General features: G+C 69.9%; 57 protein-coding genes and 8 pseudogenes (1 of these 65 running past the window's edge). 43 read left to right on the top strand and 22 right to left on the bottom strand.

The annotated features are described in order from the left end of the window. Positions 1-830, bottom strand: the 5' portion of a protein-coding gene (locus ABZ876_RS12380; RefSeq protein WP_361778407.1) for a substrate-binding domain-containing protein. Its footprint begins 250 nt before the window's first position; only the first 830 of its 1,080 coding nucleotides appear in the window; it begins with the start codon at positions 828-830; its stop codon lies off the left edge, out of view. A 110-nt stretch (positions 831-940) separates the two neighbouring features. Between ABZ876_RS12380 and ABZ876_RS12375 the strand changes: the two genes are divergently transcribed. Beyond that, complete coding sequence (locus tag ABZ876_RS12375) at positions 941-1,399, top strand: MarR family winged helix-turn-helix transcriptional regulator (protein ID WP_361778404.1); 459 nt, start codon at positions 941-943, stop codon at positions 1,397-1,399. A 139-nt stretch (positions 1,400-1,538) separates the two neighbouring features. Here the strand turns inward: ABZ876_RS12375 and ABZ876_RS12370 are convergent. The 3 genes and pseudogenes from ABZ876_RS12370 to ABZ876_RS12360 form a co-directional block, all read right to left on the bottom strand. Further along, positions 1,539-1,679, bottom strand: a pseudogene (locus ABZ876_RS12370) (GNAT family N-acetyltransferase); the annotation flags it as partial. 168 nt (positions 1,680-1,847) lie between these two features. Next, positions 1,848-2,519, bottom strand: a pseudogene (locus tag ABZ876_RS12365) (hypothetical protein); the annotation flags it as partial. A gap of 220 nt (positions 2,520-2,739) precedes the next feature. Then, positions 2,740-4,095 carry a glutamine synthetase family protein gene (locus ABZ876_RS12360; protein ID WP_361778401.1) on the bottom strand — a complete coding sequence of 452 codons (1,356 nt, stop codon included), beginning with the start codon at positions 4,093-4,095 and terminating at the stop codon, positions 2,740-2,742. A 267-nt stretch (positions 4,096-4,362) separates the two neighbouring features. Here ABZ876_RS12360 and ABZ876_RS12355 point away from each other — a divergent pair, with 267 nt between their 5' ends. From ABZ876_RS12355 to ABZ876_RS12285, 15 genes and pseudogenes are all read left to right on the top strand, one after another. Then, positions 4,363-4,938: a MarR family transcriptional regulator gene (locus ABZ876_RS12355; protein WP_361778398.1), complete on the top strand. Its 576-nt coding sequence runs from the start codon at positions 4,363-4,365 to the stop codon at positions 4,936-4,938. 221 nt (positions 4,939-5,159) lie between these two features. Continuing rightward, positions 5,160-6,629 (top strand): aldehyde dehydrogenase, encoded by a 1,470-nt coding sequence (locus tag ABZ876_RS12350; protein WP_361778395.1) that lies wholly within the window; start codon positions 5,160-5,162, stop codon positions 6,627-6,629. Next, complete coding sequence (locus ABZ876_RS12345; RefSeq protein WP_361778393.1) at positions 6,622-7,566, top strand: 3,4-dihydroxyphenylacetate 2,3-dioxygenase; 945 nt, start codon at positions 6,622-6,624, stop codon at positions 7,564-7,566. Before ABZ876_RS12350 ends, ABZ876_RS12345 begins: the two co-directional genes overlap by 8 nt. Before the next feature lie 10 nt (positions 7,567-7,576). Continuing rightward, a complete protein-coding gene (locus tag ABZ876_RS12340) occupies positions 7,577-8,422 on the top strand; it encodes a fumarylacetoacetate hydrolase family protein (RefSeq protein WP_361778390.1) in 846 nt (281 codons plus the stop codon). Positions 8,423-8,465: 43 nt separating this feature from the next. Next, positions 8,466-9,830, top strand: a complete 1,365-nt coding sequence (locus ABZ876_RS12335; protein WP_361778387.1) for an aminotransferase class I/II-fold pyridoxal phosphate-dependent enzyme — start codon at positions 8,466-8,468, stop codon at positions 9,828-9,830. 175 nt (positions 9,831-10,005) lie between these two features. Further along, entirely contained in the window at positions 10,006-10,812 is an 807-nt protein-coding gene (locus ABZ876_RS12330) for an acetoacetate decarboxylase family protein (RefSeq protein ID WP_361778384.1), read from the top strand. 19 nt (positions 10,813-10,831) lie between these two features. After that, positions 10,832-12,322, top strand: a complete 1,491-nt coding sequence (locus ABZ876_RS12325) for an aldehyde dehydrogenase (RefSeq protein WP_361778382.1) — start codon at positions 10,832-10,834, stop codon at positions 12,320-12,322. Next, positions 12,319-13,026 (top strand): gamma-glutamyl-gamma-aminobutyrate hydrolase family protein, encoded by a 708-nt coding sequence (locus ABZ876_RS12320; RefSeq protein ID WP_361778379.1) that lies wholly within the window; start codon positions 12,319-12,321, stop codon positions 13,024-13,026. Before ABZ876_RS12325 ends, ABZ876_RS12320 begins: the two co-directional genes overlap by 4 nt. Positions 13,027-13,276: 250 nt before the next feature. After that, on the top strand, positions 13,277-13,555 hold the full coding sequence (locus tag ABZ876_RS12315; RefSeq protein WP_361778377.1) for a hypothetical protein: 279 nt from the start codon (positions 13,277-13,279) through the stop codon (positions 13,553-13,555). Then, on the top strand, positions 13,552-13,983 hold the full coding sequence (locus ABZ876_RS12310; RefSeq protein WP_361778374.1) for a hypothetical protein: 432 nt from the start codon (positions 13,552-13,554) through the stop codon (positions 13,981-13,983). Before ABZ876_RS12315 ends, ABZ876_RS12310 begins: the two co-directional genes overlap by 4 nt. Before the next feature lie 312 nt (positions 13,984-14,295). Then, positions 14,296-14,451 carry a hypothetical protein gene (locus ABZ876_RS12305; RefSeq protein ID WP_361778371.1) on the top strand — a complete coding sequence of 52 codons (156 nt, stop codon included), beginning with the start codon at positions 14,296-14,298 and terminating at the stop codon, positions 14,449-14,451. 38 nt (positions 14,452-14,489) lie between these two features. After that, positions 14,490-15,068: a class I SAM-dependent methyltransferase gene (locus ABZ876_RS12300; RefSeq protein WP_361778368.1), complete on the top strand. Its 579-nt coding sequence runs from the start codon at positions 14,490-14,492 to the stop codon at positions 15,066-15,068. A gap of 188 nt (positions 15,069-15,256) precedes the next feature. Beyond that, the gene (locus tag ABZ876_RS12295; RefSeq protein WP_361778365.1) at positions 15,257-16,054 is read left to right on the top strand and encodes a class I SAM-dependent methyltransferase; all 798 of its coding nucleotides are present in this window, start codon (positions 15,257-15,259) and stop codon (positions 16,052-16,054) included. A gap of 189 nt (positions 16,055-16,243) precedes the next feature. Next, positions 16,244-16,390 (top strand): annotated as a pseudogene (locus ABZ876_RS12290) (CGNR zinc finger domain-containing protein); the annotation flags it as partial. Positions 16,391-16,468: 78 nt separating this feature from the next. After that, positions 16,469-16,990 (top strand): diadenosine tetraphosphate hydrolase, encoded by a 522-nt coding sequence (locus tag ABZ876_RS12285; RefSeq protein ID WP_361778363.1) that lies wholly within the window; start codon positions 16,469-16,471, stop codon positions 16,988-16,990. Positions 16,991-17,516: 526 nt separating this feature from the next. Here the strand turns inward: ABZ876_RS12285 and ABZ876_RS12280 are convergent. Beyond that, positions 17,517-18,116 carry a transposase domain-containing protein gene (locus tag ABZ876_RS12280; RefSeq protein WP_361778360.1) on the bottom strand — a complete coding sequence of 200 codons (600 nt, stop codon included), beginning with the start codon at positions 18,114-18,116 and terminating at the stop codon, positions 17,517-17,519. Positions 18,117-18,458: 342 nt separating this feature from the next. Here ABZ876_RS12280 and ABZ876_RS12275 point away from each other — a divergent pair, with 342 nt between their 5' ends. The 4 genes from ABZ876_RS12275 to ABZ876_RS12260 are packed head-to-tail and all read left to right on the top strand — an operon-like array spanning position 18,459 to position 20,258. Further along, positions 18,459-18,818, top strand: a complete 360-nt coding sequence (locus ABZ876_RS12275; protein WP_234512896.1) for a hypothetical protein — start codon at positions 18,459-18,461, stop codon at positions 18,816-18,818. Further along, on the top strand, positions 18,800-19,270 hold the full coding sequence (locus ABZ876_RS12270; RefSeq protein ID WP_361778357.1) for a hypothetical protein: 471 nt from the start codon (positions 18,800-18,802) through the stop codon (positions 19,268-19,270). The genes ABZ876_RS12275 and ABZ876_RS12270 overlap by 19 nt, the downstream gene beginning before the upstream one ends. A gap of 56 nt (positions 19,271-19,326) precedes the next feature. Further along, positions 19,327-20,046, top strand: a complete 720-nt coding sequence (locus ABZ876_RS12265) for a transposase (protein WP_361778354.1) — start codon at positions 19,327-19,329, stop codon at positions 20,044-20,046. A gap of 35 nt (positions 20,047-20,081) precedes the next feature. Beyond that, on the top strand, positions 20,082-20,258 hold the full coding sequence (locus ABZ876_RS12260) for a hypothetical protein (protein WP_361778351.1): 177 nt from the start codon (positions 20,082-20,084) through the stop codon (positions 20,256-20,258). A gap of 654 nt (positions 20,259-20,912) precedes the next feature. Here ABZ876_RS12260 and ABZ876_RS12255 read toward each other — a convergent pair. Both ABZ876_RS12255 and ABZ876_RS12250 read right to left on the bottom strand, forming a co-directional pair. Further along, the gene (locus ABZ876_RS12255) at positions 20,913-21,152 is read right to left on the bottom strand and encodes a hypothetical protein (RefSeq protein WP_361778348.1); all 240 of its coding nucleotides are present in this window, start codon (positions 21,150-21,152) and stop codon (positions 20,913-20,915) included. Between the two features lie 40 nt (positions 21,153-21,192). After that, positions 21,193-21,600 carry a hypothetical protein gene (locus ABZ876_RS12250; protein WP_361778345.1) on the bottom strand — a complete coding sequence of 136 codons (408 nt, stop codon included), beginning with the start codon at positions 21,598-21,600 and terminating at the stop codon, positions 21,193-21,195. Between the two features lie 322 nt (positions 21,601-21,922). On the opposite strand from ABZ876_RS12250, the gene ABZ876_RS12245 reads away from it, so the two are divergent. Next, positions 21,923-22,528 carry a cadmium resistance transporter gene (locus ABZ876_RS12245; RefSeq protein ID WP_361778342.1) on the top strand — a complete coding sequence of 202 codons (606 nt, stop codon included), beginning with the start codon at positions 21,923-21,925 and terminating at the stop codon, positions 22,526-22,528. Positions 22,529-22,932: 404 nt separating this feature from the next. Beyond that, positions 22,933-23,910 carry an ADP-ribosylglycohydrolase family protein gene (locus tag ABZ876_RS12240; RefSeq protein ID WP_361778339.1) on the top strand — a complete coding sequence of 326 codons (978 nt, stop codon included), beginning with the start codon at positions 22,933-22,935 and terminating at the stop codon, positions 23,908-23,910. A 6-nt stretch (positions 23,911-23,916) separates the two neighbouring features. Here the strand turns inward: ABZ876_RS12240 and ABZ876_RS12235 are convergent, their stop codons facing one another. Both ABZ876_RS12235 and ABZ876_RS12230 read right to left on the bottom strand, forming a co-directional pair. Further along, positions 23,917-24,150: a DUF6207 family protein gene (locus tag ABZ876_RS12235; protein ID WP_361778337.1), complete on the bottom strand. Its 234-nt coding sequence runs from the start codon at positions 24,148-24,150 to the stop codon at positions 23,917-23,919. A gap of 91 nt (positions 24,151-24,241) precedes the next feature. Next, on the bottom strand, positions 24,242-24,511 hold the full coding sequence (locus ABZ876_RS12230) for a hypothetical protein (RefSeq protein WP_361779026.1): 270 nt from the start codon (positions 24,509-24,511) through the stop codon (positions 24,242-24,244). Positions 24,512-25,004: 493 nt separating this feature from the next. Between ABZ876_RS12230 and ABZ876_RS12225 the strand changes: the two genes are divergently transcribed. Then, positions 25,005-25,340, top strand: coding sequence for a hypothetical protein (locus ABZ876_RS12225; protein WP_361778334.1), 336 nt, complete (start codon positions 25,005-25,007; stop codon positions 25,338-25,340). Positions 25,341-25,658: 318 nt separating this feature from the next. Here ABZ876_RS12225 and ABZ876_RS12220 read toward each other — a convergent pair whose 3' ends face one another. Continuing rightward, positions 25,659-27,002: an endonuclease domain-containing protein gene (locus ABZ876_RS12220; protein WP_361778331.1), complete on the bottom strand. Its 1,344-nt coding sequence runs from the start codon at positions 27,000-27,002 to the stop codon at positions 25,659-25,661. A 431-nt stretch (positions 27,003-27,433) separates the two neighbouring features. On the opposite strand from ABZ876_RS12220, the gene pnuC reads away from it, so the two are divergent. Further along, positions 27,434-28,099: a nicotinamide riboside transporter PnuC gene (gene pnuC / locus ABZ876_RS12215; protein WP_361778328.1), complete on the top strand. Its 666-nt coding sequence runs from the start codon at positions 27,434-27,436 to the stop codon at positions 28,097-28,099. Then, positions 28,096-29,214 (top strand): AAA family ATPase, encoded by a 1,119-nt coding sequence (locus tag ABZ876_RS12210; protein ID WP_361778325.1) that lies wholly within the window; start codon positions 28,096-28,098, stop codon positions 29,212-29,214. The genes pnuC and ABZ876_RS12210 overlap by 4 nt, the downstream gene beginning before the upstream one ends. A 482-nt stretch (positions 29,215-29,696) precedes the next feature. Here ABZ876_RS12210 and ABZ876_RS12205 read toward each other — a convergent pair whose 3' ends face one another. After that, on the bottom strand, positions 29,697-30,002 hold the full coding sequence (locus ABZ876_RS12205; RefSeq protein WP_361778322.1) for a transposase: 306 nt from the start codon (positions 30,000-30,002) through the stop codon (positions 29,697-29,699). Positions 30,003-30,278: 276 nt separating this feature from the next. Next, positions 30,279-30,536, bottom strand: a pseudogene (locus ABZ876_RS12200) (XRE family transcriptional regulator); the annotation flags it as partial. Positions 30,537-30,560: 24 nt separating this feature from the next. Here ABZ876_RS12200 and ABZ876_RS12195 point away from each other — a divergent pair. From ABZ876_RS12195 to ABZ876_RS12180, 4 genes are all read left to right on the top strand, one after another. Continuing rightward, positions 30,561-30,797, top strand: a complete 237-nt coding sequence (locus tag ABZ876_RS12195) for a hypothetical protein (RefSeq protein ID WP_361778319.1) — start codon at positions 30,561-30,563, stop codon at positions 30,795-30,797. Further along, positions 30,797-31,174, top strand: coding sequence for a fic family toxin-antitoxin system, toxin component (locus ABZ876_RS12190; protein WP_361778316.1), 378 nt, complete (start codon positions 30,797-30,799; stop codon positions 31,172-31,174). The genes ABZ876_RS12195 and ABZ876_RS12190 overlap by 1 nt, the downstream gene beginning before the upstream one ends. Before the next feature lie 194 nt (positions 31,175-31,368). Beyond that, positions 31,369-31,668 (top strand): DEAD/DEAH box helicase family protein, encoded by a 300-nt coding sequence (locus ABZ876_RS12185; RefSeq protein WP_361778313.1) that lies wholly within the window; start codon positions 31,369-31,371, stop codon positions 31,666-31,668. 227 nt (positions 31,669-31,895) lie between these two features. After that, positions 31,896-33,155: a SpoIIE family protein phosphatase gene (locus tag ABZ876_RS12180; RefSeq protein WP_361778310.1), complete on the top strand. Its 1,260-nt coding sequence runs from the start codon at positions 31,896-31,898 to the stop codon at positions 33,153-33,155. A 507-nt stretch (positions 33,156-33,662) separates the two neighbouring features. On the opposite strand, the gene ABZ876_RS12175 is transcribed toward ABZ876_RS12180, so the two are convergent. The 5 genes and pseudogenes from ABZ876_RS12175 to ABZ876_RS12155 form a co-directional block, all read right to left on the bottom strand. Then, positions 33,663-33,833, bottom strand: a complete 171-nt coding sequence (locus ABZ876_RS12175) for a hypothetical protein (RefSeq protein WP_361778307.1) — start codon at positions 33,831-33,833, stop codon at positions 33,663-33,665. Between the two features lie 116 nt (positions 33,834-33,949). Beyond that, positions 33,950-34,387: a glutaredoxin domain-containing protein gene (locus tag ABZ876_RS12170; RefSeq protein WP_361778304.1), complete on the bottom strand. Its 438-nt coding sequence runs from the start codon at positions 34,385-34,387 to the stop codon at positions 33,950-33,952. A gap of 360 nt (positions 34,388-34,747) precedes the next feature. Then, positions 34,748-35,275, bottom strand: a complete 528-nt coding sequence (locus tag ABZ876_RS12165) for a hypothetical protein (RefSeq protein ID WP_361778301.1) — start codon at positions 35,273-35,275, stop codon at positions 34,748-34,750. 128 nt (positions 35,276-35,403) lie between these two features. Further along, positions 35,404-36,039, bottom strand: coding sequence for a transposase (locus tag ABZ876_RS12160; protein WP_361778298.1), 636 nt, complete (start codon positions 36,037-36,039; stop codon positions 35,404-35,406). Positions 36,040-36,091: 52 nt separating this feature from the next. After that, positions 36,092-36,205 (bottom strand): annotated as a pseudogene (locus ABZ876_RS12155) (IS630 family transposase); the annotation flags it as partial. Between the two features lie 83 nt (positions 36,206-36,288). On the opposite strand from ABZ876_RS12155, the pseudogene ABZ876_RS12150 reads away from it, so the two are divergent. The 3 genes and pseudogenes from ABZ876_RS12150 to ABZ876_RS12140 form a co-directional block, all read left to right on the top strand. Then, positions 36,289-36,521 (top strand): annotated as a pseudogene (locus tag ABZ876_RS12150) (hypothetical protein); the annotation flags it as partial. A 530-nt stretch (positions 36,522-37,051) separates the two neighbouring features. After that, positions 37,052-37,543 (top strand): pyridoxamine 5'-phosphate oxidase family protein, encoded by a 492-nt coding sequence (locus tag ABZ876_RS12145; protein WP_361778295.1) that lies wholly within the window; start codon positions 37,052-37,054, stop codon positions 37,541-37,543. Beyond that, entirely contained in the window at positions 37,536-38,459 is a 924-nt protein-coding gene (locus ABZ876_RS12140) for a TIGR03620 family F420-dependent LLM class oxidoreductase (protein WP_361778292.1), read from the top strand. Before ABZ876_RS12145 ends, ABZ876_RS12140 begins: the two co-directional genes overlap by 8 nt. A 42-nt stretch (positions 38,460-38,501) precedes the next feature. Here the strand turns inward: ABZ876_RS12140 and ABZ876_RS12135 are convergent. Further along, a pseudogene (locus ABZ876_RS12135) lies at positions 38,502-38,657 on the bottom strand (RpiR family transcriptional regulator); the annotation flags it as partial. Positions 38,658-38,948: 291 nt separating this feature from the next. Between ABZ876_RS12135 and ABZ876_RS12130 the strand changes: the two are divergent. The 7 genes from ABZ876_RS12130 (at position 38,949) to ABZ876_RS12100 (ending at position 48,770) form a co-directional block, all read left to right on the top strand. Next, positions 38,949-40,007, top strand: a complete 1,059-nt coding sequence (locus ABZ876_RS12130) for a hypothetical protein (protein WP_361778289.1) — start codon at positions 38,949-38,951, stop codon at positions 40,005-40,007. A 189-nt stretch (positions 40,008-40,196) separates the two neighbouring features. Next, positions 40,197-41,288, top strand: coding sequence for an FHA domain-containing protein (locus tag ABZ876_RS12125; protein WP_361778287.1), 1,092 nt, complete (start codon positions 40,197-40,199; stop codon positions 41,286-41,288). Between the two features lie 104 nt (positions 41,289-41,392). Further along, on the top strand, positions 41,393-42,856 hold the full coding sequence (locus ABZ876_RS12120) for a hypothetical protein (RefSeq protein ID WP_361778284.1): 1,464 nt from the start codon (positions 41,393-41,395) through the stop codon (positions 42,854-42,856). Then, entirely contained in the window at positions 42,853-44,160 is a 1,308-nt protein-coding gene (locus ABZ876_RS12115; RefSeq protein WP_361778281.1) for a hypothetical protein, read from the top strand. The genes ABZ876_RS12120 and ABZ876_RS12115 overlap by 4 nt, the downstream gene beginning before the upstream one ends. Further along, the gene (locus ABZ876_RS12110) at positions 44,157-46,166 is read left to right on the top strand and encodes a vWA domain-containing protein (protein WP_361778278.1); all 2,010 of its coding nucleotides are present in this window, start codon (positions 44,157-44,159) and stop codon (positions 46,164-46,166) included. The genes ABZ876_RS12115 and ABZ876_RS12110 overlap by 4 nt, the downstream gene beginning before the upstream one ends. 3 nt (positions 46,167-46,169) lie before the next feature. After that, a complete protein-coding gene (locus ABZ876_RS12105; RefSeq protein WP_361778275.1) occupies positions 46,170-47,993 on the top strand; it encodes a lipopolysaccharide kinase InaA family protein in 1,824 nt (607 codons plus the stop codon). Between the two features lie 243 nt (positions 47,994-48,236). Next, entirely contained in the window at positions 48,237-48,770 is a 534-nt protein-coding gene (locus tag ABZ876_RS12100) for an AAA family ATPase (RefSeq protein ID WP_361779023.1), read from the top strand. 769 nt (positions 48,771-49,539) lie between these two features. Here ABZ876_RS12100 and ABZ876_RS12095 read toward each other — a convergent pair. Both ABZ876_RS12095 and ABZ876_RS12090 read right to left on the bottom strand, forming a co-directional pair. After that, complete coding sequence (locus ABZ876_RS12095) at positions 49,540-49,728, bottom strand: hypothetical protein (RefSeq protein WP_361778272.1); 189 nt, start codon at positions 49,726-49,728, stop codon at positions 49,540-49,542. Then, on the bottom strand, positions 49,728-49,964 hold the full coding sequence (locus ABZ876_RS12090) for a hypothetical protein (RefSeq protein ID WP_361779077.1): 237 nt from the start codon (positions 49,962-49,964) through the stop codon (positions 49,728-49,730). Before ABZ876_RS12090 ends, ABZ876_RS12095 begins: the two co-directional genes overlap by 1 nt. Before the next feature lie 235 nt (positions 49,965-50,199). Between ABZ876_RS12090 and ABZ876_RS12085 the strand changes: the two genes are divergently transcribed. The 3 genes from ABZ876_RS12085 to ABZ876_RS12075 all read left to right on the top strand — a co-directional run bounded on the left by ABZ876_RS12085 (position 50,200) and on the right by ABZ876_RS12075 (position 53,121). Further along, positions 50,200-51,078, top strand: a complete 879-nt coding sequence (locus ABZ876_RS12085; protein WP_361778269.1) for an ATP-grasp domain-containing protein — start codon at positions 50,200-50,202, stop codon at positions 51,076-51,078. A gap of 1,014 nt (positions 51,079-52,092) precedes the next feature. After that, positions 52,093-52,320 carry a transposase family protein gene (locus ABZ876_RS12080; protein WP_361778266.1) on the top strand — a complete coding sequence of 76 codons (228 nt, stop codon included), beginning with the start codon at positions 52,093-52,095 and terminating at the stop codon, positions 52,318-52,320. A 426-nt stretch (positions 52,321-52,746) separates the two neighbouring features. Then, positions 52,747-53,121: a VOC family protein gene (locus ABZ876_RS12075; RefSeq protein ID WP_031487478.1), complete on the top strand. Its 375-nt coding sequence runs from the start codon at positions 52,747-52,749 to the stop codon at positions 53,119-53,121. 128 nt (positions 53,122-53,249) lie between these two features. Here ABZ876_RS12075 and ABZ876_RS12070 read toward each other — a convergent pair whose 3' ends face one another. After that, positions 53,250-53,468 (bottom strand): DUF3515 family protein, encoded by a 219-nt coding sequence (locus ABZ876_RS12070; protein ID WP_361778263.1) that lies wholly within the window; start codon positions 53,466-53,468, stop codon positions 53,250-53,252. Between the two features lie 417 nt (positions 53,469-53,885). Between ABZ876_RS12070 and ABZ876_RS12065 the strand changes: the two genes are divergently transcribed. Next, complete coding sequence (locus ABZ876_RS12065) at positions 53,886-54,170, top strand: helix-turn-helix transcriptional regulator (protein WP_361779020.1); 285 nt, start codon at positions 53,886-53,888, stop codon at positions 54,168-54,170. A gap of 149 nt (positions 54,171-54,319) precedes the next feature. Here ABZ876_RS12065 and ABZ876_RS12060 read toward each other — a convergent pair. Continuing rightward, positions 54,320-54,652: pseudogene (locus tag ABZ876_RS12060) on the bottom strand (reverse transcriptase domain-containing protein); the annotation flags it as partial. Between the last annotated feature and the right edge of the window lie 706 nt (positions 54,653-55,358).

Here is a 55,358-nt window from a genome sequence, read left to right as displayed (position 1 = left end):
GCGTAACGGGCGCTGAAGTCCAGGCTCTCGGCGGTCGCGAGCGTCTCGAAGAAACCGGCCGTCGCCCACAGCCCGTCGGTGGCCTCGGCGCCGGTGGCCAGTAGGATGTTCTCATCCATATGGGTGCTCAGCCGCAGACACCGCTGGTGAAGGCCGTACGCGGCGAACGCCCGGTTGAAGCGTGCCGCGTCGTCGCCGACCAGCAGCATCAGCACCGCGTCCGCCTCGCACCGCTCGATCCGGCGCAGCACCGGCCCGAACTCATGCGTCCCCAGCGGCACGAAGACCTCGTCGCGCACCAGACCGCCGCACGCCCGGACGTATCGCCGTGCGGCGCGGGCGGTCACGCGCGGCCACACATAGTCGTTGCCCACCGTGCACCAGCGTCGCGCGCCGGTCGCCTCGGCCAGCAGCCGCATCGCCGGCAGCAGTTGCGCGGCATCGGTCTCGCCCGTCAGGAAGACCCCGGGTGTGCGCTCGCCGCCCTCGTACTGGGCTGTGTAGACGTATGGAACGCGGCCCGCGATCCGCGGCAGCAGTGCCTGGCGCACGGCCGAGGTGTGCCAGCCCACCACCCCGTCGACGGCGCGCAACGACACCAGGGCCTCGACCTCGGCCGCCACCCGCTCCGGCGATGCCCCGCCGTCCACCGTGCCCAGGCGGACCTCCCGGTCCAGCACGCCGCCCACGGCGTTCAGTTCCTCCGCGGCCAGTTGTGCGGCCAGCTCGCACGACGGGCCGAAGACCCCCGCGGGTCCCTGCAGCGGCACGACCAGGGCCACGACCAGCGTCGTGCTCGAATCGCCGTTCCCTCTGGGTACCGGATGCACAGACCACCTCCGTGAGGGCACTGGGGGCGCGGATCCCGGTCCGGGCCCCGGCACCCTCGCGGAGGCTCGTAATCTGCCCGAACGCTAGACCTATCGGAAGGACACCGGCAATGCCCTCCGAACCCTCCTCCCCGGACCTTGCCCACCTCCTCAGTCACGCCGAGCGACGGCTCGGCCGGCGCTTGGCCGCGGTGCTGGCCGAGGAGGACTGCTCGGTGGAGGAGTGGCGCGTCCTGTCGGCCGTTGCCGACGGGCAGGGCCACCCGATGTCCGAAATCGCCGACCACGCCCTCATGCCGGCGCCCACTCTGACCAAGCTCGTCGACCGCATGGTCGCCGGCAACCTGGTCTACCGTCGGCCCGACCCCGACGACCGCCGCCGCGTCCTGCTGCACCTCACCGCCCGCGGCCGCATCCTCCACCAGCGCGCCGCCCACCGCGTCCACTCCGACCAAACCCGGCTTCTCGACGCAATCGGTGACCAGGGAAAACTCGCCCAGCTCCTGCCTCTGCTCGCGGCAACGGTCGACGGGTTGCCTGGGGTGGCGCCCAGCAGGCCGCACAGTTGAACTTTTCGATCAATGGCCGCGGCCTCGTCCCTGTGTGGCGAAGTTGGGCCTGCGCTTCAGCGTCTTGGCGGCCGCGCGAACGAGTTGGACGACTGGGTTGGCGTGACAGTCGGCGGGAGGGGTGAAGCCTTGCGCGCGCTCAGAGGGGGAGCGCGGCCAGGGTGCGGGCGGGATGACAGGGGCCGAGGAAGACGATGATGCCCCTGCCCTCAGGAGAGGGGTGCGTGGCCTGGGTCCAGCCCTGCCGGCGGTAGAAGGCAACGGCGCGCGGCGAGCGGAGGCGGCGCTGGTGATTCGAGCGATGCTCGGTCATGAGCTGCGGGGGCGTGTCAGTCGGGGCCATTGCTGGGCCACCTCGTGGTGGCACACCCGAAATAGGAGGATCTGTTGGAGGACGTCGGGGAGATGCGCCGGGCACCTATCGCACGTCCGGGGACCTCTCGGACTGCTACTGGGAACGAAGGTCGGGGGCACCATCGACAACCAGTTCGCAACGTCCGCGCAGACGATCACGGTGACGGTCGCACCAACCGACGGTCAGTTCACCACGCAAGGGTGCGGGACCTGGAAGCCGGTGAAGTAAGGAATGCAACACAGCTGGAGTTGACACAGAATCGAGCTGGAAGAGGCCGACGGTGTCCGAGGCCCGGATCATCTCGAAGGCCTGCTGGTCGTTCAGGCTGACATGGTCGGGGTTGTCGAGATCGAGCAGGCGTCCGGCTGTGCGGCGGATCTCGGCGACCGCGTACGCCATCGCGGACTGCATGCGCACGCCCAGGACGTCGAGTTTCAGGAGACCGAGATCTTCGACGTCCTCCTTGTCGGCCTGCACCGTCGGGTATCCGGCCGGGGTCGGCTGCACCGGAAGCCGGTCCGGCAGCGCCGCGTTGGACAGGATCACCCCGCACGGGTGCATGGCGTAGCCGCGGGACAGCGCGTCCAGGCCTTCGGCGAGCTCCCACAGCGGTCCGAACCTCCCCGCCGGCGAGGCGAGTTGCCGCAGCTCCGGCAGTTCGGCCAGAGCACCGCGAATGTACCGGGCGCGGAGGTGCGGAAAGCTCTTGGCGATCTCACCGACGACCTGCGGCGGAATCCCAAGGGCGAGGCCGGTATCCCGGAGTTCCCTATTGGATTGGCGTGTTGAAGCCAATCAAGAAGGATGCACTCGCGGTGAGTTGGCGTGTGTTCTGGGTACCGCCGGACGCGGCACGGGGCGGAGGACGCGCTGGTCTGCGGGAAGCAGAGGTAGGAAGGGAGCGGAGGAAGGAGGGTGGCGGAGGAGGAGGGCGAGGTGCCGGGCGGGCGGTGGAACCAGGGGGCGAGCAGGGAAGCGGGCGGCGTCAGTTGATCTGGGCGTACTCGCGGAACTCCCAGTCGGTGACGTGCTTGTGGAAGCGGGCGAGTTCGTCGCGCTTGAAGATGAGGAAGGCGTCGACGAAGGACTTGCCGAGGATGTCGGTGAGGTGGTCGTCGGCCTGGAGGGCGTCGAGGGCCTGGCCGAGGTCGGTGGGAAGCTTGGCCGCGGCTCCGGTGTCGGCGGCGTGGCCGGTCGCCGGGGCGGGGGGCTCCGCGGCGGCGGTGATGCCGAGGTGGATGGCGGCCAGGAGGCCCGCTATGGCGAGGTACGGGTTGGCCGTCGCGTCGCCGAGGCGGACCTCCAGTCGGGAGGCGCCACCGCGCTCCGGCGGGATGCGCACCATCGCGTTGCGGTTGTCCAGGCCCCAGTTGATCAGCCAGGGGGCGGTGGTGTCCGGGCCGAACCGCTTGTAGGAGTTGACGGTGGGGTTGAGCAGCGCGGACAGGGCGGGCGCGTGCGTGAGGACACCGGCCAGGGCGTGACGGGCGGTGGGCGACAGGCCATGCGCCTCGTGGGGGGCGTCGAAGGCGTTGGCCCCGTCCGCGTCGATGAGGGAGACGTGCAGGTGGAATCCGGACCCGCCGCCGTCGTTGAACGGTTTGGCCATGAAGGTCGCCAGTCGGCCTTCGGCTCGGGCCAGCTCCTTGACGGCGGCCTTGAACCGGAAGGCACGGTCGGCGGCGTCCAGGGCCTCGGAGTGGTTGAGGTTGATCTCGAACTGCCCGCCATCGAACTCCCGGTTGCCGCCGCTGACGTCCAGGCCGAGCGCGTGCAGGGCGCGGGCGGTGCGCAGGAGGTGTCCGTCCGGGTCGGCCTTGCGGCCGGTGGTGTAGACGTTGCCCGGGGCGGGGGCGTAGCGCCGCCACCCGGTAGGTGTGTCGGCGTCCGGCTCGAGCAGGACGTATTCCAGTTCCGGGCCCACGATCGCCGTCAGGCCCGCGTCGTTCAGGCGGGTGAGGACCTGGCGCAGCAGGTCCCTGGGCGATTCGGGCACGCTCTGGCCGGTGGCCGGGTCCAGGACGTCGCCGATGCACCAGGCCACGTTCGGCTCCCAGGGCAGCGGGACGACGGTGTCCAGGTCCGGGCGCACGAGGATGTCCGGCATGCCCGCCTCCAGACCGCCGGCCATGTTGGAGTGATCACCCAGGGCGCCGGTGTGGTAGACGGCGCGGCTGAAGGCGAGGCCGTGTCCGGCCGCGTGCGGCAGATGGTGAAGCAGGATGTCCCGGCTGCGGTCGGAGCCCATCAGGTCCGGGTAGGTGAGGCGGAGGACATCGATCCCCTTGGCGTCCAGCGCTTCCATCGTCTGTCGGACCTGAGGGTCTGTGTGGGCGCTCAAGGGATGCTCCAGTGGTGCGGCGGTGAGTTGGATATTGTCCGCTTTGCCCGCGCGGTTTCTGGCGGCTTGGTTCCGGCCGATGGCGCCACGGGTAATCATTTGACACCAAACGATAAGAGTCGAGTGCACCGGCCACAAGAGGGTCACGTGAATTCTGCCCACTTCCGTCCATGACTGAAGGCCACTGGGTCGAGTGGCTGGGGGATACATTTGGCTGCAAACGAACATGCCGGCGACCCAGCGCCGCCCCACTCGAAGGAGGAGCCTGTGCCCGGGCCCCGCCGATCCATCACCGAGACCGAGCAGGCCATACAGCAGCGGCTCGGCGGCCTGACGCTGCAGCGCGAGGCCATGGCGGCCGTAGGCAACATCCACCGGGCCGCCGCGGCCGTCCGCCAGCATCTGGAGAACTCGGTGCTGCGCCCGCACGAGCTCACGTGGACCAGCTTCGTCGTGCTGTGGGTGCTCTGGATCTGGGGCGAGGCGGAGACCTGGTCGGTCGCTGAGGAGGCGGGCGTCTCCAAGGGCACCCTGACCGGCATCTCCCGCACTCTCGAGTCACGCGGCCTCGTGGCCCGCTCACCCCACCCCGAGGACCGCCGCCGGGTCCTGCTCTCCCTGACCCCCGAAGGGGAGAAGCTCATGGAGGAGCTGTTCCCGGCCTTCAACGCCGAGGAGGCGTTCGTCTCCGCCCCGCTGAGCCCCGACCAGTGCCTCCAGCTCGCCGACAGCCTGCGCTCCATCGTCAGCCGGCTTGAGGAGCACGGCGAGCAGCGGCGGCGGGAGTTGCTCGCCGGCGAGGACCTGGCCCCGCGACGCTCGGGTCGCCGCCCGCGCCCGTAGTCGCGCCGCCGGGGCTCCGGTTGTCCGCGATGCGCCCCCTCCACTGCGGGCTCGCGCCCATCGTCGGAGTTGCGCGTGCGCCCTCCCGGCCTGCTGGTCACTCTGTCGCGGCAGGGTGATCCCCACCTATAACGTTTGGGACCAAATAAAAGCGCCGAACCCCTTGACGCCCCAGCGACCCGCGCTGTTTATTTGGGGCCAAATGAAATGGAGGTGGGGACGTGACCCGCGAGCCCCAAGTCGCTGTGATCGCCGGGGTGACCGTTGACACCCGGCACTGGATCGGAGGCGAGCGTGTCGCCTCGACCGAGACGTTCGCCGACATCTCGCCGATCGACGGCAGCGTTCTGGCTGAGATCTCCCGGGGCACCGCGATGGAGGCTGCGGCCGCGGTGGCCGCCGCGAAGGCCGCGTTTCCCGGCTGGGCCGCCACCTCGCGCGCCGAGCGCGCCCGGATCCTGCACGCGATCGCCGATGGTGTGGAGAAGCGGCTGGAAGACCTGGCGATAGTCGAGACGTGCGACAACGGCGCCCTGCTCCGCTCCCACCGCCGCGGTGTCATGCCTCGCGTCGCGCACAACTTCCGCTTCTTCGCCGACTGCCTGCTGACGCTGGATCACGAGGACTTCGAGACCCGGGGCCACACCAACCACGTCAGCTGGGACCCGGCCGGCCCTTGCGTGCTGATCACTCCGTGGAACGCCCCGCTGATGCTGGCCACCTGGAAGGTCGCCCCGGCTCTCGCCGCCGGCAACACGGTGGTCCTCAAGCCCGCCGAGTGGTCCCCGCTGACCGCCTCGCTGCTGGCGGACATCGCCGCTCAGGCCGGTCTCCCCGCCGGAGTACTGAATGTCGTGCAGGGCTACGGCTCCGAAATCGGTGACGCGCTGACCTCGCACCCCGACGTACGGCGCATCAGCTTCACCGGCTCCGTGCCCACCGCCAAACGGATCTCGGCCTCGGCCGCAGCCAATCTCACCCCGCTCAGCCTCGAACTGGGCGGCAAGTCACCGCTGCTGGTGTTCGCCGACGCCGACCTGGACCTCGCCGTCGACCTGGCCGTCGAGCAGTACGACAATGCCGGGCAGGTCTGCCTGGCGGGCACTCGGCTGCTGGTCGAGGAGTCGGTCGTCGAGGACTTCACCCGCCGCTTCGTAGAGAAGGCGAGCGCCCTGAAGCAGGGCGACCCACGCGATGAGGCCACCGACATCGGCCCCAACATCCACTCGCGGCAGCTGGAGAAGATCGACGGTTTCGTGCAGCGGGCGCTCGCGGCCGGGGCCCGCGCGGTCATCGGCGGCCACCGCAAGGACGGGCAGTACTACGCACCGACCTTGCTCACGGACGTCGCCCAGGACTCGGAGATCGTGCAGGAGGAGGTCTTCGGGCCGGTCCTGACCCTGCAGACCTTCGCCACCGACGATGACGCCGTCCGGCTCGCCAACGACACTCGCTTCGGGTTGGCCGCCACCATCGCCACCGGTGACCCGGAGCGTGCCGAACGCGTCAGCGCACAGCTCGTCGCGGGGACCGTCTGGATCAACTGCTTCTTCGTCCGCGACCTTCAGGCCCCGTTCGGTGGTTCCCGGCAGTCCGGGGTCGGCCGGGAGGGCGGCACCTGGAGCTTCGACTTCTACTGCGACGTGAAGAACACCGTCACCGCCCCGAACGGATGGAAGAACCATGGGTGAGATCGTCGGGGCGGGCCTGCTCGCCCACGTCCCCACCATCGTGCTACCCGAGGCCGACCGGCTGGCGCTGAACGAGGGCAAGGAGATCACCCTCGTCACCGGCCTGGAAAAGCTCCGCAGGGACGTCTTCGAACGCGATGCCGCCAACGAGTACGACACCGTCATCGTCCTCGACTCCCACTGGGCGACCACGGTCGAGTTCGTCGTGACCGCGCAGGACCGGCGGGCGGGCCTCTTCACCTCCGAGGAGCTGCCGCGCGGCATGTGCCGGATGCCGTACGACTTCCCTGGAGACCCCGAACTCGCGCACAACATCGCCTCGTTCGCCGACAAGCACGGCACCTGGATCACCGCGATCGACGACGGCTACCTGCCGATCTACTACGCCACCATCAACCTGTGGAAGTTCCTCGGCGAGGGACTGCCCGACAAGCGGTGGGTGACCATCGGCGTCTGCCAGAGCGGCGACATGGAGGACCACCTCCGCCTCGGCCGCGCACTCGCGGACGGTATCGCCGCCACCCCCGGTCGCCGTGTGCTGCTGATCGCCTCCGGCGCCCTGTCGCACACCTTCTGGCCTCTGCGCGAGATCCGTGACCACGAGGCCAGCGACCCCGCCCACATCTTCACTCCCGAGGCCCGCGCGGCCGACGAGGAACGGATCGCCTGGTTCAAGGAGGGCCGCCACGACAAGGTCCTGGACACCATGGACGAGTTCTGGAAGTACAAGCCGGAAGCGAAGTTCTTCCACTACCTGATGATGGCCGGCGCCCTCGGCGAGCAAGCCTGTGTCGCCAAGGCCCGCCAGTACGGCGAGTACGAGAACTCCGTCGGCACCGGCCAGGTCCACCTCTGGTTCGACCGCCCGGCCGACGGCTGGACCGGAACCGGCCTGCCCGCCTCCCCGTCCCCCCGCTCTCCGCACAGCCGTATCTAGGAGTCCCACCGTGCCCGAATACCGCCGTATCCTCCTCGAGGGTGCCGCCGTCCAGGTCACCGTCGCCAGTGACGAGCTGGTCGCCGGCGACGGCCGCCGCGTCAAGATCGACGAGGCGCACCATCTGCCGCCGGTGGTCCCGTCCAAGGTCATCGCCGTCCACCTCAACCACCGCAGCCGCGTGGAAGAGTTCGGGATCGATCTTCCGGCCACCCCCACCTACTTCCACAAGCCGACCTCGTCCCTCAACTCCCACAAGGGTGCGATCGTTCGTCCCCAGGGCTGCAAGTGGCTCAACTACGAGGGCGAGGTCGCCATCGTCATCGGCAGGACGGCACGCAACATCTCCCCGGCCGAGGCGGGCGAGTACATCGCCGGCTACACCATCGCCAATGACTACGGCCTGCACGACTTCCGCGACACCGACGCCGGCTCCATGCTCCGCGTCAAGGGCTCCGACACCCTCTGCCCCCTGGGTCCCGGCCTGATCACCGACTGGGACTTCCACGGCAAGGCGCTGCGCACCTACGTCAACGGCGAGGTCGTCCAGGACGGCTCGACCGACGAGATGCAGTGGGACATGCACTACCTCGTCGCCGACATCGCACGTACCATCACCCTCCACCCGGGGGACGTCCTGCTCTCCGGCACCCCTGCCAACTCGCGCCCCGTCCGGACCGGCGACATCGTCGAGGTCGAGGTCGAGGGCCTCGGCCGCCTCACCAACCACATCGTCACCGGCCCGACGGCCATCCGTACCGACGTCGGTGCCCAGCCCACGGAGTCCGAGGAAGTCCTGTCCACCGCCCTCGGCGGCGACTGGGAGTTCCGCGGCATCCGCCCACCCAAGCGCTGAGCCCGAACCACGCCGACACGCGAGATCACCGAGGAGTGACGAGATGGACCTGACCAAGTGGCTGGCCGAGGCGGTCGCGTCGAACGCCGAGTGGGCGAAGACCTTCGGCCCCTTCGACCCGCACCCGGCGCTGGCTGTCGACGACAGCCGGTTCGCCGCCGCGTTCGAGGTCTTCACCGAGCGGCTGAAGGACAACTATCCCTTCGGCCACCCCCGCTACGCCGGCCAGATGCTCAAGCCGCCGCACCCGGCAGCCGTGGTCGGCTACCTGACCGCGATGCTGATCAACCCCAACAACCACGCCCTGGACGGCGGACCCGCCACCGCCGCGATGGAGCGCGAGGTGGTCCAGCAGCTCGCCACGATGTTCGGCTACGACGCCCACCTGGGGCACCTGACCACCAGCGGGACCATCGCCAACCTCGAAGCCCTCTTCGTGGCCCGCGAACTGCACCCTGGCAAGGGGATCGCTTACAGCACCGAGGCCCACTACACGCACGGCCGGATGTGCGGCGTCCTCGGGATGGAGGGCTTCCCCGTCCCCACCGACGACCTCGGCCGCATGGACCTCGACGCGCTGGAGGAACTGCTGCGCGGCGGGCGGGTCGGCACCGTCGTCCTCACCACCGGCACGACCGGGCTCGGTGCGATCGAGCCGGTCCACGAGGCGCTGAAGCTGCGTGAGCGGTACGGAGCGCGGATCCACGTCGACGCCGCCTACGGCGGATTCTTCACCCTGCTGGCCGGCGCGGACGGTCCCGAGGGCCTGCCCGCCGAACCCTGGCAGGCGGTCTCCCAGGCCGATTCGATCGTGGTGGACCCGCACAAGCACGGTCTGCAGCCCTACGGCTGCGGCGCGGTCCTCTTCCGCGACCCCTCCGTCGGCCGGTTCTACCTGCACGACTCGCCGTACACGTACTTCACCTCCGACGAACTGCATCTGGGCGAGATCAGCCTGGAGTGCTCCCGGGCCGGTGCGGCGGCTGCCGCGCTGTGGCTCACCTTCCAGTTGCTGCCGCCTACGCGCGAGGGGCTGGGCCAGGTGCTGGCGGCCGGCCGGCGCGCGGCGCTGCGCTGGGCGGAACTGATCGAGGGCTCCGAGGACCTGGAGCTCTACCAGCCCCCGCAGCTCGATATCGTCAGCTGCTTCCCGGTCACCGCTGGCCGCACCCTCTCGGAGATCGACGCGGCCAGCAACCGCATCCTGCAGGAAGGGATGACCGACAGCCAGGACCCGGTCTTCCTCAGCACGCTCCGCGTCGGCGCCGAGCGCTTCACCACCCGCCACCCGAAGATCACCGCCGACGCCGACGGAACGCGCATCCTGCGCAGCGTGCTGATGAAGCCCGAATCCGAGACCTACGTCGAGCACCTGCACCAGCGCCTGGAGCAGCTCGCCCGCTCATGAACACCTTCCGGCGCCACGGGCTCACCGCGGCCCCGCACAGCGGTGAGCCGTAAGCCGGGCGCCCGACCCGAACCTCACGCGACGCGCGCCCCTTCTGCTTTCCCCTTCTTCCGCCCGCAGCGTCTGCCGCAGGTGGCGTGCCCCGCCCCTGCTGATCTCTCTGGAGCGTGACGACATGGCCAGTGTCCGTGGCTACTTCCACCCCAAGACGGCGACGGGCGCCTCGTCGCTGATCCCCTCCCCGCCGTGGCGCTACTCCGGCGACCTGCTCACCATCGAGTACCGCACCGACCCCGCCCGGGTGCGGGAACTGCTGCCCGAGCCCCTGGAGCTCGCCGACGAGGACCCCGGCGCGGTGGCCCTGATATGGGCCGACTGGCAGTCCTGCTCGGCATCCGCTGACGAGCTGCTGGACCCGGTGCTCTCCCAGTACAAGGAGGCGTTCGCCGTCGTCCGCTGCAAGTACAGGGACCAGACCTACACCCGCTGCGTATACATCTGGGTCGACAAGGACTTCGCGATCGCCCGCGGTCTGCACCAGGGCTACCCGAAGAAGCTCGGCTCCATCCACCAGACCCGCCCGCACCCCTACGGCCCGGCACCCCGGATCGAGGCCGGTGCCCGCTTCGGCGCCACCCTCGCCGCCGCCGACCGGCGCCTGGCCCAGGCAGTAGTGACCCTGCGCGAGCCGGCGGAGACGAACGGGTTCGTCAACGCCCACCCGATGGCCCACCACCGCTGGCTGCCGTCCATCGAGAAGGGCAAGGGGCTCGCGCTGGACGAGCTGATCGAGACCGGCGCCGCCTCCTTCGAAGGCGGGCAGCCCTGGGTGGGGGACGCCGAGCTGGAGCTGTTCGAGGCACCCACCGAGGAGCTGGCCCGCCTGGAGATCCGCGAGCCGATCGCTGCGTACTACCGCCAGGTCGGCGTCGTCTGGGACGGCGGCCGACTGCTGGAGTCCGGCACCTCCGGCGCAGAGTGACGGGGCAGCCGGGGACAGCATGCGCAACGTCACCCACCAGGAAATGCTGACGCAGGCCAAGGAACTCCGCCTGCCCACCCAGCATCACATCGACGGCCGGGCCGAAAGCGGCAACGGCGCCACGTTCGCCGTCGTCGCTCCCCGAGACGGCCACATCCTCACCCACGTGACCGACGCGGGCGAAGCCGAAATCGATCTCGCGGTCGCGGCCGCACGCCGCGCCTTCGACTCCGGCCCCTGGCCACGCCTGGCCCCCGCCGATCGCGGCCGGATCCTGATCCGCACAGCCGAACTTCTCGAAGAGCGGCGGGAGGAACTGGCGCTCACGGTCAGCCTCGAGATGGGCAAGCCCATCACCGACGCGTACGACATCGAACTGCGCGCCGTCATCAATACGTTCCGCTGGTACGGGCAGCTCGCCGACAAGCTCACCGACGAGTCTCCGCACACCTCCCCCGACGCCCTCGCCCTCGTCACCCGGGAGCCGGCCGGCGTGGTCGGCGCGGTCGTACCGTGGAACTTCCCACTGACCCTGGCCGGCTGGAAGGTCGCCCCGGCCCTCGCCGCGGGCTGCACCGTCGTACTCAAGCCGTCGGAGAACTCACCGCTGTCCGCCCTGCTCCTGGGACGGATCGCCACCGAGGCCGGCCTGCCCCCGGGCGTCCTCAACGTCGTCACCGGAGACGGCCCGACCGCCGGACGGGCCCTCGGCCTCCACCCCGACGTCGACGTCCTCGCCTTCACCGGTTCCACCGCCGTCGGCCGCCACTTCCTGCACTACGCCGCCGACTCCAACCTCAAGCGCGTCTGGCTGGAACTGGGCGGCAAGTCGCCCAACATCGTCCTCCCCGACGCCCCCGACCTGGAGAAGGCCGCCGCCACCGGCGCCTGGGGCATCTTCTTCAACCAGGGCGAGATGTGCACCGCCCCCTCCCGGCTCCTCGTGCACTCCTCCATAGCCGAGCAGGTCACCGAGGCCGTCGTCCGGCGGGCGCGGGAACTCCGGGTCGGTGACCCGCTAGACCCGGCAACAGAGATGGGCGCCCTGGTCTCGCAAGCCCACCTCGACCGCGTCCTCGACCACATCGCCACCGGCCAGGCAGAGGGCGCCCGACTGCGCACCGGCGGCGAGCGCACCCGGACCGCCACCGGCGGCAGCTTCCTCCAGCCCACCGTCTTCGACCGCGTGGACCCCGGCATGCGACTGGCCCGCGAGGAGATCTTCGGCCCCGTCCTGTCCGTCCTCACCTTCGACGACCTCGACGAGGCGGTACGGCTGGCCAACGCCACCGAGTACGGCCTCGCCGCCGGCCTGTGGACCTCCGACCTGTCCACCGCCCACCAGGTCTCCCGCGCCCTGAAGGCCGGAACGGTCTGGGTCAACTGCTACGAAGAGGGCGACCTCACCGTCCCGTTCGGCGGCATGAAGCAGTCCGGCAACGGCCGCGACAAATCCGCCCACGCCCTGGAGAAGTACACCGAACTCAAAACCACCTGGATCCAGCTGTGACCCGCCCCCTGATAGCCATACCGGCCCGCTTCTCCGCCACCGCCTCCGCCCTGCGCTACACCGCCGAGGTCAACGCCCGCGCCCTCGTCGAGGCCGTGTGGCGGGCCGGCGGCGAACCGGTGAGCATTCACCCGACCGACCCAGCCGAAGAGGACATCGCCCCCCGACTCGCCCGCTTCGACGGCGTCCTGCTGCCCGGCGGTGGAGATCTCGCCCCCCACCGCTACGGTGCCACCGACGCCCACGACACCGTCTACGACGTCGACGACCTCCAGGACGCATTCGACCTGGAAGTCGCCCGCGTGGCCCTGGAGTCGTGGATCCCGATGCTGGCGATCTGCCGCGGCCTGCAGGTCGTCAACGTCGCCCTCGGCGGCAGCCTCCACCAGGACATGGGCGGCCCAGGCCACGAGCACCGCCATCTGCTGCACCCGGTGGCCATCCGCCCAGGAACGCGGACGGCGCAAGCGCTGGGCGCCGACAAAGTCGAAGCATCTTGCTACCACCACCAACGAGTTGACCGCCTTGGCAACGGCCTGATCGCGGCAGCCACAGCCGACGACGGCACCATCGAAGCCCTCGAACTGCCCTCCTCACGAAGTTGGTTCACGGCCGTGCAGTGGCACCCGGAGGACACCGCGTCCACAGATCCCTCCCAGCAGAACCTGTTCGACACCCTGGTACGTCATGCCGACTCCGGCTGAGCAGCCCGGATGGCGCTCCTGCAGCCCGCCGCCAGGCGGAGACGGCCAAGGCGTCGCGGCGAACCTCGCCACCGAGGCGCAGGCGCCACCAGACCTCGGTGAGTGAAGCACGGCACGGAACCGCCGCGGTCGCCGGCTTGCACAACGACGGCAGTGGCGAGCCCCGACGCACCGCTCCGGGGCCTCGACCGGTCCCGGACCGCCCCTGAGGGCCGACGCCCTGATCGCGGTTATCGGCGCACTCACCGCCGTGGCCCCCTTGGCCACGGACATGTACGTGCCCGGCTGCCCCGAGCTGGGGCGGGCCCTGCACGCGACGGAGTCGGCCGTGCAGCTGTCCATGACTGCCTTCCTGGCGGGGCTGGGGGCCAGTTCGTCATCGGGCCGCTCAACGACAGTCTCGGCCGCCGCCCGGAAGGATCTGATGGGGCTCGGGACGGTGCTGCAGGTCCTGCAGCACGGCGGAAGCGACCCCGCGTACTTCGTCTCGGAGTGCGCGGTGTTCTTCGACGAGGAGGCCGATCAGTGACCCACCCGACGGTCCTCCCGGTCGGGCCCGTGCTCACGCGCCGGGCCCTGGGGGCGCTGCCCCTGGCGGCCGGCCGCTGTCTGGTGGCCGCCTACGCGACACCGGTCCCCTTCCACGACTACGAGGTCTTCACCGACCTGGGCGTGGTGACCGGTATCTACCTGGTCACCGATGCCGAGAATCACATCCGGTGGCTCGGGCAGGCCAGTCGCGACGACGACCTCGGTGCGCGCCTGGGTGAGCATACGCGGAACCCGCACAAGCGAGCCGTCTTCACCCATGTACGCGTACTCCACCTCGAAGATCGCACCCCGGGCGACACGCTCAACGCCATCGAGGGAAAGTGCGCAGACCGGCTCAATCTTCGCGGCGCCATGAACCCACGGGTATGGCCTCGAGCGGATGAGTGGCTGCGACTCGTGGCGTAGTTGAGCACCACGAGCGCGGCGGGTCATGTTCCGACCCGCCGCGCGATCCTTCACAACCCTCCTCCCGGGCGACTCCGGGGGAGTGTCAGGCGGCCCGCTCGACGTCGTCCTGGTCGAGAGCGGGTTCGTCCTTCCTGGGCGCCGGCACGGCGCCCTCGGCCTGCTTGAGGGCCTGCCGCGCGGCGACCAGATCGGCGCCCTCCACGCCGTGCTACTTGCGCAGCCTCCAGTGCTCGTGTCCCTGAGAGGGTGTTTTTGATCCCCAGAGCTCCGTGATCTATGGAGCCCAGCGGATGCGGAGGAGTCTCGGTGATGACGTACTCTCCCGTGATGACGGAGACGGTGGTCTGCTGGGTCCTGGTGCACATGATCAAGGGGACCGCGAGGCGCGGCGGCGACCACACTGACAAGCTGCGCGAGCAGATCGACGGTAGTACGGGCCGGAAACACCTGCTCAGGGGTAGTTGATGTTGCGCCGGAATGGACAGCGCTTGCATCATCCCTGGATGGACGACACGCCGAGCAAGTTCCCAGCCGCCCTGCCCAGGCTGCGTGCGGCGGCACGCGAAGCCGGTTTCACCATGTCATGTGAGGAGCGAACCGGCAGCTTGCTGGCCGTACTAGCGGCTGGCCGGCCTGGTAGCCGCATTCTCGAACTCGGCACGGGCGTGGGCGAAGGCACTGCGTGGCTCCTGAGCGGGATGGATCAAGCCTCGCGTCTGACCACGGTCGAACTCGACGCCGCTGTCCAGCAGGTCGCTCGCGAGCAGTTGGGGTCTGACCCTAGGGTGACCTTTGTAGCCGGAGATGGTGGCGCGTGGCTGGAGGCGTACGAAGGGGAGTCCTTCGACATGGTGTTCGCGGACACGTGGCCTGGCAAATTCACCCACCTCGAACGGGCCTTGGAACTCGTTGCTCCCGGCGGCACCTACCTGATCGACGATCTCTTCCCTCAGCCCGGTTGGCCGGAGGGCCATGACTCCTCGGTGAAACGTCTGCTGGGCGCACTGGAGGAACGTCAAGATTTCCGATCTGTCCGCCTGGCGTGGGCCAGCGGGCTCCTCATGGCAGTTCGATCAGCCTGATCCTGGGATTTAACGGCCGAAGGAGTGGTCGTTCGGGGAGACCGGGCTGCGGCAGACAGATTGCTGCCGCGAGTCGGGCGCCGCATCATCAGCGTGATGAGTGCCCAGGTCAAATGAGTCTTGGAGTGCTGGGGGAGTCTCCATGGAGTAGCGCTTGAGCGATGACTCTCAGTCGTAGAAGATCAGGTATGGCCGATCATGAGTACACGGCGGTGCTGGCGCAGCGGTGGGATGAGGTGGCGGACAGGTACGAGGAGTATTTCGTACCGCGATTCCGTCCGTGGGTGGTGGCGACCGTTGAGGCGATAGCCGACACAGAGTTGCCCAGCGGACCAATCCTGGTGCCCTGCTGCGGTACCTTCCCGGAACTACCGCTGCTGGCCGGCCAGTTCCCAGGCCGCGAGATCGTCGGTATGGACATCTCACCTGTCATGGTCAGCCATGCTGAGCAACGTGCGGTCCCGTGGCCGACGGCGCGGGCCATCGTGCAGGATGCAGCAGTGCTGGATCCAGCCTGGTCGGCAACGTGTGCCGCGGTCGTCTCGGTGTTCGGCCTGCATCACTTGCCGGCCCCGGACGAGGCCGTCTCCGACTGGGTGCGGGCACTGACACCAGGCGGTCGGCTGGCTGTCGCCTTCTGGCCTTATGAGGCGGATGCCACCGATCCATGGGGGCTGGCGGATCTGTTGGTGGCCAGGCAGGCCGTCGTCACGGAGAGGAGTTGGGAGGAAAGCCTTGCAGCGGCAGTGACCGCGGCTGGTGCGACTATCCGCCGCGACGAATTTGTGGCTTTCGAGATGGTACATGCCGACGCGGCGGCGCTGTGGGAGGCGATGAGCACTGCTGCCGCCGGGGCACTGCGCGCCACGGCTCTCCGTCATGGTCCGGAGTTCATGGAGCAGATGCGCAAGGAGTTCCTGCGCCACGCACCGACCGGGGAGTGGCGGCACCGGCGACGAGCGCGCCTCATCGTCGCAGACAAGTAGCCCGGCGCGGTGCTGGCGGTGAACGGCGCCCGAGGCCGCCGTGCTGACCAGGGGCTCGTACTCGCCGGGCCGCGGTGGCACACGGCCAGGCACCCACACGACTGACCCGCACCAGCGGCCACCGGGCCACCGCCGCGGTGTCGGCCATCGCCGAAGGAGCGATCACCCTGTTCAGCCAGAGCGACCTCACGGCTGCAGCTGCGCGCCTGCATGGCCCCCGGGTGCGTCCTGTACTTCCTCAAGGACCACCCCCGCCGTGAATGGTGCTCCGCGGCCTGCGGCAACCGGGCCCGCACCGCCCGCCATTACCAGCGCCACCGCCGCGCACCCGCCTGACAGCCCGCCGCGCACGCCCCGCCATCCCGTGGACTTGCTCGGTGGTAAGGCGATCAGCGATGCGTAGGGTCGCTGATCATGACGGATGACTGGCGCAGGGACCGGATCGGCAGCGCGGTTCGGGGCGGGAATCCCACGGTTCTCCGGAGGCTGACGGCAGGATTTGCGGTGATCGGGGACGTTCAGTTCCTCCCGGCATACTCGGTGCTCCTGGTGGATGATCCTTCGGTGCAGCGGCTGTCGGAGCTTCCGAAAGGCAAGCGGTTGGCGTTTCTGTCCGGCATGGACATGCTGGGCGAGGCGGTTGAACGTGCCTGCAGGCGGCTGGATCCGGACTTCAGGCGGGTCAATCTCGAGATCCTTGGGAACACTGACTCGTTTCTGCATGCGCATGTGTGGCCGCGGTTCGACTGGGAGCCGGGCGACCTCGTGGGGCGGCCGGTGTGGCTGTATCCGCGCGAGCGGTGGAGCGACGAGCGGTATGCGCTCGGTCCGCAGCACGATGTCTTGCGTGAGGCGATCGGCGAAGAACTCGACCAACTGGCGTGCTGGCGTGCCCGGGCCGCCGACCGGCAGGTCGGCGACCCGGGATGTTCCTGATGTTCAGCCGGGATCGTCCGGGGTCGCGGTCAGGGAGTTCTCCGCAGCGCGATGATGTCCGCTCCGGTGGGCATGGCGGGCCGGGCGGCTTCCGCGGTGGCCAGCAGAGCGACGATGATGACACCCTGCGGCCCGTCGGCGTACCCCTGGAAGACAAGGGGCTGACGACCAGCTACAGCACCGGGCGCCGTCCGGTACGGCCCGGACAAGCTGCCCCCCAAGCTGGAACAGCTGCGGGCACGCGTCTTCGACCCGGTGGCGCCGACCACCCTCGACGTCGTGCCGGTGTCAGACTGGCGCGCGAGGAAAGCTGTGGTTCTTGGCCCCGTCCCGGTTACCCAGCGCCCGAGGAAAACTCGTCGAAACCAGATACGAGTGGTCACTTTCTGGTGGACATCTGAAGCAAGCTGCTTCTGGAGCGTGCAACGTCAAACAGGCCATGGGAGTGTGATGGGTGGTCAGTTCTGAAGGCTGAGAGATTTGGGGGAGTGGGGGAGTGGCTGCGGGGAGCGGCGGAATACCCCAGTTAACTCGAGCACGTCGGGTTCTCATCGGCATAGTCGTCACCGGTGCGGCAGTCGGCCAGCTCCGCGTCCAGTACGAGATGGGTGCCCACCTCGATCAGGCAGGCCATCCGCACCTGGGGAAAGCAGAACTTGTCGTGGCCGCGGCTGTTTCCGGGACGGCCTAAGGCGGCCGCGTTCGCCGGGCTGTCGGCCACGTCCCAGCAGGTGCCGTCCACCGCCAGCAACCGCAGCCCGCGCCAGAAGCAGCCCGGGGTGGCCTCGGTGCCCATCGGCTTTGCGGTCGTGGCAAACAGCACCCGCAGCGGCTCCGGTCCCAGCCGCTGACGGGCCCGAAACAGCGACGACTTCGCCGGGATGTGCCAGTCGCCCAGCAGCCCCTGGCCCCGCAGTCCCTCGACCAGGTGCCGCATCACCTCCAGATACGGCGCCGGCGAGAACAGGGCCAGTGCGAGCACGAAGTACACCACCAGCCGAGCCGGCAGCAGACGTCTGCGATGCTCCGCACGACCACAAGCGGCCACCACACGATCCACCAGCCCTGGCGGATAAACCAAGGTCAGCAGCCCTAACCCCGATAACTCACCGACATCCGCAGACACCCGAACCGCCCCCAGGAGCACTGCACAGCAGCGTACGCCCGCCAGCTAGAACAACGGCATTGGCCCTAGGTGGCCTGAACCTCACGTTTCACTCAACTGCCGTGACAGGAGGGAGTGTTGCTCCCTAGGGTCAAATCCTGGCGGTCGACGAGGCCGCTTTCATCCAGAGAAATACGGGGGAAACACGTGCGTTCCATACCCAAGATCGTCGCAGTCGGCTGCGCCGTCACCGCACTTGCCGCTGTGGGTGCTGTACCCGCCAGTGCCGGGACGGCCCATCCGATGATATGCCCGTCCGACAAGGGCTACGACTTCTCGGGCAGCTACACGTATTACAGGGACATGGAACCCCGTTCCGGCGGCGACAGCGGCACGACGATCAGCATCACCTTCCACAAGGGGAAGACGACGACGTCGACGGTCGGCGGGGCGATCTCCGGCGAAGCCAAGGTGGTGTTCGTCAAGGCGTCGGCTGAGTTCGACTACCACTTCGCCTGGCAGTGGACGAACAGCTCCACCTACACGTGGTCGTGGACGGTGCCGAAGACGATGAGGCACGGTTACCTGCACGCCGGGGTGAAGGTCAGGTACACGAAGTGGAACTACAACCAGACCGAGCCCAACTGCAAAACCAAGGTGCTGCGCAAGGGATCGGCGCGGCTGGTCTACAAGGGCCGCGAGACGTGGCACGGGAAGAGCTGATGCGCAGCGCAGGGATCGTTCTGCTGGTGGTGTCCGCCGCTGCGCTGTCCGGGTGCAGCGGCGGGAAGAGTACGCCGCCTTCGCCGAGTGCCTCGAAGGCGGCGCTGGTGTCCGATCCGGACAATCCTGACAAGGGCGCTAAGAAACCGGGCCGGCTGGGTCCGGGGACGGTGAAGCTGCCCGTGGCTGCGGACCGGATTGCCGCATTGTCCGTGCGGTATGACTGTCTCGGTCCCTCGGGTGGTCTGAAGGTCAGTAGTGGGACAGCGCTGCGCGCCGGGATCGAAGTGTGTGACGACAGCGCCACCTACGGTGCCTCGATGAAGGCGAAAGACCTGGACGGCCGGGAGTTCGGTGGTACGGTCAAGATCGAGGCCGACAAGCGGACGCGGTGGCGCGTTTCCGTGAGCATCACCGACAAGGATGGCGTCAAACAGACAGTCCATAGCTGAGCTTGTCTCTGTCGGGGATCTTGGAATTGCCCGGTGCGTCGGCGTGATTGGTGGGCATGCTCGGGGTGTTCCGAGAGCCTATGCAGTTGTCGAGGTGTGTGTTGTCGCTCCGTCCTCGTTCGGGTGAGCAAGTCCCGCTTCTGACCGCGCAGGCGAGCAACCCGGGTGGTACGGCGGCGATGTGGGTGAGAGACCGCCTGGACGCGTTGTGGCGTGACGAGGACTTCGCTGACTGGTATCCGCGTGACGGGCGTCCGGGTCTCTCGCCTGCCCAGCTGGCCACTGTCTGTGTGCTGCAGTTCGTGCTCGGCCTGTCGAACCGGCAGGCTGCCGAGGTGGTGCGCTGCCGCATCGACTTCAAGTACGTCATGGCCATGGAGCTGGACGATCCCGGCTTCCACCACAGTGTGCTGGCCGACTTCCGCGACCGTCTCACCGAGGGCAACCGCGCCCACCGCCTCCTCGACCTCGCGCCGGCCCGCCTGAAGGAGGCCGGTCTGGTGCGGGAGCGCTCGAGGACCATCCCCGCATCAGGCACGTCTTCATCCCGGTCGGCGCCTGCTGGCGCAACCTCCAAGAGGGCTGGTGGCGCATCTTCCGCAAAACCGCCCTGGCCGGACGCTCCTTCGGCGACCGCGACCACATCACCCACGCCACCGAGGTGGCCACAGCCCAGCTCAACGCCCGCGCCCGACCCTGGATCTGGGGCAGACCCGCCCCCCACCAGGCGTATACGCCGCTGCTGTGTACTTCCTTTGAGGAACGCAGCACACTAGTGACAGAACGCCCGATATCACCGCATGCTTTGCCCATGTCAGAGCATCAGCACATCCTCGATGGGAAGGGCCGGGACCTGACGATCGAGGATCTCAGGGAGTTCGTCGAACACGCCAGCAAGAACAGCGCGACCGCGAACCGCACGTTGTACGTAGAGACCTCGGGACGCAAGCTCCGAAAGATATGGCTCGATCTGTCACGGCCAAGCTGATCAGTGCACACGACAGGCCCCGGATCGGTCCCCCGACCGGGGCTTCGTCATGTTCAACGTCCGCCGCCTGGCGATGAGACCGGAGAGCTCTCTCAGCCGTGTCCGCCCCGGCCTCTGCCCCGTCGACGCCCCCCATGACGGCGCCGCCACACTGAAGGCAGCACGCACGCGGCGCCCACCGCCGACGCAAAAGTCATGACCAGTAGTGCACACGCCCGTTGAAGGCGCTGACCTGCCGTGGTCGGGCCCATGGTCGGGGAGGTCGACGTCGCGGTCGGGCCCATGGTCGGGGCTGTAGTCAGGGGCTGTCGCCAGCCCAGTCGAAGCGGCCCGGGTCGCTGGGGCCGCGGGTCGTACAGCGCGCGGCCGCCGGGACCGAACTGCCCGAGCCGCCACGGTCAAAACAACCAGACGCCAAGTGCGGCGATGGCAAGGCCGATCGTGAGGATCACCGGCCCAACCGCGTAACCGCCCCAGGTCCTGCGGCCTTCGAGGCGCCCCATGCCGATGGACACGGCCCCACCGGCAATGACGATCGCGCACCCGGCGATCACGACGAGCGCCGCGAAGAAGGGACCCCAACCTGGTTCGTGGTTCGGGTTGTTGTGCGCGACCCCCCGCCAGGATCACGTCCCCGAGCTCACCGTGCACAGATCACTCACCCGCTTTCTCGACGCCCTCGGACAGGTTCTGGAAATCCGACTCGATACCGGAGCCCGCCGCGTAGACCGCCGTGTTGAGGCCGGTGCCGAAGGAGTCCTTGTACGCGGCGTCGGCGAGCTTGCCCCTGTCGCTGAGGTTTTCGCCGCCGAAGCCGCCGTCTTCCTCCATGTGATGGAAGTGGGCATCGGCGGCGGCGTTTCCGACCGCTCCGGTCACAGCGTTCGTCGCCACGTCCCACCCGATGGTCGCGCCGTCCTGGTGGTTCCACACGTCAGCCGTGAGGCCGCCGCTTATGTTGCCCAGCGAGCCGTTGACCGCGCTGCCCCCGGCCCTCGCCGCCGAGGACCTTGCCGACCACGCCCGTCAGGTGGGCGCCCTCGGCCAGCGCCGCGCCGCCTGTCGTGAATGCGGCCGTGCCCAGTGCTTCCTCGCCAGCGGTGGAGAAATCCTGGCCCACCGTGATCGGCTGCCCATTGAGCGCCTGGTTGAGCATCATGCTGCCCGAGTCCGCCACGAAGTTCGTGGCGAAGCTCTCAGCGCCTTTGGTGAGGAACTTCGCACTGAACTCAGCCACCTTGGAAAGGACCCTGGCCAGCGCCGCCGCCTCTTCCTCGGTGAGCGCGCCGAACCGCTCCAGCAGGGCCGCCACCTTCTCGGCGGCCGAGGTGAAGAGCTTCACCAGGTCGACGATCCTGCATGCCGTAGGCGCAGGTTCGGCCCTGCGCCAATGCTCTGCAGCCGAAGCACAGCCACCCTGAATACCAAAGACCGACAGAACACCATGTCTGCACAAAGAGTCGGAAGAGGTAAATTTTCTACTGACGGCTCGCTTTGTTCACGAGAACCGACAGCATCTGTTCAGTGCTTCGGGAGGCACCCTGGCGGCGTCGTGTTCGATGTTCACGAGAAGGGACAGCACCGAGCTCTGGCCCCGTGATCGCTGGGGTACGGGCTCCCGGTAACGTCGCCGGGACACCCGCATCGAAGGAGAGCACCCACCCGTGGACCTGGGCATCATCGGGCAGGCAGCCGGACTGTTCGCCGTCACCAACATTGACGACATCCTGATCCTGGCGCTGTTCTTCGCCCAGGGCGCCGGCCACCACGGCTCCACTCGCCGGATCGTGCTGGGCCAGTACCTGGGCTTCGCCGGGATCCTCGCCGTGGCGGTGTCTGCTGCCTTCGGCGCCACCTTCCTGCCCGAGTCCGCCATCCCCTACCTCGGCCTGCTGCCTCTCGCCCTCGGGCTCAAGGCCGCCTGGCAGGCCTGGAAGAACCGCCGCGACGGCGACGGGGACGACGAGCAGGGACAGGCGCCGGAAGGCGGACCGAGCCCGCTGGAGGTCGCCGCGGTCACCTTCGCCAACGGCGGCGACAACATCGGCGTCTACGTGCCCGTCTTCGCCACCGCCGGCATCGGCGGGATGGGCGTGTACGCCGCGGTGTTCCTCGTACTCGTGGCCGTCTGGTGCTTCGCGGGCAAGTTCTTCGCCACCCGACCCGTCATCGCCAAGGCCATTGCCCGCTGGGGCCACCTCCTGCTGCCCGTGGTACTGATCGCCATCGGCTTGCTCATCCTCATCGAGGGCGGCGCCTTCGGTCTGTGACTCGGCTGGCACGCCACCGACCAGTTCGAATTCCTCACGACGCCGAGCGCCTCCCAAACTGGCCAACAAATGCTGTCGGTTCTCGTGAACAGAGCCACCTGCCTGTAGCCGAGGACGGTGACAGTGCCGGTGAAGTGCTCGCTGCTCCCGTCGGTGCTCTCGAACTCCCACGGCTGGCCGAAGGCGTAGGTGTTCGAGGACGGCGACGGCTTGGCGGCCTTGGCTGACGGGGTGACCGTCTTGGGCAACCTACTTCGGCCGCTGGCCGAGGCACGCGGGTGCCTCGACGCGGTCCCTCCGTAGCTTCCACCGTCCCCGACGCGATAGGCGGGCCCGCCAGTGCAGTTCCTCCACGCGATGAAACCAGTGGCCGGCATGGGCTGGGATTGGCAGGATGCCCAGCAATGGCCTCCCACTCGCACTCCTTCAACAGTCCACCGATCGATCCCATCGCCACCGCCCGCGACGCCTTGAACGGCCTGGCCGTCGGCGACGCCTTCGGAGCCCAGTTCTTCGTCCCCGACAACCTCCCCGCTCTGCGTGACCAGCAACTGCCTGAAGCGCCCTGGCCGTGGACCGACGACACGGAGATGGCCTGCTCCATCCACCAACTCGTCATGCAACGAGGCGAGGTAGACCAAGATGAACTCGCCCGTTCCTTCGCCGAACGGCACGACTTCGACCGCGGATACGGTCCCGCAATGAACCGCCTGCTGCGCCTGGTCCGCGAGGGCGGCAACTGGCGCGAACTCGCGGCCGGACTGTTCGACGGGCAGGGCTCCTGGGGCAACGGGGCAGCGATGCGCGTCGCCCCTCTCGGCGCCCGCTACCCAGGCGACCCCGAACACGCAGCCCGGCAGGCTGCCATGTCCGCCGAGGTGACCCACACCCACCCCGAGGCCGTCGCCGGGGCCGTCGCGGTCGCCGTCGCCGCCAGCCGCGCCGCGCGCCGCCGCACCGAACCCGTGACCGGCACGGACCTGCTCGCCATCGTTTTGGACCTTGTCCCGCCCAGCCGAGTACGTGACGGCATCGTCGAGGCCCGTACGCTCCTGGACCAGCCTTACGTCGAACTCGCCGCCCATCATCTCGGCAACGGACGCCAGGTCAGCGCCGTCGATACGGTCCCCTTCACCCTCTGGTGCGCCGCCCGGAATCTGACCGATTACACGACTGCCCTGTGGGCCACTGCCTCGGCCGGTGGAGACGTCGACACCACGTGCGCGATCGTCGGCGGCATCGTCGCCTCCCGCGTCGGCACCGAAGGCATCCCCGCCCCCTGGCGCAACCGCACAGAGACCCTGCCCCCTTGGCTGCACGGACCACCGCCCACACCGCAACGGTGGCCGACCGCCACCCTTGGGACGGGCACCTCGTCATGAGCCGTCTCAGGCCGTGGTCGGCTTCGTGGTCGGGCCGACCACGCCGGTGAGCTCCTGGCGCAGATCGAGGTAGCAGCACAGTCGTACGCCCGGCTCGCCGGGCGTCCTAGTCATCCGGTCATCTGCCGCGGTCGCCCAGCGTCCGGCGAGCGCCCGTTGGAAAGCGAAGATGGAGTGGTCGTCCGCGGCCGCGACATCCACGACGACGAGCCCCGGTTCCGCGACGTGTTCGTCCCTCATTGGCCTCATGCTCTGATCCACGCTCCGGCGGCGGCACCCGGTTCATCGGTGCTGAGATGGTCACCCGGCTCAGTGGCACCGACCGGAGCCTTCACGGGATGTCGCCGGTCCACTCGAAGCGGCGCGAGTCGCCGGGGCGCGGGTCGTACGTCGCCCGGCCGCCGGCGCCGAACTGCCCCAGCTCGGTCTGGAGGGCGACGCCGGCGTCGATCTCGTCCTGCGTCCAGCCGGTGATGTCGAACAGTAGGCCGTCCAGCGGCCCGCCCATTAGTTCGACGTAGCGCTGACCCGGTACCGGGCCGGGGTCCTCGTGGTCGGCGCCATAGACCCGGCCGCGCAGCAGCTGCTCATCGCCATTCATGCCGATCAGCCTCGCAGCCGCCACCGACAACGCGGTCTTGCTCATCGCCCACCGGCATGCGCCCGTGGAAGGGCGGGTCACCCCGCCCCGGCCCCGCTGCTGAGCGCTGCCGTCCGGCCGCCCTATCAGGCCGGGGTCACGCCACCGAGGGGTGTGGCCGTCCAGCCGATGAGGGTCCTCAGGCCTTGTCGGGCCTCGCGATGGGTCCCGGCTTCTTCACGTTCTGGCCAACACCGCCAACCGCTCCGTGCGCAGATGCCACGGTGTCCGCAGCAACGTCCGCACCGCCAAAGGGGGGCCCATGCGCCGTATCGTCTCGGCTGTCGTTCTGCTCGCTGTCCTGCCTCTCGCCGCCTGCTCCGCAAGAACGGCTTCCGGGGCAGCTCCGGCCGTTACCGTGACACGCACCGTGCCGGCCCCGGTGTCGCCCACCGCAACGACCCCAACCGCCGGCCCCACGCCGACGTCTGCGGCGCCGGCCACGACGGCCGTCGTGCCCAAGACGGCGCCCCCGGCGGCTCCTCGGCCGCATCTGACCAACGCCTCGGCGGTGGTCTCGCAGTACTACCAGGACATCACCGATCACGACTACGCGGCCGCTTGGGCGCTCGGCGGCTCGCACATCGCCGGGACGAGCTATGACCGGTGGGTGGCCGGGTTCGGCACCACCCAGAGCATCACCCTGGGCACCCTCAGCGAATTCGGAGCCTCCCGCGTCCACGCCCTCCTGTATGCCACCCAGACCGACGGCACGCTCAAGACGTATGCCGGCGACTACACCGTGGCCGATGGCGTCCTCGTCGGCGCCTCGATCCGCCAGACCAACTGACGCCAGTGGGCGCTCATCCCGTCAGGCTCCGCTGAGGGCGAGACCGAGTTCCCCCGGCATGCCGGCTTCTGCTGGTGCTGCAGCGCTGCGGACTGCCCTGACGCTCGGGACTGCCGGAGCCTTCCGAAAGGCCCCGGCGCCTTCCCAGGTCGGGCAACCGCTACGCAGCAATGCTCGCCTGGCTCGCCGGAATCGGTCTGCCCGGTGCTACCGCACGTGTCGACTCTGCTGCGCATTTCGCTGGGGTGCGCGGGGTGACCGTGTCGGGGGCCAGCAGTTGTGAGGTGACGGTGGGGTGTCAGGTCTCCCGGTGCCCGCTCAAAACAGTTCTAGGTCTCCGCCGCTGGTGTCCGCGATGACGGGCCGGAACTGGGCAGGGAGGCCGTCCAGGCGGTCAGGACCGGCCGCGGCGGCCACGGCAGGGGCTGTCTCGGCCAACCAGGCACGAAACCGCTCTGCGGCTTCCCGGTAGGGGACTCGCGCCAGGACACGGTGCTCGCCGGAGGGGCAGAAGTCGACGGCAACAGTGAGCAGGCAGGAACGGGGCGCGTTCTGACTGCCCGTCCAGGACACCCGCAGGACACCGCAGGGCTTGCGCCCCCGGGCGGCGCGGTGGGTCGGGCGCAGCGATCGGCAGGCTATGTGGGCGGTCCATGCGGCGAGGTGCGGCAGGGGCAGGGTGGTGCGTGCGCGGCAGCCGGGGCAGCGGTGCCAGTGGCGGAGCCAGTCGTCGGTGTCGGTGTGGAAGAGGCGTGTGTAGCGGTTCGCCACGCGGATGTCGTTGCTGTACAGGTGGTCGGGGCGTTCCTGTGTGTTGCAGGACTGGCAGACGGGGGCGCGGACGTAGCCGTGTTCGTGGCAGTGGTCGAGCACGGTGGCGGGCGCAGTGCGGCAGACGGCGCACGCCCATCCAGCCACCCTGCGGGAGGTACCGGGCTTCCTGCTGAGCACCGAGTACAGCTGGCCTTCCAGCTCCTTGTTGTACGGGCGCGGTGAGGCGGTGGGGCCCTGGGGGCTCGTCGTCTGCCGGCCGTCGGCGTCTCGGGCCTGGCGGGGGTGGGAGGGCGGCTGGGTGACGGCTGCGCTTGCCTGGCGGGTCCGCGCGGCTTGCACCCACTGCGTTTCGGCGTGCTCGGCCGCGTCCAGCAGCCTGACCACAGCGCGCGGCAGCCACCACGTGCGCTGTGTCCCGTCGCGGATCTGCTCCACGAGTATCTGTCGCCAGTCGATCCCCGCCAGATGGTACGGTCGGCCGTCTTCACGTCGTGCTGCCCGCTTGGGGTCGCCCAGCTCCTGCAGTTCCCGCGTGATGCGCTGGCGCCAACGCAGCGGCGTTTCCTCGTTGCACTCCTGCCTCGGCGCCCCGCGAAACGGACCGATGCGGACCAGGTCCTGCCGATCCATCCCCACCGCGTTCAGTTCCGCGGCCGCCCGGCGCACCTCAACCTCCGGAACGCTCCACTGACCGCCGCTCGCCTTCACCGTCGCCACCACCTGGCCGCCGAGCAGGACGTACCCCACCCGGGCATGGGCAGGCGAGCAGGTGAATGCCTCAGAAGCCGTCGGCACAGCACTGTCGGCGGTCAAATCGACCCACAGAGCATCCGCGGCACCCAGGGTGATCAGGCCGTCCGTGGGACCGGGCATGACACGCTCTGACATACCGACAGGTTAACGGCCTGCGACGCGGCAGAGGGTCCCAAGCCCCTCGGTCAGCCGGGCCGCCGCCCGCAACTCCTTGTTCCTGAGCATCTGGTTCGTCAGCACCTCCCGTGCCCGTAGCCTCACCACCGGAACGTCAAGAACCGGGCAAGTCGCCCTCGCACGTCAGCGGTCCCCGAGCCCAGACGAATTGAGCAACAGAGTCCGTCTCCTCCATAGACGAGATGCAACGGAATCCCGCACCGGGTGCGCACTGGCGTGCAGCAGTGGACCTGCTGGAGCGGTGCGCAGGAGGTGAGGGTCTCGACCACTCACGTGGCGGCTTCAATATCAAGCTCCCTGGTGGTGAGTGGACCCGTCGGAAGGGTCTTGGCAGGCGACAGCCCCACCATTTATCGTCATGCTGACATCTACTGGGCAAGGAGCTCTGCATGGCTGTCAGCGACGTCCTGGACGATATCGTCGCGCCCCTGAACACCGTGCTGTTCGACTTCGGCCGCGATGCGGTGACCTGGGCGGAGCTGCTCGGCTTCGCCACGGGCGCGGCCTGCGTCTGGCTGACCGTCAGGGCGAGGATCGCCAATTTTCCCGTGGGCATCGCCAACAACCTGTTCTTCCTGGTTCTGTTCTGGAGCGCCCGGCTGTACGCCGACGCCATCCTGCAGGTCGTGTACCTGATGCTGGCCGCCGTCGGCTGGTGGACGTGGCTGCGCGGCGGCGAGCGCCGCTCCGCCCGCCTGATGGGCCATGCGTCCGCGCGCACCGTCGTCGTCTTGCTGCTGCTCGCCGTACCCGCGACCTGGGGCCTGACCGTAGTGTTGACCCGCGCCCAGGACATCGCACCGTTCTGGGACGCCCTCACCACCGCACTGTCGCTGGCCGCCCAGTGGCTGCTCAACGCCAAGTCCTACGAGAACTGGTACTTCTGGATCGCCGCGGACGTGGTCTACATCCCGCTGTACTTCGCCAAGGTGCTCTACCTGACTGGCATCGTCTATGTGCTCTTCCTGACGATGTGCCTGCTCGGACTGCGCAGCTGGCACCGGGAGCTGGGCGCCGGCCGGTCGATCGCCGCAGCGGGCCCGGTGCGCGCATGACGGCCCCCTTCGAGCACGGACTGGTCATCGGCAAGTTCTACCCCCCTCACGCAGGTCACCACTTCCTGGTGCGCACCGCGGCGGACAGCTGCCGTCGCGTCACGGTCGTGGTGATGGCGGCCGACGTGGAGTCGATACCGCTGGCTAACCGGGTCGGCTGGCTGCGCGAGGCGTACGCGGACCGACCCCAGGTGGCCGTCGCCGGCGTCGTCGACAACCTCGCGGTGGACTACAGCAGCGACAGCGTCTGGGCGGGGCACGTCGCCCTGATGCGTGAGGGGGTGGCCGCCGGAGCGCATGCGGCCACCCCCGTGGACGCGGTGTTCACCTCAGAGCCGTACGGCGCCGAACTGGCGCGCCGGTTCAGCGCGGCGGACGTCCGCCTGGACGCTGCACGACAGACTTTCGCAGTCTCCGCTACCGCGGTCCGCAGCGACCCCGTGGGCCGCTGGGACGCACTGGAACCGCCGGTGCGGGCCTGGTTCGCCCGACGGGTGGTGGTGCTCGGCGCCGAGTCCACCGGCACGACCACACTCTCCCGCGACCTGGCCCAGGCACTGCGTACCCGTGGCGGTCCGCATTCGCTCACCCGATGGGTTCCTGAGTACGGGCGCGAAGTGACCGTCGCCAAGCTCGCGGTGGCTCGCGCGCTGGCCGCCCGCCGCGGCTTTCCGGAGCCTACTGTTTTCGACCTGGAGTGGAGCGACGCCGACTTCGAGGCCGTCGCCGCCCGCCAATCGGCCGAGGAGGAACGCGCGGCCCGAACCGGCGGGCCTGTGCTGGTGTGCGACACCGACGCGCTGGCCACCACCGTCTGGCAGGAGCGCTACGTCGGCCGGACCACCGATGCGGTGCACATCCTCGCCAACGCCATGCCGCCCAGGGCGCTGTATCTGCTCACCGACCATGAGGGTGTGCCGTTCCACGAGGACGGCCTGCGCGACGGCGAGGAGTTGCGGCCCTGGATGACCGAGCGGTTCCGCAAGGTGCTGTCCGGTCGCGGCGTGCCCTGGCTGGAGGTGCGCGGCGACCGCTCGACCCGGCTGCGACTCGCCCTGGAGGCAGTCGACCGGCTGCTTGAAGAGGGCTGGCGGCTGGCCGTCCCGCTCGGCTGAGGGCGGCGGACGCGGCGCGACTGCGGGAAGGATCAGTGCCCGAGGAAGCCGACCGGTAGGTGAGCACTACCGCCGCCAGGCCCGCAACCCGAGGCCGGCACCGCCAGCGAATTCCGACCTCCCGCGTTGAAGTTTCCCCATGATCTTGGACACTTGATGCTTACGCCGCGAGGGCGTGTCCTTGCTCGTGACGCTGCCGGATCTCCAGTGGGGTGAGGTAGCCCAGAGTGGATGCTTCCGCAATCGCCGTCGGTTGTAGAAGGTCTCGATGAAGGCGAAGATCTCCGCTCGGGCACTCGCCCGGTCCGGCCGGCAACCTGCAGCACGGTGATCTCGTGCGCCAGGGCGTCGTCCGCGGCCCGCTTCGCTCGCCGGGTCTTATCGCCGGCCAGCCACGCATAGAAAGAAGAGCGGGCCACCTTCAGCGGCCGGCACAACAGAGCAACGTTGTGGCTCCGCCTCGATGAACGCGTACACCTCGCTCATCGATCGCTCTCCTTCGCGAAGAAGACCGCCGCTTTTCGCAGTACCTCGATCGTCTCCGCCTGCTCGGCGGCCAGCCTCCGCAGTCGACGCAGTTCTTCACACTCGGCCGTCGTCAGCTCTCCCGGAGCCCCCTGCCCGCGGTCGATCGCATCCTGCTTGACCCAGTTCCGCAGTCCCTCGGCGCTGCCCCCGAGCTGGCGGGCCACCTCGGTGACGGTCTTCCCGGAGGAGTGCACGAGCGCGACCGCCTCCCGTTTGAACTCTTCCGTGTAACGCCTGCTGCGATTGCTCTTGCTTCCCACCTGGCACTACTTCCTCTGGAACCTCACGTCCCAGTCTCCAGGTGTCCGCGATCAGGGGGAAGCTTCAGGCGCCCCTTCCCCCTGAGTCTGGGAACGGAGTCGCCGGTCACATCACTGGCACGCCGTCCCGGAGATGGAGCGGCCGTCCCGTCTCCAGCGCGCGCACCGCCCCCTCGAACCGGCGTCGCATTCGGTCTCGAAGGCGACCACTGGCTTCGTCCGGCGTTACGAACGCGACCTCGGACAGCTCATCGTCGCGCGGGCGTAGTCGGTCGGCTACAGGTCGAATTCAAGGTGTTCGAGGTCGGTGAACTCGACGTCCAGGCCATGAGCGCGGCGGCCGTTGTCGCGGAAGTAGACCTCGCCCAGGGCCTCGGCCGTGATCTGGCGCAGTTCGTCCTCGGTGGCCCCTTGCTCTTGGGCCTGGAAGAGGCGGGCGGCGTAGCGAGGGGGCAGCGCGAGGGTGAGGTGGCGCAGCCTCGGGTCGTCGGTGCTGCCGGGTGCGGCGGTGTAGCCGAACCGGGCGCGGGTGTTGGTAACAGCTGTTACCATCATGGTATGGCGAAGACACAGCTGGGTGCGCGCGTCGACGACGAGATCAAGAAACTGGCCGAGGCCCGTGCGCGGGACCGCGGTGTGAGCCTGGGGGACTACATCGCCGGACTCGTGCGGGAGGACACCGGCGGGCTACGGCAGCGGGGCCTGGACGCCGCGAGGCGTTTCCTCGACGAGCACCAGGATGTCTTCGACGAAGTCGAAGACGCAGACCGTCACCCGGGGGCGCACGCCGCGTAATGGAGCTGTACATCGACGTCCCCTGGATCCTGCAGGTCGCTGAGATCGCGGGAGCGGGAGATCCGGCCCCCGACGACTACGGTGTGCCCGTGGCGGCGGTCGCCTGCCATCGGGCCGAACTGCTGGAAACACCTGTCTACGACGGCCCCTACGCCCGTGCCGCCGCCCTGGTGCACATCCTCGGCCGCTGCCGCTGGCTGGAGCGCTCCAACATGGCCGTGGCGGCGGCGACGGGCGTGATGTATCTGGAGGCCTCCGGTATCCCGGTCAAGCCCACCCGGGGCGACGCCATCGCCCTGCGCGACCTGCTCAGGGATCCCGGCTGCACCGCAAAGAAGATCGCTGCCTTGCTGCGCGCCTGGCCGCAAGCCACCTGAACTGCGTCAGCGCGGCATCCCCCATGTCAAGGCGAGGCGGTGGCGCACGCCGCCCGCCCTGCGTCGAGGAAGTTCCTGTATGACTGCGGTCGAGGTCTCCCGACCAGGCCGCCCGTCAGGCATGTGCTGTTTCCCGACCAGCTGCAGGCCTTGAGCGGCTGGTGCGGCGGCATCTGCGGCGTGCGGAGACGCGGATGCCGTATGTGTCGGCGACGGGGACCGGCAAGACGCCGGTGTCCATCCGGGTCGCCGATGACCTCGGTGCCCGGCTGGTGCTGTTCGTGGTGCCCACCCTGGACCTGGCGGCGCAGGCGGCGCCGGCGTGGCGCCGTGACGGTCATCTGGAGCGCATGGTCATCGTGTCCGCGATGGACACCGCCCGTCGGGACGAACTCTTCACGGCGCGGGTCGGCTCTTCAACCGATCCGCAATCGCTGGCTGCGCTGATGTCGGTGGTGGGGGAGGGGAGGGGCAGGATCAGCTCCGGGCGCTGACGGTGATCTGCCCCTATGACTCCCTGGACAGGATCGAGCAGACGCAGAAGTCCAAGTACGTCGGGCCGCCGTTCGACCTGGCGGTCGTGACGAGGCGCACCGGATCGATCAGAGCGTTCGAACGAGCGTACGCAGCCGCCACTCGCGTCCCACGAGCACGCTCCGCAGGCGCGGAAGCCGGGCGTTTCGTAAATTGAGGTAGGAACAACTCCCAGGGAATGCGTGGGATGGCACCGCAGATCGACTACACGGCGGTATTCACCGCCCTTCCGAGCCCGTGCCTCGTGCTCGGCACGGACCTGGTGATCGCCGATGCCAACCCGGCTTTCTGCGAGGGGACCGGACGGAGCCAGACCGAGCTGGTCGGGCAGTACCTCTTCGACGCCTTCCCGGACAACCCCGCCGACCCGGAGGCCGACGGGGCGGTGACGCTGAAAGCCTCGCTGCACCGTGTCCTGTCCTCCGGCCAGACCGATCACATGGCGTTGCAGAAGTACGACATCCCGATTGCCGGCAACCCCGAGGTGTTCAAGGAGCGGTGGTGGACCGCGATCAACGTGCCCGTCCTCGACCCGGACGGCAAGGTAGCCTGGATCATCCACCGGTCCGAGGACATGACCGACGTCGTCCTCGCCCGCCGCACGGCGCACCTTCCGTCGGTCAGACCAGGCCGGGAAGCGGCCATGGAGGCCGAGCTGTACTCCCGGGCGCGGCAGCTGCAGCGGCTGAACGAGGAGCTGCGGCAGGCTCACGCCCGTGAACGACGGATAGCCGTCGCCCTGCAGGAGGCCATGCTGCACGTCCCGGACCTGGCCCGGCACCCGGACGTCGCCGTGCGCTACCTGCCCGCGGCCGGATCACTGAACGTCTGCGGCGACTGGTACGACGCGGTCGACCTGCCCGGGGGCCGCTTCGCCGTCGCGGTCGGCGATGTGGTCGGCCACGGGCTGATGGCCGCCACCGTCATGGGCAGGCTCCGCAGCGCGCTGAGCGCCGCCACCCGCACCGTCCACGGCCCCGCCCAAGCCCTGGAGGTCCTGGGGCTGTACGCGCGCTCGGTCGAGGGAGCACTGGCCGCCACCGCCGTCCAGGTCCTCGTCGACTGCCACAGCCATTTGCTCATCTACAGCAGCGCCGGCCACCCCCCGCCCGTCCTATTGCATCCGGACGGCGCCTGCGAGTTGCTCGACCAGGCCACCGACCCACCGCTGGGCGCCCGTCCCGAACATGTCCCCCGCCCCCAGGCCAACAGCACCTACACCCCCGGCGACACCCTCATTCTCTACACCGACGGCCTGATCGAACGCCGCGGTGAGGACATCGACGTCGGCCTGGCCCGCCTTACCTCCACGCTCGCCACTTGCACCGGGTTCGGCGCGGAACACCTCGCCGACGCCCTCCTCGCCCGCCTCGACCTCACCAGCGGCGCCAACGACGACATCGCCATGGTCGTCGTGCGCCTGAACGGAACGCCCCCCAGAACGTGAGCTGTGCCCTGGCAGGGGGAAGCGTGCAAGTCCACACCGATCCAGCCGCGCCCGGGCGACCGGTCTCGTCTCCGGGGCAATGGACGATCCTCGGGTCTGTCGCGCGCCTGGCGTCCCGCAGCGTGCACCTCATTGACGTGACGTGCATGAGGCGTGGTTTGCAGAACGTGCTCATGCGGTGCGGTGGGAATCAGGCGTGCTGTGCTGACCGATACGTGGGGCGAGGCGCTCGACCGACGCGGTTTTGACGACCAGGGGGACGTTTTCATCGTCGAGGTGCCTGCCCTGGCCGTCGTACCACGCGCCACGAAGTCGCCGTACAGCAGTCGGGTCAGCGCGATAGCCACCTCCAGGTGATAGCCACCTCCAGGTCAGTGCGACCGTCCGAAGGACTGAACCGCAGCACTCGACCAACTCGCACACCAGATGCCTCTGACACGCCTTTCTCCCGGTTCGCAGCTGCATGTCCCGGGTCGGCGCCGCCCATCTGGCTGGCGATGTCCCGGCTCAGCTGCGCCTGCGCCTGCGTCGCCGGCGTGGCCGGCTTGCGGCGCGCGCCGTCACCGGGTTCACCCACCGCCAGCCGGCCAGCAGTTCCTCGATGCCCAGCCGGTAGGCGGCCCCCACCCGGTGCAGAAAGGACCACGTCGTCTCATCCGCGACGGGCGCCACCTGCATCACCCCACGCTACGGGCCCCCTTCACATCCCACAGCCCCCAGCGACCCTGAGCTTGTCTTTCAACCTCTGTCCGCTTGGGTCTGCGGGCGCCTCTCCGGCAGGGCGCGGTTTCTGATCACGCGGAAGGGGAGAGCTGTTCGCGCACCCATTCGGGATCGGGGTTGATGTGTGGCCGGCCCGCCACGACGACGGTCGGCACGGTCTCGTTGCCGTCGTTGGCTGCTCTCACCGCTGCAGCTCCTGCCGGGTCACGCCAGATGTTGACCCAATGCAACTGGCGGGCGCTGCGGCCCAGCCGAATGCGCAGTCGCATGCAGTACTTGCAGCCCGGACGCCAGAAGACGACCGGCCGCCCGTCGACCACGCTGCGGCGTTGTGCCTCCCGCGCACCGATCGACCTCGGGAAGATCAGGGGCGAGTTCACGCCTGCGAGCGCCAGGAACGCCAGCAGGAGTGCTGCGGCTGTGCCGGGGCTCCCCTTGAAGATCAGCCCAGTCGCGACGGCTGAGCCGCAGAGCATCAGCAGCATCGGCAAGATCCAGGCGCGCATCATGGAGACGCAGACTATCGATGAGTCGAAACGGTCATCGAACCAGGCCGCTCACCTGGGTGTTCGCCGGACGCTGAGGCGGCCTTCGTCCGATCATGTGCTCCGACCAAGGACACACGTGACCACGACGAGGCCGTGAAGGCGAGTCTGCTGCCTAATGGGAGCTGCCGGGTCGGGTGGACTCCGTGTCGTAGCCGCCAGCAGGTGAGCACTATGGCTGCCGGAAGCATCCGACTTCTGTGATCAGACCATGCCCCTGCTGGTCGGCCGGGAGACCGGACCGCTGATGGGGTGGCATGCCCGCCGATCGGGGCGTGAGCACTGGATCCATTACCGGTAGTTCGTTGAATCCGGCGGTAGAGGTCAATGCCGCGTCCGGTGGTGACCGCGTCGATCAGGGCTTGGAGTTCGGAGGGTGGGTCCGTGTCCGTCCAGGCTCGCCACCATCTGTTGAGGGTGATGGCGGGGGTGAGCCAGGAACGGATGGTGCGTAAGGCCCTGGGCCGGCAAGGCCGTTGGGGCTGGTGGAGTAGGGCTGGTCCCCCTCTCTGGCCCCTTGTCGGGGCACGGGTCCGGCGCGGTGGCATCCAGGGGTCCGGATGGGGCGAACCACTGGTCCCGGCAGAAGGAGAAGGCGCAGTTGACCAGGGTCTGGTGGCGGCGGATGGCGCGGTCGGAGCGGACTTGGAAGTCGGCCCAGCCGAGTTCGTCCTTGATCTGCTTGTAGCTCTGCTCGATCCATGGCCGCAGTCCGTAGAGGCGGACGATCTCGGCGAGGTCGGCCGGCGGGTGCGGGCCGGTGGTGGCATGGGGTGCTTCGGGGCGGGGCAGGTTGGTGGCCAGGTACCAGGTGCCCTTCTCCGGCAGTCCGGCTGGGTCGGTGGTGGCCACGACCAGCCGGCAGGGGGAGTCGGGGCCGTAGCCGCCAGGCGGGCATCGGCGGCCCACCAGGTCTCGGTGTGCCGGTCGCGGAAGTGACGCTTAACGGGTCTCCAGTCGCCGGGACGCTTGGCATCCTTTCAGGTCAGGGCGTGTGCGGCTTCGATGGGGGTGTGCGGCTGGCCGGCCGGAGCCCAGGTGCCGCGGTGTGGCTTGAGGGCCACCTCGTAGGCCAGGCCCGCCTCGCGCGCAGTGCGAGGTACCAGTCGTCGCTGACTTGAGTAGGCGCAGTCGGCGACCACCGCCCGGCAGTCGAAGCCCGCCGCCTTCCCGCGAGCCGCGAGGGCAGCGGCCAGCTGCGGTTTCGTCCGGAAGGCCGGGTCGGAGCGGCCGCGGGCGAAGTGGTGGGCCGGGGGGTAGGGAGTCGCGTGCAGCGGGCGGTACACGCGGCCGTCGGTCCACACCGTGGTCACCGTGACGATGCCGTTGTCGGTCTTGCCCAATCGGCCCAGCCACTGCCGGCCCACGTGCGCGGTGGCCGTGCCGTCCTTGCGGTCCCCGCAGTCGTCGATCACGATGACCCCGCCGTCGTGCGGAGCCGTCGCCGGCTGCTCGCGCAGCAGCTCGAGCCGCCGGTCGTTGACCTGCTCGACCTCCCATGGGGACTCGGACAGGAAGAACTGCAGCCGCTGCACCCCCGGCATCCCCGCACCCGCCACCGGCTCCGCCCCTGCCAGGCAGGTGAGCGTCTTGTTCCGCTCCCGCGGCGCCCGCAACCCGGTCAGGTACTCGCGAAACCCTCGCCGCTGCTGCAGGCACCTCCGGCCCCGCGCACGCCAGCACAATCCGTGCGCGCAGGGCCAGGACCTGAGCCGATGTGGACCGACGCGTCCACCGCTCCAACGTGGCCCGCTCATCAGCAGACAGCGGCAGTGGTTCCAGCTTCGGGCCTCGACGAGGAACTGGCGCACCAGCACCAGAAGTCACATTGCAACTAACGATCAACTACTGGCGCAGGACATTAGTACGACCACCTCATCTCGTTGCAACTCGGGGGCGACCCGAACGACGCCCGCAACTTGTGGGTGGAGCCGGCCGACCCGGGCCACAAGCCGGGCGGCGGGATCAACAACAAGAAGGACCCGTTGGAGACGAAGCTCCACACCGCCGGCTGCTCTGGCAAGGTCACCCTCGCGGACGCGCAGCAGGCCATCGTCACCGACGGACCACTGCCCTGTCCAAGCTGGGCCTGAGCTGACCAACCCTGGCGGGCGCAGCGGAGGCGAGCGGGACAGCGATGCGGCGGCCGGAACGGCCGTCCCGGGCGCCTCGCCGGGCTGCGTGGCGACGCCGGCGGTGGTGGATACGTCGGCGGCGGCGAAGGGCGCTGTGGCCCGTCCGCCCCTCGCGCCCATCGGTCCGGAGACTGTCCATCGTGTCACCTCAATCGCCCTGGCACGGCTGCGGCTGGGCCCTGAGACGCCTTCGTAACGCCGTGCGGCCTGCCGGACTTCTGGGATCCGTGTGTACAGCGACACTCTCCGAAGGAACGCGGACACGGTTCCGACCATTCGATGGCGCGGTTCCCCTGGTCGGCACGCAACTCGAACGGCTCAGTCGCCGGCTCGCGCCCGCGACGCGCTCCTCGCCGGGGCCGGCGCCGAACGGCGGCCGTGTACGACGACGCCGGCACGAGCCTGAACCGGGGCGGCGGGCTGACACCGCGGTTGTGACCTGAGCGGACGGGAGCCATCGTGGAAACACCCGGTCCGCGGAGAAAGGCACCCGATGACCGATCTCAAGGACGTGGCCCGGATCGCCGCCGATCACAACCTGGCGGACGCGGCCACCACCCGTACCGACGGCTCGATCCAGGCGTCGGTGGTCAATGCCGGGATCATCGACCATCCCGTGACCGACGAACCGGTGGTCGCCTTCGTCACCTATGGCCCCACCAAACTCGCCCACCTGCGGGCACGACCGCGTACCGCCCTCACCTACCGCGCCCGGTGGAACTGGGCCACCGTCGAGGGCCGGGCCGAGATCGCGGGCCCCGACGACCCGTACGACGGCATCGACGGCGAACACCTGCGGCTGCTGCTGCGTGAGATCTTCACCGCCGCGGGCGGCACCCACGACGACTGGGGGCCAATGACCGCGCGATGGCCGAGGAGCGCCGTGCCGCCGTCTTCGTCCACCCCGAGCGTGTGTATGGCAACTGACACCGGGGGCCCACCGACAACAAAGATCGAGCACAGCGAGGAGCACCGGTATGGCTGAACGCCCCGCACCCGCGCCCGTGGACCGGCCCGCCCTCAAGCGGCGCCTGGGCCGCACGGGCGTATGGCTCGCCTCGCTGTCCACGGCGGCGGCGGACGAGGAGCGGCGCGCCGCCGCCGCGATCGAGGACCTCGGATACGGGACCTTGTGGTTCGTGGAGTTCCCCAACGGAAAGGAGTCGCTGACCCATGCGGCGCTCCTGCTCTCCGCAAGCCGGCAGATGATGATCGCAACCGGCATCGCCAACATCTATGGCCGTGACGCCACCGCCGCGGCCAACGGCGCCAACACACTCGCCGAGGCGTGGCAGAGCCGTTTCGTGCTGGGCCTCGGCGTCAGCCACAGCCCGTTGGTGACCAGCCGCGGACACGACTACAGCAAGCCGGTGTCCACCATGCGGGCCTACCTCGACGCCATGGACGCCACGCCCTACGACGCTCCGTTGCCCGAGCAGGTGCCGCGTGTGCTCGCGGCGCTGCGCACCAACATGCTGAAGCTCGCCGCCACGCGGGCCCAGGGCGCCCACACCTACTTCGTCACGCCCGAACACACCCGCAGGGCCCGGGAGACCCTGGGCCCCGATCCCCTCCTCGCCCCCGAGCAGGCCGTGGTGGTCGACACCGACCCCGAGCGGGCCCGGGCCACCGCCCGCGCGTACGCGTCCTTGTATCTCACCCTGCCCAACTATCTGAACAACCTGCGCGAGCTGGGCTTCTCGGACTCCGACTTCAAGAACGGAGGCAGCGACGAGCTCATCGACGCGGTCGTCCCCTGGGGCGACCCGGAGAAGCTGGGTGAGCACATCCGGGCGCACTACGAGGCCGGCGCCGACCACGTCTGCGTACAACCCCTCGCGCGGACACTCGACCAGCAGCTGGAGGACCTGCGCCGGCTGGCCCCGGTCCTCCTGGTCTGACGAGCCCGAGCCGCCGTCAGCGCCCGCCTTCTTCGCCTGCGAGGAGTAGCGGCCGGGCCCCGGGATGCCGAGCGCAGCCGCCGAGCACCCCAGCTGGGCCGCGTCTTCATAGCCGCCCGACTGGGCCCGGAACCCGGCGGAGGCGTGGACGGACACCGCACCGGCCATCGTGCCGGCGGCCGCGGCTCCGGCGGCGGGGGGCTGTGTCAGCGGCTGTACGACACGCTCCGGGCCCCGAAACGCGAGACCATCCCGACGTGGGCCTCCTGGACCGCCGAACGACGCAGCACCCGCCGGAGCCAGGGCAGCGCACCTATGTCGGCCGGTCGTGCAAGAAAGTCGGTCATCTGTTGTCGAAAGGGGCCTCGTTACGGCATTTCGCTGGTCGTGTTCGGAGAGGGATCGGACAACAGCGTAAGCCGCCCTCGCGCGTGGCGTGCGGATCGGTACGGTCGCGGCTCATCTTCCGGCCGTTCAGAGAGATATCGGATGAGTCATGACGACACGGCGTCCTGCGCGGGACTGGGCTGTGCCGGGCTGGTGTTGCTCCACGTCTGGGTTCCGGTCGGATACCTGCTCGCCGCCCCGGTGACCGTCCCGGCTCTGATGGCCGTCCAGTCGCCGCCGGTCCGCCCGCCCTTCGCCGCTCCCTGGATGCTGCTCGGCATCGCCCTGGCCGTCGCGGGCCTCGTGACGTGGCGCGCCGGGCATCGCCGGCGGGTGCGGGCGTGGCTGCTGCTCGCCCAGTCCGCGGGGCTGGTCACGCTGTCCGTCGTGGTGGCGCTGTGGGTGAGGTCGCGGGTCGAGCCGCCCGCGCTGCGCATGGCGAAGGGCGATGCCAAGGGCGTCTGGAGTCTGGTCGCGGAGGCGCAGACGCTCGCCGTCATGCTGGTGGCGGTGGTGTTCTTCCTCGTCGTCCGCAGGGTCAGTCCCGCGCCGCGGTCCCGTTGGGCAGCCGCCATGCGGCCGTTCAGCCAGCGCTTCCCCAGCCCCGGCGAGATCTGGTGGTGCAAGCCGAGCGGTGGGGGCAAGCACCGACCCTGTCTGGTGATCGACCGGGACGAGGGACGAGCCCGCGTCCTGTGGATCGCCCGTTGGCGGAGTGAGACTCCCGACGCCTCCGTCGCCGTGCGGGACGGCGCGTGGAACGCTCGGTCGCGTGGCCACGCCAACTGGGTGAACGTGCGCCGCCCCGAGGACGTGCCGCTGGCCGCTTTCGGACGGCAGATGGGCCTGTGCCCCCTCAGCACCTGGCGTCAGGTCCACAAGGTCGTCCGCGGGGAGTCCGGGGCGCGCCGGCGCCGGAGCCCCGTGACGTACCGGCACTCCCCGCGCCGGTATCCACGGCCCCTGCGGTGGCTGGGCCGCGACCCGAATCGGCCCGCCATGGCCGACGGGCCCGCCCCCTGGGAGCCGGAAGGCCCAGGCGCGGCGCACGACCCGTCGGACTCCACCGCACGACAGCCCGCCGATCCCACGACGGATGCACCCGTACGACGTGCCCGGCGGCGTTTCCCGAGCATGGGCCGTCCGCCGGCCCGCCGCTGACGGCGCGTTCGCTCGCCCTCGTGCGCCCACCTCACCCTCTCCTGCCCTTGACCCGGCCTCGCCGTGGAGCCGTACGCCCCGGCGCGTGACCTGAACCGTGCGCCGGGTCTGGTGCCCACGACCCAGCGAAACCGCCGTGACCGCCGGACCGGCCGAGTCCCGCGCCCTAGCCTCCCGAAGGTGCCGAACGTGAACGCTGTCATCGACGTCTCGAACGTCTGCTGGTCCCACGAGATCGGACCGCGATCGAAGCGCCCCCTGCTGACCCGGCTGGACCAGGTCGTCGCGGCGTGGCGGACGCTCCACGGGGCGGGCGCCGAACTGGTCCTGGTCGTCGACCGGGCCCTGCGGCACCAGATTTCCAGGGAACAGCGCGACGACTACGACCGCCGGCGCCGCCAGGGACTCCTGAACGAGGTGCCCTTCGCGGATCCGGTGCTGCTCTCCCTCGCCCAGGAGCGCCACCTCCAGGTGATCAGCCAGGACCGGTTCGTGGACCTGCGGCGGCAGTTCCGCTGGATCGAGGAGCAGCCCGAGCGCTTCCACGGCTGGCGCCGGGACGGGGACGGTCTGCGTTTCGTCTCCGGCGGCATCGTGCCGGTGTCCGGTCAGGCCAAGTCGCGGGCCGAGGAGGACAAGAGGCTCTTCGTCGGCGGGCTGAAGGACCACCCGGACGTCCTGCGTTCGGTGTGGCGCTGCGCCTCGCGCTGCCTGATGGCCCAGTTGTGGCCCGAGGGCATCCTGCTGTGGCCGGAGCTGGACCGGCGCACGGGCGAGCCCGTGTGCCCTGAGCCCCGGTGCGGCCGTCCCCTGGTCAGGGTGGGCGACCGCAGGCCGTCGCGCGAACTGCTCGTCGAGCGCCTCGACCTGGACGAGGACAAGGCCGTACTCCTGCGGTTCCCGCTGGAGACCGACGGCTGCCTGGAGATCGGCCGCGGCGCGCTCACCCACGGCATCAACCTCGACGGCATCGGCCGCGAGCACCGCGACGCGGTGGCCCGGGTCAGCCGCAGGCACCTGCTGATCGAGGCGGACGCCGCCCTCACCGTCTCCGTGCGGGACGTGGGGTCCTCGCACGGCACGGCGGTCCGGCGCTGGGAGGGCCACGCCCTGGGTCGCCCGCGCACCCTGGAGCCGGGCGAGCCGGTACACCTGGGCGCATCGGATCAGGTGGTGCTCGCGGACTCCGTGGCCGTACGGCTGTCCGGTCGTCGGTACAGCCCGGACGTGGTCCCGCCCGCCCTCGGCGGCGGGGGTGGGGCGAGGACGGTGCTGCGGTAGCCCCCAGGCCTGGCCGGAGCATAGCTCCCTCCAGCGGTAAATGGTGAAATATGGAAACTTCGGGTATTCCATCCACTTCCCCGACTAGGGTGCTGCGTGTGTTGGTGAGTCTGACGAGAGTGGGAGCGGCACGGCAGGCGCTGGCCAAGGGGCTCGCGGTGCAGGGTGCCGACCGGGACATGGTGATGACGGCCGTGGAGCGCGGCGGTCTTCCCGAACTGGGCGGCGGGCGGCTTCTGTTGCTTCCCCACCAGCGCCACCGGGCGGTGATGCGGCTGGTGACTCCGCCGGCCTGGTGGGGCACCCGGGCGGCGCGAGCCGAAGGATTCGACGTCCTGGCCCAAGCGATCGCCGCCGTGGCGGACGCGGCGCGGCAGGCCGGTGGGGCCCTCACCGTGCCGGGCGTGTCGCTGGACGGGACCGCCGTGCCTCCGGACGGCGACCTCCACCGGCTGGAGACGACCGACCCGGTGGAACGGGAGTTGCTGTACCAGTTGCTGCGACGGCACTCACCCACGCTGATCGCGCTCGCCGGCCGGGGCTCCTTCTCCCCGGGCGGACGCCGGGACCGCATCGGGTCCCGGTGGCTGGCCGACTCCGGCGAGCACCTCACCGCCCGGGAGATCGGTCCCGTGACGGAACGTCACCTGGACCGGGTGTGCGCGGAGTTGCGCCGTCGCGACGGCATCAGCCACCTGGACCGCATGGACGTCGCGCCCGCCGAGGACGGCGGCACCGTCCTGGTCCGCTGCCTCGACGCGCAGGCCACCCTGGCCGAGGTCCGGGCGCACATGCTGCTCCTCGACGCGCTCGCCCTGCGCGCCCGCGGGCAGGCGAGGAAGGGCCAACGGCAACGACCCGTCCGGCAGGACCTGCTGGACGACAACCGGGCCCGCGCCGTCGCCGAAGGCCTGCGAGCCGTGTTCATCGAGGACCGCCCCCAGAAGCCGGGGCGGGACCGAGACGACACGCGGAGGGGCGACACAGGGCGGGACGACGCGCGACGAGGCGGCCCACGACGAGGCGCCCCAGGGCGCGACGACCCGCGGCGAGGCGGGCCGGCGGGGGAGCGCCCGGAGCGCCGCCGCCCCGCCCGGCAGGCCGCCCGCGCCCTCCTCGACGACCTGGTCCCCGAACTCGCCAAGCTGGACGCCACCGCCGAAGAGCTCCTGCCCCTGCTGAACCTGGTCGAGCTGCCGGGCCGGAGCCGGCCTCCGTGCGGCCAGGACCTGCTCCGGCTCGACACGGCCGGCCGGCCGCCGGCCGAGACGCTTCGCGCGGGGCTCACGGACACCCGGCCGGGCGGCCCCTTGCTGCCCGCGGTCGTCGCCAGCCACCCGGGAAGCGCCGCCCTCATGCTGCAGGCCTGGCGCGAGGCCCTCGCCGAGGGCCAACCGCTGCGGGAGCGCCGCGGACGCGACGAGCCGGCGCGACCAGGCCGCGCCGGACCGCGCCGCGAGGAGCGGCCCCCGTCGAACCGGCGCCGACGGCCCCCCGGCAAGGGACCGGGCGCCGCACCGGACGGCCGCCGCGACCAGGGTCAGGCACGGGGAGGGAACCAGCAGTGACCACGGCATCCGCCGAAGTCCCCGCAGGAGACGTGGAGGTCGTCCTCGACCTCCGGGAGGCAGACCTCGGCCTCACCACCGCCCAGGCGTACGGCGAACTGTGGCAGCAGCTGGAGCCGACCCTCCTGGGGCGCCCGCTGCGCGCCGGCACGCCGTTCCGCTGGGACTCGCCGACCGGGGACATCGTCCTGGAGGTCGTCCGCTGCGGCCCCGGCGTCACAGTCGTCCGCCAGGACACCTGCTTCGACGTCGTCGCCGTACGGGAACGCCCGGACCTGACCCGCACGGCCTGCGCGGCCTGCGCCGGGGGCGGGCGCACGGCGTACGGGCCCTTCACCTGTGAGCTCTGCGAGAAGGAGGGACGCCCCGCCAGGCTCTGCGACGACCACGTGGTGCTCCTCGACGGGGCGCTGACCGCCGTCTGCGCCGCCCATCGCCCACCCTGCAAGGAGTGCAAGCGGCCGGCGTCCTTCCGCTGCGCGGGCCCCCACTGCGCCACCGCCACCGCCTGGTGCGACGCGCACCGCCGCCCGCACCCCGCGGACCCCGACCTGGACTACTGCCCGGCATGCCACCGGCACCAGTTCCCCGTCTGCGAGCAGGAGGGCTGCCGCGGCGCCGGCCGCGTCCGGTGCGACTGGGCGGACCCCGCGGGCACACCGTGCGGCCGGCAGGTCTGCCCCCGGCACGTCCACCGCTGGCAGGTCTTCGGCCACGAGAAGGTCGGCCTGGGACTGTGCCGCGAGCACCACCGGGCCCCGCGCGCGGCGGCCCCACCGGAGCTGGTGCGGCAGATCGTGGCCACGGCCGCACGCCGTCGGGGAGGCCCCCGCGTGTCGCTGGCCCTGCTGGGCCACAACCTGCGCAACACAGGACACGGCCAACTCGCCGTGGACTACCGCGCGATCCACGCCCTGCTGCGGCGGCTCGCCGACGACTCGGGCCACGGCAACGAAGCTCGCCGCCTGGCGGAGCACGTACGCCGGGCGGAGCCGGACTGGCAACGGGAACTGGCCCGGCTGGGCGACACCGCGACGGAGGGCCGTCGCCTGTTCGAGCGTCTGCGGACGCTGGTGCGCGAACAGGAAGCGGGCAGGGCGGAGATCGCGGACGCGCTGCGCTTCGTGGAGTACAAAGCGCCGCGCATGCGCGACGGCGTCGCGGAACGGCGGGGCCTGCTCTTCGTCGACCTGCCGCAGTCCCTGCGCGGACGGTTCATCGGCGCCAAGGGGGCGCATGCGGCCCGGTACCGCCAGGCACTGGGCGTGGACGTGAGGTTCGAGGGCGATCGGAGCCGACGATGAGGGGGACGACGACGGATCCCCGGCTGACCCGGGGTGTGGTCGTGCCGGCCGGGGGGGTGCTCGCCGGGGCCCGGGTCGGGGTGTGCGCGGCGGAGTGGGAGGCCGCCGTACGACCGCCCGATGGGGAGCGGTACCGGGTGCTGAGCCTCGGTGCCGGGTACGACGCCACGGCCGTGGCCGTCGAGGTCGTACCGCTGGCCGAGGTGCCGGCCGGACTGCTGGCGGTGCCCGAGGACCTGGCGAGGGCCACCGACTTCGACGCCGCGGCCGATCGCACCACCTGGCGGGTCGACGCGGCCCCGGTGGTGGAGGCGCGCTCCCTGCAGCTGGAGTCGCCCACCGAGCGCTCCCTCGACGAAGCCGGCCGGGAACTGGCCGGCACGGGACTGGCCGGACGGGCGTTGTGGGTGCCCGCCGACGATCAGGAGATGCGGCTGGAGGCCGGCTCGGTGCCCTACCGGGTACGGCAGTTCGACTCGGGCGGACGGCGCGAGGTGATCCTCACCATCGGTGAGCGCACCGCCGTCGACCTCTTCGTACCCGGCGCCCGCAACGGCGTCGACGTCGTGGTCCTGGCGGACTGCAGCGGCTCGATGAAATGCGAGGACATCGTTCCCTTCGCGGAGTACGCGGCCGCGACCGCCGCCACCTCCCGCTGGCGCGGCCTGATCGGGTCGCGCACCCGGCCGTCCAGGGCCGGACTGAGCCGGATGCGCGCGCTGCAGGACGCACTGCGCCATCTGCTGGAGGTACGCCTCCAGGCCGGCGGACGGGTCTCGCGGATCGCGCTGCTGGAGTTCACCCACCGCACCCGCCAGATCTTCCCGCCCGGCGGCGGCATGGCCCAGATCGACGCGGGCACCCCGGCGGAGTCCGACCTGTTCCGCAACGCCGTCGGCGTGCTCAAGGCCCAGAACGCGGGCACCGACATCGGCAACGCGCTGCACGAGGCCGCAAACCTCCTCTACCACCATCACAAGCCGGGCAACGAGAAGCTCATCGTGCTGGTCAGCGACGGCGCGCACTGGGCGCCGAAGGGCGAGCAGGGATCCGGCGAGGTGCTGATGGCCACCGAGGAACCGGTCAGCCTCATGGAACACCTGCACGCCGACACCGGCATCCGGCTGCACGCCATCGGCATCAGCACGCCGCAGCTCTACCAGGACTGGCTGACCCGCGCCCAGGTGCAGGACCACGTCTCCCTGCGGCCCGACCACGCGCTGCTCGCCGAACTCGTCCAGGTCGGCGGCGGCGATCCGGCGGCGATCGGCGGCTACGAGGTGCTGGACGAGTACTTCTCCGGCCTCGGCGCCGGCATGTCCCGGCGCGTCCAGGTCACCCGGGCCCGGACCGGCGGGCTCACCGCCCCGACGGCGCAGGCTCTGGACACGTGGCGCACCCGGCTCGCCGGGGACGCCCAACGCCCCCCCACGTCCGACCCGGGACCCGGCCGGGAGGCGGTGCGGGAGCGGCTGTCCGCGGCAGCCGGTCGCTGCGCGCAGGCGGCCCAGGCCGCACTGCGCACCCCGCTGCTGGATCTGATGCGGGTGCGGGACGCCATCGACCGAGGCCTGGAGGGCGAGCACGGCGTGCCCGACCCCCGCGCGTTCGTCCGCACCATCGGCCGGGCGCTGCCCCAGCCGCAGTCCGACGCCGTCCCCCCTCCCGCCCAGGTGCGGCCGCACCTGCACGAGGCGGAGCGGTTCCTCGCCGGCCTCTCCCCGGAGTACGACGGTCTCACGGCCGCCGGGCCGGGACCGGACACGGCCTGGGTGGTGGCCCGCTGCGACCGACTCGCGCACCTGCTGGAGTCCCTCACCGCGGCACTGGAGACCGTTCCGGCGCCCGCCGTCGATCCCGCGCCGTCCAGCGCCGGACAGCCCGAGCGGTCGCTGCCCGCCGACGAGGACCCCTACGACGTCGAGGCGGCGCTCGGCACCGCGGGCGTGGCGACGGGCGGCGTCTCCGCCCCCGCGGCGCCCGCCCCGTACCGCCTGAGGGAGTGAGGGGTGCACGTGAATCCGACGCACCATCGCCCCGGCATGTGCGTGGGCAGCAGGGAGAACCCCGACCAGTACACGTTGGAACGGTTCATCGGGGCCGACGGGGCGGAGGGCGAGTGCTGGCAGGCCCGGCGCGCCGACCGCACCGGCCAGGAGTCGTGGTGGATGGTGAAGATCCTCCCCGCCCAGAGCGACGACGGCGAACTGCGACGCTGGCGGGCCCGCTGGGAGGACTGCGTGCACGCCGCGAACCTCCTGGCGATCGAGGGCCTGATCGCGCCGCTGGTCCTGGTGGGGCCCGCCCCCCACCCGCCGGGCGCCGCCGCGGACGCCCTGTGCTCCTACCTGGTCACCCGGTGGTTCGACGGCTCGGACCTGGCCCGATGGGCAGCCGAAAGGCCCGATCCCCTCACGGCCGCAGCGGTCCTGGAGCGGCTGTGCTCCATCGTGGACCGGCTGCACGACAGCGGCTGGGTGCACGGGGACGTGTCGGCGCGCAACGTCATGGTGGGCCGGGACGGCTCGGTCCAGCTCATCGACCTCACCTTCATGTATCCGGCCGGGCAGCGGCGGGAGACGGTGGTCTACTCCCATGGACACCGGGCGCCGGAGCGCAAACAGTCCCCGGGCCGACTCACCGTCGAGGGCGAGCGCTACGCCGTCGGCGCGGTGGCCAGGACCGCACTCCTCGGCCGGCCTTCGATACTGCCCGACGGGGGCGGCGGGGCCGACGCGCAGTTCCGGGAGGAACTGCTGGACGCGGGCTTCTCCGCGGAAGCCGCCGGCCACGCCGCCCGTCCGCTCTCCGACGACCCGGCGGACCGGCCACGGCTGCTGCCGTGGGCGAAGCGGCTGACCGAACTGCTGCGGGCGGGCGGGCGGCCCGCCCGGCACCGGTGCGTGGACGTCCTGACCGGGGGCGGCGGCCTGATCGTCGTCGCGGGCGGCGCGGCGGGCGTGGAATACCTGCGCGTGCCCGGACCCGACGGACCCGACCGGACAGCGGCCGACACCGGCTTGCCGCCCGGGGAGGGCGCGCCCAGGTCGGTGCGCGAGGTGGCGGCCCGTCGCACCGGCACGGGCCGACCCGTGATCGCCGCCCTCGACCCCGCAGGGACGCTGCACATCGGCACGTCCACCGGATGGAGCAAGGTACTGAGCGGTGCCGAGGGGATCGCCGCGACCTGCTCCACGTCAGGTGACGTCGTCGTGTGGACCGCGTACGACGGGGCGCTGTTCGCGGTGCACTGCCCGGCGGAGGGCGGCGAACCGGAGCGCAACCGGGTGCCCGGCGCCCCGGCGCGGCGAGTGATGACGGCCGCGCGGGACATCGACGGCAGCACCGGGGTGCTCGCCGAGGACGACGGCGCCGTCGTGTGCCTGCGGCTGCGTTCGGGCCTGCCCCCCGTACGGGAGGTCGTCCCGGTCGGCCGAACAGACCGGGGGGCGCTCGCACTGAACCGGTGGGGACACCTGGAGGCTGTCCTCGCCCGGCCGGACGCGCCCCCCGTCCGCGCCGAACAGGACGCGGGGATCTGGGAGCTCGAGAACCTCCCGCAAGAGGACGGCGTCCACGACGTGACGGCCGCGGGCCACCGTGGCGGGCCCACCGTCGCCCTCGCCGGCCCGGCGGGCGTGCGGGTGCTGACGCACGGCGCCGGAGCCGCGGAATGGCACCTGCTGAGGGAGTCCGCCTCGGCGACCCGGGTACGTGTCGCCGAAGGGCCCGGGTGGCGGTTGTGCGTGGCCGCCGTAGTGGACGGTTCGGCACGACTGTGGTTCGAAAAGGTCACCCGCAACGGCTGGGACCGCCCCGCCGTCCTGGCCTGACCGGCGCGTTCCACACCCGCGCGACGACCTCTTGCGGCCCATGCCCCAGCATCGGACCGGCGGGCAGCACCACCCGCACGGGCACCGGCACGAGCTCGGGCCTGGCAGCGTCATCGGAAGGCGTTGTCACGGCCCCGCACCAAGTAGCCCGCTCCGGCCATCACCGCAGCCCGAGACTCCTACGCTCTCGGTATGACAACGCCCCAGGTGGTGTCACTGGCCGTCGGTAGCGTGGCCGCCGTGATGGTGGGCACTGAAGAAACCCGGCTGGTCGTGCTGCGCGGCAACAGCGCCTCGGGCAAGTCGTCCGTCGCGGCCGGCCTCCGAGAGAAGTTCGGCCGCGGCCTGGCTCTGGTCGGCCAGGACAACCTCCGCCGCATCGTGCTGCGCGAAAGGGACCGGCCCGGAGCCGCGAACATCGGCCTGATCGACCTGACGGCCCGCTACGCCCTGGACGCCGGGTATCACGTCGTGGTCGAGGGCATCCTCTACGCCGACCGCTACGGCGACATGCTCGCCCAGCTGCGCGCCGACCACCGAGGCCCGACCCACGGCTACTACCTGGACGTACCGTTCGACGAAACCCTCGCCCGCCACGCCACCAAACCGATCGCCGATGACGTCAGCGAGACGCAACTGCGCGACTGGTACCGGCCGCGCGATCTGCTGCCCGGCGGCATCGAAACCGTCATCGGCGCCGACAGCACCCTGCACGAGACCGTCGGCCGCATCATGCTCGACACCGGCCTGGCACACCTGCCCGCACTGGACCGCTGACCGGCGCACCGTTGCGACAGATGGTGCGGCATGTGTTGCGCCTACCTATTGCGATGGACGTTGCGCGGACCCTCGCAGCCTCCTGGGATTCGCCCAGGTCACCCCGTACGGGCGTGGTCGGGGCGCTGACATCCCCGTTGCGGCCGCTTTCGCCCATGCCCTGGCTGAAGTTGAGGGAGAGGCAGGACGGGCTGGGCGTGCGCGGCCGCGGCCGGGGATCGGGGCGCGCTCCCTGGTGTTGCGCGTCGCCGAGGCCATCGAGTACTGCCTGGCCGTCACCGAGGGGTGGCCGCGGTTCCGGCGCATCGCCACGCCGGTGACCGCGGTTGGCACGATGCCCCAGACCGCGTACGTCTTCCACATCATCGGCATCCACGTCCTCGGCATCGAGGAACTGCCCGGCTCGCCGCTGCACCTCCTGGTCGGCTTCATCGTGGCCGTGACCATGTTCGCGGCCCTCTGGTCGCGCTTCTTCCACCGGGGCCCGCTGGAGTGGTGCCTCGCCCAGATACCAAGGTCGCCGCACGCGTGCGGTGACCCGGGAAGTGACCACGGTTCCATGAGGCCCTCGCCAGCCGGCGAGGGCCTGACCCGTTGCCCGGCGGGGTACCGCCCGGCGTCTGCCGGATACCTCATGGCACGCCGGCCCAGCCGCAAGATTCGTCCGTGTGGCCACCGCCGTGGTCATGGCCCGCATCCTCGGCGACCCATCCGGCGGTGCAATGTGCACCCCCACAGATTGACCTGTGGAGTGGTGATCGTCTGGCGGTCAGCGAATCGTGTAGTCCTCGCCGAACAGCCGTACCTTCACCGGTCCGTCGAGGTCGTACCCCTGGGACTCGGCGATCCGCTGGACGGCGTGCATCCGGTCCACCGATTCGCTCCATTCCTCCCGCGTGCTCGCCGCCGCCCGGTCCTCGAGGTCCTGGCGCGCTGCGCGAGAAACGCCTTCAGCCACTACTGCTGCCCGGCCTCCTCGGGTGTGCCGATCTGGCATGCGATCCGCTTGGTCTTGGTTGACGCCCTCGGTGGGGCTGTTGCTGTACGGGAGTGTGAGCGCGGCAGTTGTTCCTGCAGCGCGGCGATCTCCGCGCTGATGCGTTGCTGCTCCTTGGCGTTGCGTTCGAGGTCGCTTGTCACCTGCGCGGCGTACTGCGATGTCAGTTCAGTGCCGACAGTCGTTGTTTCGGACATGGGCCGACCTTTTTCTCGATTTCCTGACCGGACGTCAGCACCGTCGCGCACGCGCGCGAGCGGCTGAACCGTGATCCCGCCGCAATCGTCCGACGGGAGTGCGCGCCGCCCACGGGATCGGCGCCTGATCCGGTCCGCTTGGGACGCAGTCCGCCGAGTCCCTGTGCATCGGGCGCCGAGCCTGGCGGCGCGAAATCAGTGGCCTGAAAGCCGGGGGTTCCATAGCGTGTCGGTCATGCCGATGCCCGTCCTGTACTGCCGTGATCCGTTGAATCCTCGACGTGTGGACGAACACTTCGCGCCGGAAGCACAGGAGGTCCGTGCCGCCGGCGGGGCAGTCGGGTTGATCGACCACGATGCGCTGTTGCAGGGCGACGTGCAGCAGGCTGTTGCACAGGTACCGGCTGGGTTGGGGAACGCCTGGTACCGGGGCTGGATGATTCCCAGCGATCGATACGCTGCGTTGGCTGAGGCGCTGAGCCGACGCGGCACCGAGTTGCTCGTCACACCGGAGCACTACCGGACCGCTCACGAACTGCCGGGCTGGTATCCGTTGTTTGTCGACGTCACGCCGCCGAGCGTGTGGCGTCCCACCAAACCCGGTGAGATATTGACCGCCGAAGACCTGGCTGTTCTCGCCGAGCCCTTGTTGCCGGGCTCGGGAATCGTGAAGGACTACGTCAAATCTCGCAAGCACGAGTGGGAGCAGGCTTGTTTCATTCCCGATCTCGCCGACGCTGTGGGCCTGACACGGGTCGTGCAGCGCTTTGTTGAGCTGCAGGAGGAGTTCCTGGCTGGTGGGATCGTTCTCCGCGCCTTCGAAGCGTTCTCGAACCTTGAGTCCGTCGCGGCCGAAGTGCGCGTGTGGTGGCTGGATGGCGAACCCAGGCTGCTGACGCCCCATCCGGATAGTCCGTTTGCGCGCGGGCTGGTGCCGGACCTTGATCACATCGGGCCTGCGGTGCAGCGCCTGGGATGCCGGTTCGTCACAACCGACGTGGCCCTTCGCTCGGACGGGTTGTGGCGGGTCGTCGAAGTCGGTGACGGCCAAGTCAGTGACGTGCACCAGTCGAGGAGCCGAGGCGAATTGGCCGCACTGCTGGTCGGTGCATAGCATTTGCGGAAGTGGGGCGTCTTCCTCTTCGTGGCCTGGAGTGTGGCCGACGCTGCTTCATGGGGGAGTTCGTAGTGGTGAGCCCGAGCCGGCAGGGCAGAGCTTCAAGACTGCCGCAGACGGTTGCGCGGTGTGTCCCCACAGCAAGTACCGGTGGGTGGTTCCGTCCGCGTCTGGCCAGGTGGGGCGCCCAGCGCGGAAGACCAATGGGGTGGGCCCTGCCGCTCCTGGTTGAGTGACCGGGCCCAGGAGTGCAGGTGGTCAGCGGAGTGCGCTGACTTCGGGTGCCGAGAGCGTTCGGGGGTATAGGTGAACGCCGGCGGCTGAGCTTGGGAACGCCATGTACGGGGTGGTGGCTGAGGCGCTGTTGACTCAGCCGCCGATGGTCAGGGGCATGGAGGAGTCGTACTGCGGGCTGAGATTCGGGTGTCCCCGTCCGTGTCCCGTCTTGGCAGAGCGCACACACCGGTGTTGGAGTCCCCGGCGACCGGTGCTCGGTAGGCGGCGACCAGGCGGTCCAGATTCCGACCTTGCCGGTGTTGGCGTCTCCTTCCGCGGTGGGGAAGTCGGAGTTTTCGTCCCTCTCGCCGATCCAGTGCGCCGCGATCCTGTCCCGCCTCGAGGAGATCGCCGACCAGCGTCAAGAGGGAAGCACCGACCGCACCTCCAACGGCACGTCGACGACGCCCGCCAATTGGTGGTCGTGCTGCAGCTTTGCACCCAGAAGGAGGTCGACCTCCTCTTCGGCTGACGTCGGTCGGCGTTACCGGCTCACCGTGCCCAGCAGTTACGGGGCAGCCCTTACGAGCTCGTGCACGCTAGACAGTGAGGCGTCGAGCTCTTGATCGTCGATCATGGCCGTGTGGTGGGGAACGCGATGGTGCGGCGATCATCAGCGACTGGAGGATCACGGGTCTGTCGGCCGACGTGAGTGCTGAACTCGTGGCCGAGTTGGGCCCGTTGTGGCGTGAACGGCACCGGACCAGGCTTGCGTCCAGACCGCGGAAGCGGGTCGTGGGCGCTGGCGCGAAGGTCCGGCCGGTCTTCGTCGACCGGCTCCTGGCCACCCTCGAGCACCTCGGACACGGGGCCACGCACGACCTGCTCGCCTGCTGGTTCGACGTGGACCGCTCCACCGTCACCCGAGCCGTTGGCGAGGTGCGGCCCCTGCTCGCCGAGCGCGGCTGCACCGTCAGCCCCGGCGTGCGGTTGCCGGCCCTGGCCGAGGCGGCTCCTGGCTGAACTGGATCGAGGCCGCGTTCGCGGCCCTGCGCTACTTCGCCCTCAACGGCACCGACCATCGCAGCCACGGCGAGCAGAACGCGGCCATCGCCGCCTACGTCCGCTGGCGCAATGCCCGCGCCGAACCGAAGACGAACCTTGCCCCCGACTCGCCGATCCGATCATGGACTGACTACCCGGCCAAGTCCGCCTGACGAGCCGATCGCAGCCGATCGCTTCCCTGTTGTGGCAGTCAGTCCGATCAAGTAAGGTGACCCAACGTGAACACCGGACCGGCGCTACGCCATGCACAGATTGGCCACCCGGTGGAGGGCTGATCGCACGGCGGGGGCAAAGAACGCACCCCCTCAGTTCGGCACGCGGACCTCCCGGCACTCGCGCACCGCGAGTCCGTTTTCCGTGTCGAACAACAACGAGGTCAGCCGAATGACAGCCACGTTCAACCACACCATCATCGCCGCCAAGGACCGCAACGAGTCGGCTCGGTTCTTCCGGGAGTTGTTGGAACTCTCAGAAGCGCCGTCCTGGGGCCCGTTCACCAACATCCAGCTCACCGATGGCGTGCTGCTGCAGTTCGCCGAGCCGCCGGTGGAGATCCAGATGCAGCACTACGCGTTCTTGCTCGACGACGAGCTGTTCGACCGCGCGTATCGGCGGCTGTGTGATCGCGACATCGAGCACTGGGCCGACCCGCAGATGCGCCGCCCAGGCGAGATCAACAACGAGCACGGCGGTCGAGGCGTGTACTTCAAAGACCCCGCCGGTCACGCGATTGAGCTGATCACCCGCCCGTATCTGTAACCAAGGTACGACCTGGTCGGGTGCCGAAACAGCGCGCCCGACCAGGCGATCAACTGGCCGAACTCGACCTTTTGTCCCAGGGCGTCGCCACCACCCAGGATGAAGTGGCCTCAGTCTGCTCACGTCGATTACCCCGGCCCCCAAGCGGGTCGAGCGGGCGGCTCCGGCCCACAGCGCAGGACCGCGGTCTTGACTCCCCATACGGCAACGCCCGGCGTGCCGGTGTCCGCGACCTCGTGTCCGTCCAGCGCCGCCGGGTAGCCCTCGGCGATGCGCGCGCAGGCGGGAGCCTCGGCATGGGGTGCCTGCTCGATGCCGTGGGTCGGAGAGTTCAGTGCGGGTGCCACGAGGAGGACCATGAGCCCGACGGCGGCGGCCGTGAGACCTAGGCCGAACCAGAGTCTGCAGGATGGGCGGCCCATGCCGGACGTACCCCCGATTTTGCGCTGGGCAACACTGCCTGCTGGTCCTACTGAACAATAGGCCGCCGCTCAACTGGCCTTGTGGACACGTCCCTGATGGCCGCCACGATCACCGCGTGTGGCGAGAGCACGGCGAAGCCCAGGAGTGGGGCACTTCCTGACACTCTGAACGGGACTGGGGCAGGAGCTTCGCGCGTACGGAGTCCCTGCCTCCGTTCATGCAACGTACCGATAGACAAATCAAGTTCACTGTCAGTGGCGACGACTAGAGTGATCAGTGATCACCGCCGTACTCGGGGCACGGGGCTCTGCTGGGAAACGCGGGATCGGGGAGGAACTTTCATGACGACGTTGACGTGTGCCTACCGGCGCCTGGGTGCTGAACCAGTACACGGCTCCGTCAGGGTGGACCAGCTGACGGACCGGGAGAAGGAGGTGTTCCTCCTGCTGGGTACGGGCCTGGGCAATCGTCGGCTCGCAAGCGAACTGCGCATCTCCGAGCGGACGGTCAAGGCACACATAGCGCGGATCATCGAGAAGCTGGGGCACCAGACCCGCCTGCAGACGGCGGTGCTGGCCGTCCTCGTCCACGACGCACTGTGCGTCGACACGGACTGTGCCTGCTGAAATCCCTCCGAACGCCGAAGGGCCCCGCTGGTGCCCTTCGGCCGGTGTGCTGTCCGCCGGCCGCCGTTGCCGTGAGCGTCCCACTTGGCGCAGAAGTGTTCGTCCAGCGCCGAGAGGGCGATGTTCACCAGCAGCGGTGAGGCGATGCCGCCTTGGGGCGTGCCGGTGTTCGTGTCCCTGGTCTCGCCGTCGGCGGACATGATGCCCGCCTTCGGGAATGCCTTGACCAGGGCGAGAACCCGCTTATCCCCGACTCGTCGGCGCATCCGCTCCAGCAGAGCGGAGTGCGCGATGTTGTCGAAGCACGCCTCGATGTCCGTATCCAGCACCCAGTGATATCCCTTGGAGCCGAAATGGTGCACCTCGGCGATGGCGTCATGAGCCCGTCGTGCGGGGCGAAAGCCGTAGCTGACCGGCTTGAAGGACGCCTCGAAGATCGGTTCCAGGACCAGCACGAGAGCGGCTTGCACGAGCCTGTCCATCGCGGTGGGGATCCCCAGTCTCCTGAGCTTTCCTCCGCCGCCCGGCTTGGGAATCATGCGCTCCCGCACCGGCAGAGGAGTGAACGTGCGGGACCTCAACTGCTCCCGAGTGTCCTTCAGGAAGGCCACAATGTCGGCGCCGTCGGCGATGAAGGCCGGGATGACCCGGTCCACGCCGGCGGTGCGTGCCCCCCTTGTTGCCCCTCACCCTCTCCCACGCAACGGTGAGGAAGTCGGGGTGATGGACGAGGTTGTAGAGATCATCGAACCTGCGGTCGGGATCATCGACCGCCCAATGGTGCAGCTTGGTCTGCATCCGTCGTACCCGTAACCAGGCCCCATCGGGGGCAGGCCACAGATCACCGGTATTCACCAGCGTCTCCGTCCCCTGCAGTTCCTCAACTACATGAATCCGCTGGGCTGCTTCGCCATGTGGACGGCTTTCCCGCCCCCGGACTACTACCGGCCCTCCGCCCCACCCCGGGCCATCGGCTGACGTCACGCCTTCCCGCCCAACGTGCCTGGAGGGCAGGCTGGGACGAGAGCTTCGGGGCGGTTCCCACGTTCGCTGTGATCCGCTCGTCGGGTGAGGCGGCCAGCTTTGCCCCTGCGGCATCGCCACGGTTACGCCGCAGTCCTTCACCGTGGCCTCCCGACCGGCAAGATCAATCCGATCCAGGAGTTCCTGCCCATACAGGCAGTGCGC

The sequence above is a fragment of the Streptomyces sp. NPDC046931 genome (genome assembly GCF_040644655.1).
In the GTDB taxonomy this organism is placed as follows: domain Bacteria; phylum Actinomycetota; class Actinomycetes; order Streptomycetales; family Streptomycetaceae; genus Streptomyces.
This window is presented reverse-complemented; position numbering and strand designations above follow the sequence as displayed.

Coding starts and splice junctions, on each gene's coding strand:
- ABZ876_RS12220 (WP_361778331.1), bottom strand. CDS start 27,002: ATGTCAGAGCGTGTCATGCCCGGTCCCACGGACGGCCTGATCACCCTG.
- ABZ876_RS12285 (WP_361778363.1), top strand. CDS start 16,469: ATGACGGATGACTGGCGCAGGGACCGGATCGGCAGCGCGGTTCGGGGC.
- ABZ876_RS12190 (WP_361778316.1), top strand. CDS start 30,797: ATGGAGCTGTACATCGACGTCCCCTGGATCCTGCAGGTCGCTGAGATC.
- ABZ876_RS12375 (WP_361778404.1), top strand. CDS start 941: ATGCCCTCCGAACCCTCCTCCCCGGACCTTGCCCACCTCCTCAGTCAC.
- ABZ876_RS12325 (WP_361778382.1), top strand. CDS start 10,832: ATGCGCAACGTCACCCACCAGGAAATGCTGACGCAGGCCAAGGAACTC.
- ABZ876_RS12345 (WP_361778393.1), top strand. CDS start 6,622: ATGGGTGAGATCGTCGGGGCGGGCCTGCTCGCCCACGTCCCCACCATC.
- ABZ876_RS12090 (WP_361779077.1), bottom strand. CDS start 49,964: ATGTCCGAAACAACGACTGTCGGCACTGAACTGACATCGCAGTACGCC.
- ABZ876_RS12335 (WP_361778387.1), top strand. CDS start 8,466: ATGGACCTGACCAAGTGGCTGGCCGAGGCGGTCGCGTCGAACGCCGAG.
- ABZ876_RS12185 (WP_361778313.1), top strand. CDS start 31,369: ATGCCGTATGTGTCGGCGACGGGGACCGGCAAGACGCCGGTGTCCATC.
- ABZ876_RS12265 (WP_361778354.1), top strand. CDS start 19,327: ATGCTCGGGGTGTTCCGAGAGCCTATGCAGTTGTCGAGGTGTGTGTTG.
- ABZ876_RS12085 (WP_361778269.1), top strand. CDS start 50,200: ATGCCGATGCCCGTCCTGTACTGCCGTGATCCGTTGAATCCTCGACGT.
- ABZ876_RS12100 (WP_361779023.1), top strand. CDS start 48,237: ATGGTGGGCACTGAAGAAACCCGGCTGGTCGTGCTGCGCGGCAACAGC.
- ABZ876_RS12145 (WP_361778295.1), top strand. CDS start 37,052: ATGACCGATCTCAAGGACGTGGCCCGGATCGCCGCCGATCACAACCTG.
- ABZ876_RS12260 (WP_361778351.1), top strand. CDS start 20,082: ATGTCAGAGCATCAGCACATCCTCGATGGGAAGGGCCGGGACCTGACG.
- ABZ876_RS12305 (WP_361778371.1), top strand. CDS start 14,296: ATGACGTACTCTCCCGTGATGACGGAGACGGTGGTCTGCTGGGTCCTG.
- ABZ876_RS12180 (WP_361778310.1), top strand. CDS start 31,896: ATGGCACCGCAGATCGACTACACGGCGGTATTCACCGCCCTTCCGAGC.
- ABZ876_RS12065 (WP_361779020.1), top strand. CDS start 53,886: ATGACGACGTTGACGTGTGCCTACCGGCGCCTGGGTGCTGAACCAGTA.
- ABZ876_RS12300 (WP_361778368.1), top strand. CDS start 14,490: ATGGACGACACGCCGAGCAAGTTCCCAGCCGCCCTGCCCAGGCTGCGT.
- ABZ876_RS12175 (WP_361778307.1), bottom strand. CDS start 33,833: ATGCAGGTGGCGCCCGTCGCGGATGAGACGACGTGGTCCTTTCTGCAC.
- ABZ876_RS12075 (WP_031487478.1), top strand. CDS start 52,747: ATGACAGCCACGTTCAACCACACCATCATCGCCGCCAAGGACCGCAAC.
- ABZ876_RS12230 (WP_361779026.1), bottom strand. CDS start 24,511: ATGAATGGCGATGAGCAGCTGCTGCGCGGCCGGGTCTATGGCGCCGAC.
- ABZ876_RS12240 (WP_361778339.1), top strand. CDS start 22,933: ATGGCCTCCCACTCGCACTCCTTCAACAGTCCACCGATCGATCCCATC.
- ABZ876_RS12235 (WP_361778337.1), bottom strand. CDS start 24,150: ATGAGGGACGAACACGTCGCGGAACCGGGGCTCGTCGTCGTGGATGTC.
- ABZ876_RS12195 (WP_361778319.1), top strand. CDS start 30,561: ATGGCGAAGACACAGCTGGGTGCGCGCGTCGACGACGAGATCAAGAAA.
- ABZ876_RS12170 (WP_361778304.1), bottom strand. CDS start 34,387: ATGATGCGCGCCTGGATCTTGCCGATGCTGCTGATGCTCTGCGGCTCA.
- pnuC (WP_361778328.1), top strand. CDS start 27,434: ATGGCTGTCAGCGACGTCCTGGACGATATCGTCGCGCCCCTGAACACC.
- ABZ876_RS12210 (WP_361778325.1), top strand. CDS start 28,096: ATGACGGCCCCCTTCGAGCACGGACTGGTCATCGGCAAGTTCTACCCC.
- ABZ876_RS12110 (WP_361778278.1), top strand. CDS start 44,157: ATGAGGGGGACGACGACGGATCCCCGGCTGACCCGGGGTGTGGTCGTG.
- ABZ876_RS12275 (WP_234512896.1), top strand. CDS start 18,459: ATGGAACCCCGTTCCGGCGGCGACAGCGGCACGACGATCAGCATCACC.
- ABZ876_RS12330 (WP_361778384.1), top strand. CDS start 10,006: ATGGCCAGTGTCCGTGGCTACTTCCACCCCAAGACGGCGACGGGCGCC.
- ABZ876_RS12140 (WP_361778292.1), top strand. CDS start 37,536: ATGGCTGAACGCCCCGCACCCGCGCCCGTGGACCGGCCCGCCCTCAAG.
- ABZ876_RS12295 (WP_361778365.1), top strand. CDS start 15,257: ATGGCCGATCATGAGTACACGGCGGTGCTGGCGCAGCGGTGGGATGAG.
- ABZ876_RS12130 (WP_361778289.1), top strand. CDS start 38,949: ATGAGTCATGACGACACGGCGTCCTGCGCGGGACTGGGCTGTGCCGGG.